We start from the raw sequence: 57671 nt of genomic DNA on the forward strand, positions 1-57671 counted from the left end.
GTTTGGCTTCATAGCCGGGCACCCGATTTATAAAGCCCCGTCGCATCCCGCTCCTTCCCCGAATAACGCACGGTTTTATAACTGACCTGCACCGCCGCGCCATTTGCCCACGCGGTGCCGCCGAACGGGTAGTAGCGTTCCTGGCTGATGATCTGGGCGGCCTGATCCAGCTCCACCGTGGATGAACCCAAATGATCGCTCAGGCTGTAGCGTTGCTGGTCGTTGGCGATGTCCGCCGGGCGACCCGCTTCCCAGTGCAACACCCGTACACTGCTGCGCCCTGCCTGCACGCTGATCACCTGCAACTTTTCACCGGTGCCGCTGTGGTTGCGCAATTCCAGACTCGGTAGATAACGGACCTCTGCGGTCAAGGTTTGGGTGTTGGACTGCGTCGAACGGACTTTACGTACGCGCATGCCATCGGCGCCGTAGAGGTAMGACTCAAGATCATCGAGGCCGGCATCGCGTTCGACCGGTCGAACCTCGCWCAACTGGTTGCGCAGGTCCCAGCTCAAGGCTTGCCCCGGTTGCAGGTTGAGCAGGTTGCCATTGGCGTCGAAGCCGTTGCGAAAGTCTTCCTCGCYCGGTTCCACGCCGTTGTGCACCGGCAAACAGCGGTTGCTGTGCGCCGCCGCGACCAGGCGATGGCCGGGATTTTGCGGGCCGACATGCTTGAGCTCCAGCAGGTTGTTGCCGGCGTCGTAGCGGAAGGTCTGGCGGTAATTGCCCACCGCCGCGGGGTCAGCGCTGGCGGAGGAAGACGGGCCTTGGATGGCGCTGCCCGCCTCCCACCCGCAGGCTTCGGTCAACTGGTAGAGGCTGTCGTAAACGTAGCGATTGACCGGTTCGATCCGCTGGTTGGCGAAATAACGAATCGGCAGCGCGGCATCNCCGCAGGCTTCGGTCAACTGGTAGAGGCTGTCGTAAACGTAGCGATTGACCGGTTCGATCCGCTGGTTGGCGAAATAACGAATCGGCAGCGCGGCATCTTCGATGCTCAGCACGTTGCCCACCGGGTCGTAGGCGTAACGCAGGTGTTGCAGGGTGTCGGTGCCACGTTTGGCCTGAAGCTGGATCAGGCGGCCATCTTCAGCAGCGTATTGCAGCGTGGTGATGACGCCGTTGCCGGCGGTTTCCCGTTCGGTCTGGCCGTGGGCGTTGTAGGTGATGGCGCTGACCAGGGTTTTCGGCGCGAGGGCGCCGTTGAGTTGCAGGCGAACCTCGCGCAACTGACCGGCGACGGTCTGGCTGAACAACTGGCGGTGGCCTTTGGCGTCGGTTTGCTCAAGCGCCTCGCCCAACGCATTGGCCTGTGAACGGGTGGTGGCGCCCTCCCCCGGTTCCAGCAGCAACTCACGATCCGCTGGCGACTCCGGCCAATCCGGCAGCGTCAGGTTATTCAGAAAATGCCGCGTCTGCTCCAACGCCGTGCCGTGCAGTCCGAACTCGGTAAATCGCTGCGAGCCCGCCGGGTCGTCGTGACGGNAGCGTCAGGTTATTCAGAAAATGCCGCGTCTGCTCCAACGCCGTGCCGTGCAGTCCGAACTCGGTAAATCGCTGCGAGCCCGCCGGGTCGTCGTGACGGATCAGTTGGCCGCACTGGTTGCGCTCAGCAAATTCATCGCCATTGTCGGCGTAGGTCAGGCGCTCGACGGTTCTGCCGACCGCTCCCCGGGCTTGCTCATCAATTGCAGTCGGTCGTTGTTGTTCGTCGAACTTGTGCTGCCAATGGCTGCCGCGCCCGTCCCACCGCTCCAGCACTTGCCCTGCCTCACCCGGTAACCCGAGATGCCACCCGGCATCGACACTGTCCGTCAGCAGCACCGCTCCCGAAAGGCTGTAAACGGTGGTCAGGTTCGGCGTTGCCGTGGGTGCCTGAAAGCGTGGGTCGCGCTGTGCCACCAATCGCCCGGCGACGTCATGTTGCCCAGCGGTTACCCTGGTCTCGGGGACAAGTTCGCTGACGTCCCGCCGACAATACCCGACCTGACGCACCGCCAGGCCACGACCGTCGATGACCGCCAGCTGCGGGGTATGCACATCAACACTTGAACTCATTTACCTGTCCATGGTGATCGCCGTTGTTCGGTTGGAGGTGGATCGAACAGATCGTTCTCATCGAAGGCGATGGTGTACCAGGTACGGTAATGCTGTTGGCGGCGTAACGGCTTTGCCTGCGGCGGATCGCCTTGAAGCATTTTTTTCGCCAGCACGGTTTCGGTCGGTCGGCCTGCCGCGTCGTAGAACTGCCGATCGTGGAAGGCGTGCTGACGCATCGACCGGTCATTGATGTAACGCGGCTGGTCGGCGAAGTACGGCCGATAGCTCCGCACTTTTTCGCCCTTGTTGTTGTACTCGACCGGTTCACTGACCCGCCAGCGGCGCGGTACCTCGGCCTCTTTCGGCTTACCGTCGAGGTTGAGGATCAACTCGCCGTTTTCGTCGACCAGCCACGATTTACCCGGCTCGACCTCCTGTTTGGTTTGCAACGTCCGGCCGAAACCGTCCAGGCAAACGATGCTCACCCGGACTTGCATCTCGGCATCGTCGGGGTAGCGGTCGGCCAACAACCCCACGCTATACACCGGTTCTCGATGGGCGGCGTCGATCTGCGCTTTGAGAATCTGCTCGTTCGCATCAGGGTTTTCCAGACCTTCAAGGTGCTGCCGTGCCCGGTTGCAGAGGTGCCCGCTGGGCAGCACAAAACCTTCAGCCTTGGCCCACGCCATCCAGTCGGAGGATAGCGCTGCAGTCCGGGAGACGCGGCCCATCCAGCTGAAGGTGTCCCAGAAACTGGCGCTGGCAAATCTGCCAATGGCGGTTTTCGGATCGGCGATGGCAATCGCGGGGTCGCGGTCTGGCGGCGCTTCGTAAGTTTTCAAAGAATCGAAGCCCACGGGTTCGCCGAATTCCGTGCCGCGAAAACTGGTCACCAGCGGTTCACCGAATGCGCTGTAACGGGCTTCCTGGATATTGCGATTGGCGTCCTCGATTTCCGCTGGCAGAAATGACCGGTAGTCAAAGTTGTGGGCTAAGGTGGTACAACCATCCGGCAGCGTGACGGATTTGACCAGGCACCAGTAGTCGTCGTAGGCGACTTGGGTAGGGCCGTGGCTTCGGGTTTCCTGATACTTCACGACGTTATAAAAGCCGTCCAGTTCAAGGTAGACCGGGAAGCCTCGGTGTACCGACCACAAGTAGTCTTTCGCGTCGTCCGAATCCAGCTTCCCGCGCGTTTTTTCCTCGGGCAGAAACCGATTCATGATGTGGTAACCGACCTCGGGCGACTCGAGTTTTTGCTTGAGGTTGAAGTCCTCATAACCCGGCAATTCCTTGAGCCTGTCGTAAGCGCTCAGGGCGACCTCGTCCAGTTCCGCTGTTTCCACATAAGCAGGCAAGGCTTCGAAAGTCGCCTTGCCCGGGGCCAGCACCTGATCCCCGTCGGAGTCCATGTAATGCTGCAAGGACAAACCGGTGAGCACTGCTGTTTTCGCCCACTCACCATCGTCCTTGCTCCATTCGAGGACGTTTTCATGGTTGATGGTTGCAGGGCTCAGTGCTGATTTCTCCAGCACCAGCGCATTGCTGCGCTGCTGGTAAGGCAAGCCCAGGCGCCAGGCCTCAGGGTTCGGCCCGACTTCACCCTGATGGTGGATATGTTTTGCCCTGGTCTGCGTCAGGTACCAACATTGTTGGGCCGGGTCATGGGCATCTTTCCACCAGGTGTTCTGATATTCGTCACTGAACGGCGGCGTGTCGTCGACCGTTGTGCGTCGAGCGTAGTTCACAGCAAACGCATGAATGACGAAGCCATACTGATCCCATTCCAGGTTGAGCGTGTGCTGGCACAACGGATCATCCTTGAGCTGCGGCTCATACTGATAACCGATCGATTCCAGATCCAGAGGCTGAAGCACTGCGTAGGGTTGATGTTCACCTTTGGAGCGCAACACCCGCACCAAATGGCGATTTTCCTGTACGACATAGGGCACGGCCGTCAGCGGGTCGTCGTCCGCCGCATAGACTTCCGTACGCAACACCCGGCCACTCAGGCAGCGGGCGATGTCGCGGGCGGTTTCCTCGTCGGGTGCCAGGAGTGGTTGAGCCGCGTGATCGTTGAAGTGGTAGTTCTGCAGCACGGTGGGTTTGAGGGGAATGGCCAACGCATCGAGCGCGTAGTAACCGTCCCGCGGCAAGTCGATGGACTTGCCGGTATGAAACCAGGTCTTGCTCAGGATCGGTGCGGTAAAACCTTCAGTCGCGCGTTCCGCGGCAGTGGCTTCGGTGTCGGTCTGCAGCAGCAAGCGAAAGCCACGGAACTCTCGCTCGAAGCGGTCGTAGTAGCCACCCCGGTAGGCGAATCCCTGGGTCAGTCGATTGCCGGTGATCTCATCGACTTGGGTTTGCCGGCTCACCAGATGCATCGCGAACGGCAGTTGGGATAAGGGGTTTTCTACCCCGGCGCCGATCTGCTCCTGCTTCTCGTCCAGCCACTCCTGGGCTGAACTGCGGTAGGTCACGCGACTGCTGGCGCCCATGTTGTTGCAGGTGGCGTTGACCAGATAAGGTTTGGCCTTGACGAAGTCGTAGCGCCAATGCCGTGGCTCCATGTACGGCACCGTCAGGATCACACTGGAGCAACCCAGCCCTTGCAGGTCGGCGGTGCTGACCTGGCAGAGCCGGTCGTGGCACACGCCTTCGGGCCAGGGCAGGTCGACGGAGGTCTGCGCAAAACCGTTACCGGCCTGGTTCATGAACACCCGCAGACGATCAGGCTCCAGATAGATCAGGTCAGCTGCCCCCGAGCCGTCGAGGTCGGCCAGCAGCACCTGCGAGGCATTGAATTGCGCGTAATCGAAGGGCAAGGCACACAACACAAAGCCCTTGCCGAAACGCCCCTGCCCCAGGTTAGCCCAACACTTGACCTCGTTGTGACGGATACGCACCAGATGCGCCTGCCCACTGCCGAGCACATCGGCGAAGGCCACCACCTCGGTCGGCGTATTGCTCAGCAGCGGCAACTCATCGTCGTCCTGCGTTTGCTCGCCCGTTTTATCCGGATGGGGCACATCGATGCCGTCAGCAAACCCCGCCTCGCGACGATTGGCATACAGCCGCACGCTGCGGGTGCCGATCAGTGCGACATCGCTCAGGCCGTTACCGACCAGATCGGCCATTTGCGCCATGGGGTGGAAAAACTCGCTGGGGAAGGCATCGAAGGTGACGAAGTCTGTCCAGTTTCGATCCGGGTCGAGGGTGAAAAATCCGCTCATGCCCGGTTGGGTAATCACCCAGTCCAGCTTGCCATCGCCGGTCAGGTCGATGAGAGACTGGCGAACCGATTTGCCGCTGTCGGCCACCGGGATGTGCTCCAGCAACTTCCAGTCGCTGTAGCCGACATCGTCACCACCGGTTTCGGCGCGCAACGGTTCACGGTAATACCAGGCCTTGTCAAAACGACACAGCACGCCCGGCATGCCTTCTCCGTACAGGTCCACCAATTGATAGCGCTGACCGTCGTTGAGCCCGGGCATGTCCGGGAACCGGGTCCAGCCTTGAGGCGGCTTATCAAGTTCGCAGGCGTTGTAGCTGAACTCCATCGGCGGCCGGCTTTCGACCTGCCCCAGGCTGTCATAAGCCTGGAGGTGAGCGGCCGTCAGGTGGTTGTAACCCAACGGATTGGGCCGGTGCTCCAGCAGCAGGCGCTGGACCAGCACCGGTGTGTCACCCAGTTCTGCGGGGAACTCATGAAACATCAACACCTGCCGGCACAGACGCCGGGTGCCGAGTTCAAAACCATAGGCGTAGTTCCAGAACGGGTCGCTGCGTTCGGGCCACGTCAAGGGTTCAGCAAAGGTGGGCGCGGCCTCAAGCGTTGTGCTGCGCTCGCCATAATCAAACACCAGGTGAAAGTGCCATTGCTGGTTTTTCCAGCTGTCGGCAACCCAGGCATACAGGTGCGGATGGGCACTTGCATTGCCGTAGCACACGCGCTTGAGGTAGCGCTGCGCACGGTAGTCACGAAGTTGCGGCGGCGCGGGAGCATCCGTTTCGGCCTTGTACTCGTAGACAATGTGTTCGCCTCGAGTGTTGAGGCTTTCGTCGATCATCCAGACGCCGACGTGCGTCCGGTTAACGGGATCAGCCCGGCGTGATTGTTCGGTTTTTCCATACACATGCAGAGTGCCATCCGCGCCATGGATCAGCCAGAACCCGGCTGCATCCGCGGTGGTAGACCAGTGCTCAATCAGCGCGAACTCACCCTCGACCCGCGGACAGTGACGCACCACCCGGTGCTCGCCGCCCAGTGACACGCCATTGTAAGTGGTTGCGGTTCTGAAGATCAGCGAGCCATCGGTTTCACTGCGTTCGGGCATCCACACGTCACCGCCCGGCCCCATCACCTGATCGTTGCCATCATAGATCGGCACGCCTTTGGTGGTGCGCAAGGTGATGGCATTGACCGTCATCCGCCAGCCAATCCCGAACGGGCTGTTGCCGACATCGCTGCTGTAACCCAGCCCCAGCGCCGGGGCGAAGCCGCGCCCGGGGGAAATCGGCAAAGGTAACTCCAGTGACGCCGCACCGCTGGTACCCACCGCGCCCCAACCCTTGCCGATGCTTTGGATGGCGCCGCCGCCTTTGGGGAGAGAGGGGGGGGTGATTTGAACAGGAGATTGCTGCTGTTCGTTCATAGCAAGCCCCCCTCCCGTCTGGCCGTATAACTCACATGCACGATGATGTCGTTGAGACGGTCGAGCATGGCACTTTGGGCATCATGGTTGGGGAAGGTCAGGGTCCAGCTTGAAATCGCTCCTGTGTATTCGAACGGCAGGTAGCGCTCATCCTGGAAGTTGAGCTGGAACTGGCCGTTGTCATCGACACCATGAGAGAGGGCGATCTGCTGGCTCGCCCTCAGGTTTTCTTTCAGAGTGCCCTTGGTGGCGGCCATTTCAACCTTGCTGCTGTCCTGTTGCAAAACCGCGCAGATATCTTCATAGGGCCCGACCGTGACGGGCAGGGTCACGCTGATGGTCTTGATCCGTCGTAGATAATGATTCTGGCTCTCGTAATCGTCGTCGAACATTTTTTGCGTCAGTTCGAATTTGCAGCTTCCGTTCTTCAGATCGGTCTTGATATCTGCCCAGGTTTTGTTGATTTTGGAAGTTGAATCTTTGTCCCTCAGCCCTTTCAGTGACACGGTTTTCCTGATTTCCAGATCCCGTTTATTGTTCTTCAGGTACTCGGCATACATCTGCTGAAGGCTCATTTTCAGCTCTTCCCCGGCACCCAAACCGCGGTAGGTGGAGTTCCATGCTCCGGGCCGGATAAAGGTCTTGGTGAAATCGCCCATTTCGTATTGCCAGCAGGCCTCAGCCATCTGACACAGCGATTGTGCGGTGTTGTAGGCGGTGTAGTAGAAGCTGGCGAACTTGCTGTTGAGCCAGTCATAGGTCTGGGACTTGCTGAAGCGGTTGCTGCTCAGCAAAAAGTCATGGGTGGCCTTGGCCTGATTCAACGCAGTCTGCGCCTGGCGCAGTTGCAGTTGGGTGGCGATGTGTTGCGCCTCGAAAACCTCGAGTTGTGCCTTGATTTGTTCGGCTTCAAGTTTTGACTGATCGCGGGCCTGGGTCCATTCCTGGTTGCGACGGCGGTATTGTTCAGTACGCTCCAGTCCTTGACTCACAGCGCTTGCCAACGCGCTGCCACCGAAAGCCATAGTTGCGGCGCTGTTACTTGCACCTTCTGCTCGCTGCCCTCCTGCTATGAAACCAGCGGCGCCGCCCATAGCACCCACGACTAAAAAAGCACCAATTATGTTTGGTGCCGTTTTTAGTGTTTCACCAGCAGCCCACTGTGATTGGGCGACGCTGTCTAGGACACGGGATGTAAGAGCCAAGCCTAACGCTGCTACTTCTGTCGGGCTGGTGCCCTCCTTAAGCAATGCCTCGTAATAACTCACTCGTCCCTTCACGATCGCCTGACTAGCCAGCAACGCTTTGCGATTGGCTTCGTCGATCTTCCCCGCCTGGACCTGAATATCCACCGCCACTTTCGCCAGATTCCAGGCCTGCTGCTGTTGCAGTTCCAGGTATTGCGCCTGTTCTTTGCGTTCGATCAATGACAACAGGGTCGAACCGAACTGGATCACGTTGTCCACCGCATTCTGCGCAAGGGCGAACATGAAGCTGAAGCGGTAATGCGGAATTTGTGGGCTCAACAGGCGGCTGAGGGCCGCACCGGACAAGCCCTGGCCCCACGCAGCGAGCAACGCGCGCGGATCCAGTGGCGCGGCAAACAGCGGCAGGTTCAGGGCATTGCCCGCCATGTCGAGGTTATGCCGCAGGTTGTACAGCCGGCTCTCGGCCCGCTCCCAGCGCTGGATCAGCTCGGGGTTGAAGGGGCGGCGCAAATAGGGATTATCCGTGCTCGACAGGGACGAATCATTGTCGAAAGGCCGCAGGCACAGCAACGGTGCGATCTCCGAGCCCGGAGCTTTACCGATACGCAAGGGTGGATGTTCCTGAAGGTCCCGCTGATGGGCGATCAACTGTTGTTCGAACCCACGCAGCTCCTCATTGCGGGTGTCGCTCAGTGTCTCCAGACTTATCGGCGCCCAGTCATCGACCTGCCGGACGTCCGGGCGTCTGCCCAGTAAATCCAGGATGTGAACATAACGCAGCTTGGCCTCCGCCAGACCATCGGGTGTCAATTCCCCATAGGCCTGATCGGCCTGGTTGCTCTCGATATCGATGTAGAGCCCATACAACGCCTTGCGAAAGTGCACAGGGAAACTGAGGCCAATCTGGTGCGGGTCGTCCGGGTACAAAATCGCCTGGCTGGGGTCCACCGGGCCGGGCCAAACCGGCTCCATCAACGGCACTGCCTGCCAATAGCCGGGATGCCCCGGGTCAACACTTTGCCGCGCAGGATCGAAGATAAAGGACAGCCAGTGCCGGGCTTGGTCGTATTGCTGTTCTTCGTTCAAGCGGTAAGCCACCAGCCATGGCAGGTACAAGAACAGCTCAAGGAAATACAGGTAATACGCGCCCGAGAAGTCCATCGGCTCCGCGCCAATTCCGTTGGGGATGGGCGGTTCTGTCCGCTGTGTCTGGGTTTCCCAACTGAGCAATGGCTCGATGCCGGACTCGGCGAGTTCGATCAAGTGCCGGGCGAAGGTGGTGTTCATGCGGATGGGAGCCCGAGATGCCGTTCTAGGTTTTTGTCCGTCACTGAACTCGATACTTGAACCCATGAAATCGATGAATTGGGCCTTGCCCAGAGACGGGCTGTCGCCCAAGGACGGCTTAACCAGGCTGTTGATGCTCGGTGCTACCTTTGGATCTGTATTGAGCGCCTGACCCCAGCCAATGGTCAGCATCTTGAGAGCTCCGCCAGTAACATTTCTGCGAACTGCTGCAAAGGAGGGCGTAAAACTAGTTTGCTCCTCACGGATCAACACGCCATAAATAAGCGGAATGACTACTTCATCGGGCCAAGTTACCTGCCAGCCTTCAGGTCGGTGTGTGGTCTGATCAATCGAGAACTCATAATACGCAGTATCATCCGTAGATAAACTCTTGCTGTTGTAGGCGGGATACAGCGACTGCATCTCCTCGAATTTCAAGGGAGCGGTGAGAGATGCGACATCCGTGGGATGTCCGACGAAAAACTGGTAGCCGACAGGTTTGACCGATGAGAAGAATATAGGTGCAGCAAGGGGTAAATTCGCCGAACGGCTGCACCAGAAGTCTGTAAGAGAGAGGCTTTCTGGGTTCTCCAGTAGCAAACGGAGCATTATCGAGCTGGCGTTTTTTCCTACGAGCGAGGCGGAACCTCCTTTTTTAGTGGCGGGGACCGAGAAATTAGTGGGGTTGTTGCTGCCATAATCAACAACAAGAGATCTTATGAGGTCCGGTTTTCCGTTGAAACAAAACGCAGCATCTTGCTGATCCATAAAGTCAGTATCAATGGGCTCTATGCATGACCCCTCAAGTAGTGGGACCCAACCCCAAGGCCAAGGCCAGGCTGCAGTAAATGATGAGCTGAACACTAACGTTACTTTTATAATTGGCGCGTTTTGCTTATCGGTTACAGTAAACGTAAGGCTAGTGTTGTCCGGAAAGCCTCTATTCAGCTTTACTGTCAGCTGGATCTTGGAGTTGCTTCTGTCATAAACCAGCTCAACATCTTTGCTGCTCGTCTTGATCCAGGACTGACGATCGCCGAAATCCCAAGTGTCTTTTTCGTTGTCAGGTAGAAATGGCGTCATAGCACCGAATACTTTAGTGCCGGTTGGTAGCCAGTATTGAAAACGGCCAGCATTTTTGTTGGCATTGGCGAAGATATAACCGATAAACAAAACATGCGCCTTGCTCGGTTCGTTATCCCTTGGTTCGAGATCCACTGTGGCTGGTTTGACATTGGGAACAACGCCGAGTGATGGGAACAACGACGTCACATGGAAGTTCTTGTCGATTCGCACGGTTCTTAGAAAATCGTACTTGTCATTATCACCTGAAGTATCCGGTTCATCGCTGGAATCGGGCTGGTAGTTTGAATACAACATCAACACCATCGACTCAGGTGAAGTCGAGTGGTCATACACGGCGATGGTCTGGGTTTCGCTTTCGATTTGCTCCCGCGTCTTTGCAACCAGGGCAGGTGTTTGGCAATAGCTTTCGATGTAAACCCGTGGCGTACTCCAGGAGTCATCGTATTTCTTGTAACTGGCGTACAAACGGAACCGCGGATGAACCTTGACGGACAGGTCCGCTTTGTTTTCGGGCGTGGGCGCGATCGCGTCCGAATCCTGATACTCCACCTCGGCCCAGGTCACGAACAGGCGGTTGTTGAACCAGCACGGGCGGATCGTGTGCTCCAGCGCCTTCTCCGAAATCGGCACATTGGCTCGTTTCCAGTCTGACCAGGCATTGGGCAGAGGTTTGTCGAACTTGTCGGGTGTATCGCCGGCCCTTTTTGCAGGCCTTCTCACCGGACGCTGAGACATGTCCAGTGAGCGCCAGTAATAGGCGTTTTCGGCCGGGGATTTGCCAATGAAGTAATACGTGCTGTTGGCGAAATCTTCTCCGTCAATGTAGCCATTGCAAACTTTCAGGTTGGCAATTTCTTCGAAGCGTCCGAGGTAGGCCAGCACCGCTGTCTGCACGGTATCGGGCTGGATTTGCGCCTGATTGATATCGTTTTCCAGTTGCTTGAAACTGTCTGTCTTGGTCAGGCGCAGGGTCGGGTCCAGGTAAATGTCCGGGAAGTGATGCAACTGCTGGATGGCCGCCCAGATCGGGTATCGATTCAGGCCGTCGCGCCAGGTCTTGGTCTGCTGGGGCGTGAGGCTGTCGTCGCTGTAACCGGGCTCCATGTTCAGCATCATGCTGTTGACCAGTTGCTGCAGGCTGGCAATGGCACAAGCAACCGGGCTGGTGGGCACATTCTGGCTGACCAGTACATCCAGTAACCAGTACTCATAAAGGTCGTCGCCAGTCTTGATCTGGTCGACCAGCTTCTGCTCAATCAGGTACGGATCGCTGGGCACGGCTTCGTGCAAGTACAGCGCGAGCATCGCGTCACGCAGGGCTTCATTGAGTGGGGCATCGAAGGCAGTCGTCATGATCGCTCCTTAAACACTCGCAGGTGAGGAGTCGGCGGCAGGGCTGGCGGCCATGACGGCGTCACCCACGGATTTCCAGGCATTCAGATTGCTCTGGTCGTTCAGACTGGTGGCTTGCAGCAGCGCTTTAGCGCTGAGGCCGCTGGCTTGGCAGGTCGCCTGGCAACGACGTACCCAGTCCACCTGCGCCATCGAAACGGCGCGTTTTTCGGAAAGAATGCCGGTCAGGGCCGCGATCTCTGTTTCCGGCCATTCCAGCAGCCGGGCCAACGCGCCGTTGGCGGTTTCGCTGGCGATCTGGCGCAACGCCTTGTTTTTCAGTTTGGACGTGGGCGGGTTGGCGATGCTGAAGTAGCTCAATACGGCATCTTCCGACTGGCGCTGGCTATGGAACCAATGACTGAAGCGTTCAAACAGATAGAGGTCGCTGAGCGTGGGCTCGCTGTTGGTTAGGGGGAATTGACCTAACCAGCTCGGGTTAACCAGGAACAGGCGTAACGCGCTGTTGCTCAAACGCAGACTCAGGGCGATCTCGGCATGTCGGGATACCAACTGGAAGCGCTCGATCAACGTCGGGCTAACCTCATCCGCCCCTTTCTCGAAAGTCGCTGCGAGGATGCTGTAGACCGAGGAATTGGCCCAGTGGATGACCGCAACACAGAGCTCTGGTGGCAGCTTGGCGCGTTCCTGGAACAACCCTTCGAGCAACTGGTTTTGCCGATCATGCGCGCCGAGCAAAAGCTCGATGAGTTTTTCCTTGCAGGTTTGTTTCACCAACTCTGTTAATCCGGCGGTTGCTCTGAGCAACGTGTCGAGTTCAGGCCCCAACCAGGTAAGCGGCTCGTCGAGCAGTGTCAGTTCATTATCGAGCCCAGGTAAAAGTCCGTCGAGATCGAGCAGACCGTTGTTTTCCAGCAATGCATACCACTGAGTTTCAATCCCGGTAGGAGGCAACCCCAGTGCTGCAACCTCGGCTTCGGTCACCACGCTGCGACCCGTATCCTCTTGCAACTTGGCCAGACGCTTGAGCAGGTCATCGGATAAAGGCTCGGGCTCAAGCTCAAGGGGTTGCTGATGGTCGTCAGGTTCATCGGCGGCTGATGAGTGCACTGCTTGTGGCACATTAGGCCCTAACCGTCGTTGCAGATCCGCGACGGTCTGTTGGCTCTCCTTGAGCCACTCGACAGCCCAGTCCAGTTGCATCAGCACATCGAGGATGTCCGGGGTGTGCGGGTTTTGCGGGGTTTCGGGGGGTGTTCGCGAGCTCAGGCGACCGCTGGCCAGTGCTGTTTTGTATTTTTTACCACCCAGCAAACCCGCCAGCATCAGCAACTGCGCAACCGAGTAACCGAAGAGTCTGGCGATCCGGGCCTGGCGATAGAGCGAGGAGACGGTGGGAAGGTCACGCTTGAGAACCTTCACGTGCTCTAGTGTCAGTTCGGCAATCAGCAGCAAGGAGTCGTCGGTGAGATCCAGGTGCAGGCCGAAACACAGTTGCGCCAAGGTTTTCTGGACGGCAGGATCGGTAGAAGCCATGGTGATTGGCTGTTGATCGAGAACCAGCGGCGTATCGAACAACTGCACCCGGTTGAACACCCGATCGAACAACGGCACCTCACTTGTACCACTGGCATAGGGCGTGAGGTCGTGCATCAGCGCGGCGAACTCCTCGGGATCAATGCCGTAACGCTGGTTCAGGTACTGATAGACCCCCAGTGCGCGCAGGGTGTTTTCGTTGAGTTCCATGCCCAGGTTGTCTGCGCCCTCGGCCCGGATCGCGCTGATGATCAGGTTGTCCAGTTTCGCAAAGGGAATGTTGCTCCAGCGTTGCAGACGGATCATCCGATGCAGGCGATCAAAACGATCGAGCGAAGTTTTGGTCAGGCGCCAGTATTTTGCGTCACCCTGCTCGACCTGCTCCAAGCCCATGGCGTTGTCGAACTGATCGCGGATGATTGACTGGGGAGTGGGTGGCGATACGGCGTCATACAGATCAGCGCCGGTGCCGGTACCATTGACGTAGCAGGCACCGTAGTGATTGGCGTGGGGGAACGGCAGTTCTTTCGGATTGCCCGCAGTGACTGTTACACCATCGCGTTGCAGGTTGGTGCTTGGGCAGTTGGGCGATAACCTTACCGCGTACCGCTGGCGGGACAACAGCATTTCGACCTGTTCGGCGTTCAGTCCTGTGCGATGCATGAATTCGCTCAAGTCAGCCAGGTGCCATATTGTCGAATCATCGGTCACGACAACACCATACGAACGTCTGAAGAAGTCTTGTTCCACGGTCGTCAGGGTGTATCGCTCGTCCAGTGTGAGGGTGAAGCGTTGCCGAGACAGATTCACCGGTGCTGCAACGGTGCCGGTGGCGGTAATCATGTTGAACTTGGCGGTGTAGCCGGGCTCGGCAGGTGCAGGAGGTGCCGGATTGGCTCTGATGTGAGAGGTGGTAGTCAGCGCTGATGCTGCGTGTAACTTATTAAGCAACCACTTACTGTCGAGGCTAGGCGTCATGGAGTTCAATTCCAGACTCACTGCCTCCAGACTCACTTCAGCTATTTTTTTCTCCGTCGTACTGAAGGTAACGGGGACAACGTTTTTCCCTGTTGCGGTGGCTGTGGGCGTATGTGCTTCGGGGGCAACAGTACCGATGCCCTCTTGTTCCAATGGCAGCAAAAAACAGTTCCCCATTGGCGTATGAGGGCTGAGATGGGTACTGCCTGCGCTCTTCCAGCCATTCGTCAAATCACTTCTGGTCAAATAAAAATTGCTGAACACCGAGGGTTCAATCAGCAAGGCCTGCTGCTGTGGGCTCAATCCCGACATCAGCCGCTGCGCTTGCAATACCGAATGTTGCACACAGCCATAGTTGTTGGTGGCTTTCTGTTCGATGGGCAGTGACAGGCTGGCGCGGTAATTCAACTCCCCCAGTCTCGGCTTTTTCCCGGATAACCCCAGTTGGCATTGATGGTGATAGAAGTGGTAGGGCAATTCGAAGGGGTAGCGACGCTCGCTCAGTATCTGGTAAGTGGGTTTGTTTTTATCTGCCCCATTGCTATCCAGATAAGTTCGCAGATTGCTGCCCAGCACCTCATTGACAATTTCCAGCATGGGCCTTGGGGTAAAGGTGCTTTCCTGGGTAATCAGCAGGTCCTTCAGGTCGGGACGGCGTTGATCCAGCAAAATGCGCTTGGGATCTTCGCTGGTTGCTTCCAGCTGCTGGATAAACACCCGAAGTGCGCTGAGGTAGGCCACCGGTGAATCGATGGCGGCAATGGCGCCGACCTTGCAGAACTCGTCCCAGTTTTCCTTGAACAGATTGGGAAAGGTGGGCCCCAAAGGAACAAGCGAGCGCACCCCGCTGCGCTGGGCCAGTTGCTGGAAGGTGCCGGATGACGTCTTGTACTCCCGGTACAAGCGCGCAATCAGGGCTGCGTAACCCATGGCATTGTCATACGCCAGATCGGCATCGGCATCGCTGTGCCTGGAAAGCTGCCGGGCGAACGCCGACTTGGGCAGACGAACAATATCGAACACTGAGGTGAAGCCCATTTTCTGCATGGCCGTTTCGAAATCGACCCGCCCTTTTTTCGGCAAATCGCCGGTCACAGCGAGCGCATTCATCAGTGAGTTATTGTCGACGGCCATATCCGTATTTCTCCTGCCAAAAGGGATGGGCATTGATGAGCTGCCCGGCAGGAACAAGCTAGCGATAAACAGGTGAGGTGTAACCTGTCATACCTGACAGGTTGGTTGATTTTCTTTAGAATTAATAATTTAACTTTCCGATGTTGTTATTGCGATTTCAAATCGAATCAATTCTATAAAGTTATGTGAAATCGGCTGAAATCAGGCTACGACGTAAAGCAATAATTCAAAGCTGGTCGGGACATTCTGGGTCAACCACTGGTCAGAACTGTCATTTATGACAGCTGCACCGGTGCCGATAAAAGTCTACAAGGCGCTCTATGAATATCCAGTGTTACGTCATCGAACATCTTATGGAGCGCAAACAGCATGATTGACGACAACGACGACGAATCTGCAAAGTCCCTTTGGCCAGGCCCAATTCTCTCTTTTCCAGACCCGGATCCCATTCCCGGTTTTTATGTTCATGCGCGTGTACCAAATGGATACGAAGGTGCTAGCGAATGGCGGCTCCAATTCTGGGGTAGTGCGGAACCTCACTACTGGCATGGTCGTGGCGATCGCGTTTTATGGCTAATTCCTACATCAGCTATTCCCCCCGGGCAATTTCGATACAAATGTGACTATAAAAATTCCGGCATTTGGAGCAATTGGACGGAAGCGCCATGGTTCAATATGCCTACAAATAAGCCTGAAATCTCCCGCGTAACTATTTCTACCGATAGGAAACCCACCGTTAGCGGAACCTATGGGCATAGTTCCGCTTATCTTGAAATCTTCTTTTCCGGGGGCATCGGTGGAGCCCAATTAACCAAGACTCTTACATCAGATGGCAGCTGGTCAGTTTCCGCCACCACGGCGTGGCCCATCGGCAGACACACCATAACGGCGAAACAAACCTTTAAGGGGCAGCCCTCAGGCTGGGCAGTTGACCACCCCTTTGAAATCAAACCACCTCAACTGGGTATCAACCAGCCCGCCTCACCAGCGGAGCAAAACCTGGCCATCGGCGGCAACGGCCTTTATGCGGGTGCCACCGCGACAATGCTGGATTCCAGCAATAATCGAGTGCCGGGGACGTTTACGCCGAATGGGGAGAGATGGACCTTCACCCCCAACCCGCTCTGGGCGCCGGGAGAAAGAACGATAAAAGCCGTGCAGACCTTTAATGGCGTGGAGTCCACGCCAAGCGTTGCGCGCACATTCAAAATTCGCCCCCCCCAGTTGCCTGCGATCAGAGTCTCTCATCTCGACGGGGGTATCGTACGCTTGTCGGGTACAGCCTTTAACGCTCAGGGAACGCTGGTTCACATTCACTACAAGGGAAATAATCCGGGCCCCTTTCCAGATGTACCGGTTTCAAACGGCAACTGGTCAAAGGACATCAGTGGCCTTGCGCCTGACAGATACTCCTTTGATGTTCAGCAGAGTGTGCCCGACGCCAGTGGTGGCCGAATCAAATGCACGGCCTGGACCAACGTATCGGTGATAGTGAAACCACCCAAACCCTCTATCACTCCACCACCTGTCCCGGCCGCGGCGAAACAAGTGCTGACCGTTACCAATGTGTATTCCGGCACTGTAGCGCTGGCGATGTTCACTGAGGCGGACACCCGGGTAGCCGGCGACTTTATCGGCAGCGGGACTACCCGCACCTTCACCCCGACGGCCGACTGGGCGCTGGGCACAAAGGTCAAGGTCGTGCAGACCGTGTCCGGTGTGGCGTCCGACCCCAGCCAGTTGTGTACGATTGCAGTGAAGCCACCCAAGCCGGTGATCACTCCACCACCCATCCCGGCCGCAGCGAAACAAGTGCTGACCATTACCCAAGTGTATTCCGGCACTGTCACGCTGGTGATGTTCACTGAGGCGGACACCCGGGTAGCCGGCGACTTTATCGGCAGCGGGACTACCCGCACCTTCACCCCGACGGCCGACTGGCCACTGGGCACAAAGGTCAAGGTCGTGCAGACCGTGTCCGGCGTGTCGTCCGCCCCCAGCGAGCTGTGTACGATTGCAGTGAAACCACCCAAGCCGGCCATCACGCCACCACCCACCCCGGCCGAAGTGAAACAAGTTTTGACTATCACCAATGTATCTTCCGGCACTGTAGCGCTGGAGATGTTCAATGAGAGAGGCTTTTCCGTAATCGGTACCTTTAGCCCAACAGGGACGATCCGCACCTTCACACCAGACTTTAACTGGGCGTCGGGCACCAGCGTAAAAGTCGTGCAGACCTTCGCCGGTGCGGCGTCCGACCCTAGCGAGCTGTGTACGATTGCAGTGAAGCCAAGCCCACCAGTGATTATCTCCCCCCCCATCCCGGCCGCAGCAAGACAAATGCTGACCATTACCCGATTGTCTTCCGGCTACCTCGAGCCGGCGATCTTTACTGAGGCGGGCGAACCGGTAGTCGGTCACTTTTTCGGCGAGCAAGGGCCTACTATCGCCTTCGCACCTTCGGAGGACTGGGCATTGGGCACCAGAGTAAAGGCCGTGCAGACCGTGGCCGGTGTGTCGTCCGACCCCAGCGATGTTCGCTCGATTGCAGTGAAGCCACCCAAGCCAGCGATTAGCCCCCTTCCCATCCCGGCCGCAGCGAAACAAGTGCTGACCATTACCAATGTATTTTCCGGCGCCGTCACGCTGGCGATGTTCAATGAGGTGGGCGACACGGTAGTCGGCAACTTTGTCCGAGTGGGGACTGCCTACACCTTCACACCGACGGAGGACTGGGCACTGGGCACCAAGGTAAAAGTCGTGCAGACCGTGGCCGGTGCATCGTCCGACCCCAGCGAGCTGTGTGCAATTCCAATAAAGCCACCCAAGCCGGTGATCATTCCACCCCCCATCCCAGCCTCATCGAGGCAAGTGCTGACCATTACCAATGTGTTTTCCGGCGATGTCGAGCTGGCGATGTTTACAGAGGATGGCCCCTTCGTAGGGGGCAAATTCTCCCGCCGCGGGGATGACTACATCTTCGAAAAACTCTATTGGAGCTGGGAGGTGGGTAACAAGGTCAGAGTCGTGCAGACCGTGGCCGGTGCAGCGTCCGATCCCAGCGAGTGGTGTACCGTTGCGGTCAAGCCACCCCAGCCGAAGATCCAACAACCATACCCCCCAGTCGCAGCGCAAAAAGAGTTGGTCATTCACGCTGACTTGAAAATCCCAACCACGCTGGCGATGTACACTGAGACAGGTGTCCCGGTAGTCGGTATCTTCAGGTTCCAGGAGTATCTCTACATCTTCACACCGACGTTTGACTGGTCGCCGGGCACCAACAGCGTCTATGTCGTGCAGACCGTGGCCACTGTGGAGTCCGACCCCAGCGAGATATGCACCTTCACCGTCGCGGACGATAAGCCTCGAGCCCCGCAATTCGAACTGCCGCCTGCTGGGTTGCAAACCCCGACGCGTCCAATCATCAAAGTGACCGGCAGCCTGCCGCGTGCACTGATCACCGTGCGGCTTGAGGAATCAGAGACGCTGCACTCGGACACTGCGGATGCCGAGGGCATATTGGAGTTCAAGCTCGAGACCCCCCTGGTTCCTGGCTCGAACGCCCTTCAGGTAAAACAGAAGGGAGACGGCCCGGAGTCCGACTGGAGTGAGCCTCACCGGTTCACGGTAAAACAACCGCCTGGAACACCCGTGATTGATAGGCCGACGTGTGATAGTCAAACCTTACGCAAGCCGAAGATCAGCGGCACAGGTGTAAGCGGAGGAAAGATACACCTGCGTCATCTGGATAACCCCGATGTTCCGTTTGCCACTGTCAATGGTGTGAGGAACTGGAGCTGGAATGCCAACGAGGAATGGGACATTGGTACCTATACCATTCAAGCGCAGCAAACCGCCGACGATGACGGTTCTGAATGGACGCAACCGCGTACGTTTTCGGTGGTGGAGTCCCTGTACGGGTTCGGCGACGTCGGCCCGGTGCTCGCCCAGCCGGTGGTGAGCAACCGGGAGAGCGTGCTTTTGCGGGTTCAGGTAGTGTCTGGCGAAACCGGTGAAAGCGTTGAGGGAGTGAAGGTCGAATGGCGCGTCGCGGACACACAAGCCGTCAGGGCCACCACCGTGACCGACCCGGATGGCTGGGCGCGCTACCTCTATACACCAGACACTGCGGGTGAACATATAGTCGTAGCAGATTTATCCAACGAGAATCAGGGCGTCGAGATGACGGAACGATTCGAGGTCACGGCACTGCCCGACAATGTCTGGGCGCCAGCCTTCGAGCTTTATCTGGAGGGAGAGAAGGTCGACCTGGCCAAGGGGGATCTGGCCCTGCTACAGGGTAAAACCCATGAGCTGGCGCTGAAGGTCACAAACGGCAGTCCGTTGATCGGTTCCAGCGTCGCGCTCGAAGACCTGTGGGAATCCGAGGCGCTTGCCCTGAAGTTTGAGCCGCCGTTAGGCACACCGCAGCCGCTGGAGGAAGGACAGACCATACATTGGTCTATCATCTGCGACCCAGGCAAAAGCGGTTATTTCGGCCTGATATTGACCAGCCAGAAACTGCCGGACTGGCAGTTGCCAGGACGAGTGATTGCCCGGGATTTCAATGAAGAGGTGGATCTCAACTTCGATACCTTTGTCAAAATATTTGGTGGCACCCCGGCGTACCCCTGCATCGGTGCAACGCATACAGTGACGATACAGCCAAAAGCTCGCAGCCTGTTGCTTGGCAAGGACGTGATTCTGGAAGTGACGGAAGAAGCCACAGGTCTTGGGGTGGTTGTGAGCCCTGAACCGAATATCCCTCAAAGGCTGGGGATCGACGGCGTGAGCTGGACGTTCAATTGCGTCGCCAGCACGCAAAGCGGGAGCTTTTCAGTGCGGCTGAGGGTGCCGGAATGGGATCTCAGTTCTTCGGAATTGGAGATGTCTCTGGGGCATAACAAGGTGAAAATCATTGAGCGTGATGGCCCGCGTGAAATTGGTGGGGCTGGTGGGCGTTGGAGGACTGGAGTTTGTGCCGCCTCTGAATTCACGGCGAAGGTGGTTGCGGTGCCGGTGACGGTGCACATTACCGGCAAGGAACCAGGGGTAGGAACTACCGATATTAGAGGTTGGATTTATGTCTATCACGGGGCTGATGAGTCAGTCAGCTTCACGTTCCACAACCGATATGACGGAAGCATTGCCTCATAGCCGGTGCTGTTCTTGACGCAAATAATGCCCTTTCTCGTCTGAGAAAGGGCGTTATTGCTAACCCTCCGGGATGCTTTCATTGCAGATAGCGTGTCACAAACCGCCCATCGCCAACCCCATCTACCCTCAGGTAGGATGCCTCTCTCCCCCGCCCGAGCTTTCGCGTCATGTTCATCGGCATCCTGCTGGTCATTACCTGGCTGATCCTGTTGCTGCGCTATCCGGCCAAAGCCTTGCCGGTGTCCATGGCCGCCGCCGCAGGGCTGGGCATCGTTGCCACTTGGGTCATCTGGATGGACCACCGTGAACTCAAGCAATTGCAACGCCTGGAGCTGCGCATCAGCTATGCGCCGCAGCACTGCCCCGCTGACCGGCCGTTGCAATTGACCCTGAACAACGGCAATGACGTACCGCTGACCGAGCTGCGTTGGCGGGTGGCGGCTTATGCGCCGGGGGACACGGTCAACCTGGCCGACAATCAATACAGCGCGCCACGTTATCGTGGCCCCGGCGAATTGCAGGCCGGCGGCAACTGGGAAGACTGCTTGCCACTGCCGCCGCTGCGCCCCGGCTACCGTCCGGAAACCCTGGAGTTTCGCGCCGAGCGATTGCAGGGTAGTTTCTCCGATTGATCTCTTTTCCATTCTGCACAAGGACCGCGCCATGCCCGTTGCGTTGATTACCGGTTGTTCCAGCGGCATCGGCCGCGCCCTCGCCGATGCCTTCAAGGCGGCCGGCTACGAAGTCTGGGCCAGTGCGCGCAAGGCTGAAGATGTCGCCCTGCTCAGCGCTGCCGGATTTGTCGCCGTGCAACTGGACGTCAACGACGGTGCGGCGCTTGAGCAGTTGAGCGAGCGCATCAACCAGCAACGCGGTGGCCTCGACGTGCTGATCAACAACGCCGGTTATGGCGCCATGGGGCCGTTGCTCGACGGCGGCGTACCGGCCATGCAACGCCAGTTCGAGACCAATGTGTTCGCCATCGTCGGTGTCACTCGGGCGATGTTTCCCGTGCTGCGCCGGACCCAAGGCATTGTGGTGAATATCGGCAGTGTGTCCGGTGTCCTGGTCACGCCGTTCGCCGGTGCCTACTGCGCGTCCAAAGCCGCCGTGCATGCCTTGAGCGATGCACTGCGCATGGAGCTGGCACCATTCGGTGTGCGGGTCATGGAGGTTCAGCCTGGCGCCATCGCCTCCAGTTTCGCCAAAAATGCCGGCCACGAAGCCGAGCAACTGATCAGCGAACAATCGCCATGGTTCCCGCTGCGCGAAGGCATTCGCGCACGGGCCAGGGCATCCCAGGACAAACCGACACCGGCCAGTGAATTTGCCGCCGGGCTGCTCAAGGCTGTGCAGCAGGACAAGCCGCCACGATTGATTCGCCTGGGCAATGGCAGCCGGGCGTTGCCAATGCTGGCAGCCTTGTTGCCCAAGGGCTTGCTGGAATCGGGATTGATGAAGCGGTTCGGGTTGCGGGGGCAGCTCTAGTTCCGCGAGATCGTTCTTTGCGGGCAAGCCTCGCTCCTGCAGGATATTGAATTGGCATTAATCCTGTAGGAGCGAGGCTTGCCCGCGATGGCGTCAGCACCGTCACCACCGACTTCAGGAATCCATCATGAGCGACTACACCGAATACTTCGACGAAGTGATCCAGGCCCACGTAGCCATCGAACAATGGCTGGCCGAAGAGCGCGACGCTGCCGAACTGGAACAACTGCTGGCGCGTTTCTCACCGCAATTTTCCATGGTCTCGCCGCTGGGGCGGGTGCTGGATTTCGACGCGCTCAATGAGCTGTTCATGCTGGCGGGCGGCAAGAAGCTCGGGTTCCGCATCGAGCTTAGCGAACTGTCTGGCGTGGCGCTGCACGACGGCGGCGCAACGGTCAGCTACCGCGAACGACAGACCGATGCCACCGGTCTGCATTCCGATCGCCGCTCCACCGTGGTGTTCGAGAAGATGAAAGGCAAGATCTTCTGGCGGCATTTGCAGGAGACTTTTTGCCAAGGCTGACGCAATCGCTTTTTTTGTGGCGAGGGAGCTTGCTCCCGTTGGACTGCTCGGCAGTGCCATCCTGGGGCCGCTACGCAGCCCAGCGGGAGCAAGCTCCCTCGCCACAAGAGCGTTTCTGTCCTGGTTTTATCCGCCTGCCGCAGGATTCACCACCACGGTGCAGGTAATCCCCGCCGCCAACAGCACACCCTCCGGCACTTCATCGATGTGTATCCGCACCGGCACCCGTTGCGCCAGACGCACCCAGTTGAACGTCGGGTTCACGTCCGCGATCAGTTCGCGGCTCTCTGGATTATCGCGATCGTAGATACCGCGCGAGATGCTTTCCACGTGGCCCTTGAGCACTTCGCCGCTCATCAGCTGCATGTCGGCTTGGTCGCCAACGCGCACATGGGGCAATTTGGTTTCTTCGAAAAAGCCATAGACCCAGAACGAGTTCATGTCGACTACCGCCATCTTCGCTTCACCGATGCGTGCGTAGTCGCCGCGATGCACATTGAGGTTGGTCACGTAACCGTCCACTGCTGCGCGGACCTCGGTGCGTTTGAGGTTGAGTTCAGCCGCTTCCAGTTGCGCTTGTGCATGCTGATAATCGGCCAGCGCCGAGTCGGCGAGGTTGCTGGCGTCGTCGCGGTTTTCCCGGGAGATCACCAGGTTGTCCATATCCGCGCGACGATGGGCGTTGACCTTGCGCATTTCCCAGGTGGCCTTGCGCGAAGCCACCAGCGACTGCGCCTGTTTGACCGCAAGCCGATAATGTTCGGGATCGATTTGCATCAGCAGGTCGCCCTTTTTCACCAACTGATTGTCGCGGACCGGCACGTTCACCACTTCGCCGGTGACATCGGCGGCGACATTGATGATATCGGCGCGCACCCGGCCATCGCGAGTCCATGGGGTTTGCATGTAATGCACCCACAGGGTCCGGCCGATCCATATCGCAAGGGCCAGCACCAGCAAGGTTGCGAGCAGGCTGAAAAGCTTTTTCATCAGGGCCTTCTTCAGAGATAGAGAGTCAGTGGTAGACCGTCAGCGCCAGCGCGCCGAACAGACAGGTAAACAGGCTCAGGCGCAGCAGCGCCGGGTGCCAGAAAAAGCGGTACAGGTCGAACCCGGAGAGGAACCTGTCCAGCGCCCAGGCCACCACTGCGGCAATCAGGAACATCAGGGTCATGGTCGGCATGTACACGCCGTGGAAGGCGATTTCACGAGGCATGTTCAAGTCCTTCAGGCTTGGCATTGGCGTGGGCGGCAAGGGGCGATTGCGGGTCGAGCAGCGATGTGCGGATGAAGTGCAGGTAGCTCTTCACCCGACGCAACGCCGAGGTGTCGAAGTGCGGAGCAAAAGGTTCGTCAGTGGACTGCACTCGGCTGATCGCGTGGTCGACAGCGATCAGAGCACGTTCGAGGTTGCTGCTGCCCGGTTGCAAAAACAACCGCACCAGCGCGCGCCCCATCACGCGGATCGCCTGGCGCCAGGGCCGGGATTCGGCATACGCCGGGTGCACCGGCAGGATCGCCTGTTCCTTGCGCAATTCGATGATCGCGTGACCGACTTCCAGTACCACAAACATCCAGCGCAGCAGGTTGCGCTGCACCTGTGGCTGGCCCGCCGCGAAGCCGTAGGCCTGGTGCACCAGGTCGCGGGTGCGACTTTCGAAACTCGACGCCAGCCCCTTGAGCTTGCCGCTGATGGCGTACACCACCTGGCCACGCAGATCCTGCTCCAGTCGGCGCCACAGCCAGCGACTGTTGGGCGGCAGAATGATCGCCCCCGCCGCCGCGCACACCAGCATGCCGAGCACCATGGCGATGTAGTCGTTGATGAAGGTGTAGGGGTTGTAGACGGTGAGGTTGTCCGGCACCGAACCGGTACTGAAAAAGATCAACAAGCCCAGGCCGACGCCGGCATATTGCGGTCGCGACGCCAGGAATGATCCGAGCACGATGACCGGGGCGAGCATCACGCACAGCAAGGCAAAACCATCGATCCACGGGAAGATGAAAAACATCTCGACGAAGCCGATCAACGCGCCGAGCAGCGTGCCGCACGCCATCTGAAACGCCATGCGCTTGGGGTTCGGCGTGGCGGCGGACAGGCCCACAGTAGCGGCGGCGATCAGGGTCATGGTCGCCCCGCTCGCCCACGCCGTTGCCACCCAATAGCTGCCCAACACCACCAGGATAAACGCCGCGCGAATGCCCGAGGCCGCCGACACCAGCCAATTGGTCTGCGGGGTGAACGGCTCGTCCCAGCGCTCCCGTTCATGACTGTGATCGGCCAGGGATGCGTGAGTCTGTGCATAACTGTGCAGGTCGTCGACGAAGCGATACAGCAGTTCATACGCGGTGTGGAAGTCCAGCAGTTCGTCGTCGCTCGGCCCGCTCTCCTGAAAAATCGCCCGCAGGCTGCGCACCCGCGCCGGCAACCCTGCCTGATAAACGTTCAGCGCCGTGACCAGGCGTGCCGCGTCGGCGCTGGTCAGCGCTCGGCCACTGAAGCCGTCGAGTAATTCGGCAAGGTCTTGCAAGCCCGGTTTGATCGCCGCCACCGCGTGGTCCGTGTCGTGGCTGCGCAGGCGTTCTAGCAACTGGTGCAAGGCATTGAAACGCGTAGTGATGCCCATGAATTCACTGTTCAGGCGGCTGAGTCGGCCATTGCGTCGACGCATGTGCGGGTCTTCGAATACCGTGACGCTGCGCAGCCCTTCCAGGCCGACAGCCTCGGCAATGAAGCGCACATTGCCGGCTTCGAACGCCTCGCGTTGACTGCGACCGCGCAAACCATCGGTGACGAACAGGGCAAACACGCCGAAGCGCTGATACAAGGCGTTGCGCATGGCGGCGCTGGCGGTTTGCGGGAGGATCGCGGCACTGATCAGGGTCGAGCAGAGAATCCCCAGGGAAATTTCCAGCACCCGCCACACCGCCGCCATGAATGCACCTTCCGGGTGAGCCAATGCAGGCAGCCCGACCATCGCCGCGGTGTAGCCGGCCAGCACAAAACCATAGGCGCGAAAGTTGCGGCAGCGCGCCGCACCGGCGGTGCAGATGCCAACCCAGATCGCCAGTGCGCCGAGAAACAGTTCGGTGTTTTGCGCAAATAACGCAATCAGCGCCACCATCACCGCCGACCCCGTCAGGGTGCCGAGGAAGCGGTAGAAACTCTTGGCGAACACCTGGCCGCTCTGCGGCTGCATGACGATGAACACGGTGATCATCGCCGTGCGCGGTTGTGGCAATTCCAGGCGCATGGCCAGCCACAGCGTGAGGAACGCCGCGATCAGCACCTTGAAAATGTAGACCCAGGTCACGCCGTCGCTGCGTGCCCAATCAAAGAAACCCCGGCGCCATTCCAGGGAGTACAGCCAGCGCAGAGGGGCGGGCAAGGGAGTCATGGAGTCTTGTTCACTCAGGAAAGTCTGGAAACGATTGAAACCCTGTGGCGAGCGCGCTTGCTCGCGCCGGGCAGCGAAGCGGCCCCAGAACTCTGGTAGCCCAAAGATCTTGTGAGTGCTTCGCACTCAAGCGCGAGCAAGCTCCCTCGCCACAACAGTGGCCTTGCCTGACGAGTCACTTCAGAAGGCTCGGGGTTTTCGGTGGCTGGGTCTGCTGGGCATTCGGCACATCGTCGCCCGCACCAAGCCCACCGCCCAATGCCGTCACCAGCTCGGCATGGGCGCTCAAACGCGCCGCCTGAACCTGCTGCTGCACCTGTTGCTGCTTAAACAACAAGGTCTGTGCGTTGAGCACATTGAGGTAATCGGTAAGCCCGCGCTGATAGGCAATCATCGCGATGTCGTAGGTCTTCTGCGCAGTGGCTACCGACTCGGCAGCGAAAGTTTGCTGCTTGTCCATCGACTCGCGACGGATCAACTGATCAGAGATGTTTTTCAGCGCGTTGACCAGGGTTTGGTTGTAATGCGCCGCCGCGATGTCGTACCCGGCCGAGGCTTCACCCAACTGCGCGCGCAAACGCCCGCCATCGAAGATCGGCAAGGAGATCGCCGGGCCAACGCTGTAGTTGAGCTTCTTGCCGGTCAAAAACTCCAGCGCCCCGCCGCCGGTGGCCATGTAGCCGAGGCTGCCGACCAGATCGACGTTCGGATAAAAACCGGCATGAGCGACATCGATGCCGCGGGCTTGCGCCGCCACCTGCCAACGACTGGCGACCACGTCCGGCCGTTGACCGAGCAACTGCGCCGGCAGCGCCGACGGCAGCTTCAGCGCCGCGCCCAACGACAGCGTTGGCCGCTGAAGCTGCGCGCCCTCCCCCGGACCTTTACCGGCGAGCGCGGCCAATTGATTGCGACTCAGGGCGATTTCTTCGTCCAGCGCATCGATCTGCCGATGGGTTTCCGGCAACGGCGTCTCGGCCTGGCTCACTTCGAAATGGGTGCCGATGCCGCCGCTCAAACGCTTCTGCGCCAGGTCGAGAATTTGCTGTTGCTGCTTCAGCGTCGCTTCGACGATGTCCCGTTGCGCGTAGTGCAACGACAGCTCGATGTAGACGCGCACGATATTGTTCTGCAATTCGAGTTGGGCCTGGCGCGCTTCGGCGACCGTCATATGGGTCAAGTCCACGGCGCGCTCGGTGGCATTGCTTTCACGGCCCCAGAGGTCGAGGGCATAGCTGAAACCCAGCGCGGCGTTGTTATCCCAAGTGGTGCTGTTGGCCAGGTCACCGGGACCGTAGAACGGATCGGTGGGCCAGTTGTGGCGTTTGAGCGTGGACTCGCCGTTGATCTGCAACGACTCTGCTGCTTCGGCGATGCCGGCCATCGATTTGGCTTGACGCACCCGTGCGGCGGCCATGGCCAGGGTCGGACTGCCTTGCATGGCGGTTTCGATCCACCGGTTCAGTTGCGGATCGCCATACGCCTGCCACCATTGTGCGGTGGGCCAATGCGCATCCTGTGCGGCGCTCTGGATGGCTTCGTCGGTGACCAGTGAATCGGCCTCCAGCGCCTTGCCCTGCGGGCCAATACCTCCGGTTCCGATGCAGCCGCTGATTGCCAGGGTTAAAGCGAAAACACTGAGCGGCTGAAGCGCTCTGCTGATGCGACGCGGCACTGCTGCGATTTCCTGAGGTGGGGAGTTTTGCGGGATGCGCAATTCTATGGGGCCACCGGAAGGGCGATAAGCTGGGAATCCTGTGAATCTTTGTTACCGTTAACGAGATAATCCGGAAGTCATCTTTAGTCGCCTGTAAAAAAACAGAAACTTCGTGTCACAATTTGCTATTCGCCAAGAGAGCACCCCATGGACACATTGCAAAACATGCGCGCCTTCAGTTACGTGGCCGAGGCCGGCAGTTTCACCGCCGCCGCGGTGCAACTGGACACCACCACGGCCAACGTCTCGCGCGCGGTCTCCAACCTGGAAGCCCACCTGCAAACCCGTCTGCTCAACCGAACGACCCGTCGCATCGCCCTGACCGAAGCCGGCAAGCGTTATTTGCTGCGCTGCGAGCAGATTCTGGCCTACGTCGAAGAAGCCGAAGCCGAAGCGAGCGACGCCCACGCACGCCCGGCCGGGCAGCTGAAAGTGCACACCATGACCGGCATCGGCCAGCACTTCGTGATCGATGCCATCGCCCGCTATCGCAAGACCCATCCGGACGTCACCTTCGACCTGACCATGGCCAACCGCGTACCGGACCTGCTCGACGAGGGCTACGACGTCTCCATCGTGCTCGCCAGCGAATTGCCGGATTCGGGCTTCGTCTCCCAGCGCCTGGGCATCACCTACAGCATCGTTTGCGCCTCGCCGGCCTACGTCAAAGCCAACGGCTGCGCACAAAAACCCAGCGACCTGCTCAACCATGCCTGCCTGCGCCTGGTGAGCCCGGTCATCCCCCTCGAGAAATGGGCCTTCGACGGCCCGGATGGCCAGGAAATGGTCACCATCAACAGCTCTCCGTTCCTGGTCAACTCCGCCGACGCCATGAAAACCGCGATCACCAGCGGCATGGGCGTCGGCGTCTTGCCGCTGTACGCGGCCATCGACGGCTTGCGCGACGGCACGCTGGTGCGTGTGATGCCCAAATACCGATCCCAGGAACTGAACCTGTACGCCATCTACCCTTCGCGGCAATACCTGGATGCGAAGATCAAGACGTGGGTGGAGTACCTGCGGGGGTCGCTGCCGGAGTTGTTGGCGGCGCATCAGGCGGAGTTGGCGGCGTATGAACTGAGCGGGAGCCTGGGTGGGGTTCGGGTAGCGAATTGAGGTTGGCGGGTGCCGAGTGGAACTTGATTGAGTGCATATCCATGCTCCGGGGGGCGGGCTACCGGCCGGCCTATTTGCTTGGGCATATGATGATCCCCTGTAGGAGCCAGCCTGCTGGCGATGGTCGTCAACGATAATGTGTCCTGTCTGAATGAACGCAGTGTCTGGGCGTTTTTCGCGAGCAGGCTCGCTCCTACAATGGGATGGGGGCATATGGTGGAAATTGGTCGGCTGCCAGGCCGTCATCGCTGGCAAGCCAGCTCCCACAGGGGGTGGAGTACATCTGGCAGGGATTGGTTGGCTGTGAGACCGTCATCGCGAGCAGGTTGGCTCCTACAATTGGATTGAGGTACATCTGGCAGAGGTTGGTCGGCTGGCAGACCGTTATCGCCAGCAGGGCTAGCTCCTACAATCGGATTGGGGAGCATTAGGAATGGTCGGCTGTCAGGCCGCCATCGCTGCGATGCGGCGACCCGACAAGCCAGCTCTCACAAAGAGCAAGAGCAGAACACCATACAACCGCCGTTGCTTCTCACCACTCAACAGGCCGAGCGTTAGCTCGCCTGCAGCTTTTGATCTTGATCCACCCGCCCCATCGGCAGGCTGAGTGGAGGCGTTTATCCGGGGGAGGCGCGTAGCGCCGTGCGGCGTAGCCGCACACATCGAGAGGAGGTCGTCGCGAAGCAGACCGGAGGCGATGCCCCCGGATGAATGCCGGAGCGAAGGTACCCCGAGCCCCAGCGAGGGGCCGTACGTCAGGGGCGAGCGTTTTTTTGGTTACTTTTTTTAGGCGCTTGTAAAAAAAGTGACTCGCCGTCAGGGCGAAACCCTAAGCCGCCGTTACCGAAGAAACGGATATGTACACGATCAACCCACAACCTGGTCGGCTATAAAGCCGCCAAGGAAAGGCCAAACTGACAGCGCCGTCAGTTAGCAGTCACCTTCCCGACCCCCAAACAGGTTTATAAAGGGACATACCCTTCGCCCAAAAACCAGCCCCGGCGCCCCACTCGCATGCGAATCCAGCAAAAACCCGCCCTGCTCGTCGCCCTCCTGATTCTCCTGGCAGCGCTGGGCGTGTGGTTCGCCACCAAACCCGCCAAGGCAAAACTGGCCACCCCCATCGCCATCCCCGTGCGGGTGGTCAACGTCACCGAAAAAGACGTCCCGCGCTTCGTCAGCGGCATCGGCTCGGTGCTGTCACTGCACAGCGTCGTGGTCCGTCCGCAAATCGACGGCATCCTCACCAAAATCATGGTCAAGGAAGGCCAATTGGTGAAAAAAGGTGACCTGCTGGCCACCATCGACGACCGCTCGATCCGCGCCAGCCTTGACCAGGCCAGAGCACAATTGGGCGAAAGCCAGGCGCAACTGCAAGTGGCGCAGGTGAACCTCAAGCGCTACAAACTGCTGAGTGTCGACGACGGCGTTTCCAAGCAGACCTACGACCAGCAACAAGCGCTGGTCAACCAGCTCAAGGCCACCGCTCAAGGCAACCAGGCCTCCATCGACGCCGCTCTGGTGCAACTGTCTTACACGCAGATTCGCTCTCCGGTGACCGGTCGCGTCGGCATTCGTACTGTGGATGAAGGCAACTTCCTGCGCATGACCGACACCCAGGGCCTGTTCACCGTAACCCAGATCGACCCGATCGCCGTGGAGTTCTCACTGCCGCAACAGATGCTGCCAACCCTGCAGGGCCTGATCAACGACCCACAGCGCGCTCAAGTAAAGGCTTATATCGGTGCCGATACCGACGGCGAAACCGGCAATCTGCTGGGCGAAGGCCATTTGACCTTGATCGACAACCAGATCAACGCCAACACCGGCACCATCCGCGCCAAGGCCGAATTCAACAACTCGGGACAGAAGCTCTGGCCCGGCCTGCTGGTGACGGTAAAAATTCAGACCGCACTGGATAAAGATGCGCTGGTCGTACCGCCCAACGTCGTACAGCGTGGCCTCGATCAACATTTCGTCTACCGCCTCAAGGGCGACAAGGTCGAAACCGTCCCGGTGCAAATGGTCTACCAGGACAGCGGCCAGAACATCATCAAAGGCGTACAGCCCGGGGATAAGCTGGTCAGCGACGGTCAATCGCGCCTCAAGCCCGGCTCGACGGTGCAGGTGCTGACCGATCCGCCGCAAGTAGTGCAATCGGAGTCGGCGCCATGAAGGGCCATGGTTCGGTTTCAGCCTGGTGCATCGATCATCCGGTGGCGACCATTCTGCTGACCTTTGCCCTGGTGCTGCTGGGCGCGATTGCCTTCCCGCGTTTGCCCATCGCGCCGTTGCCGGAAGCGGAATTTCCGACCATCCAGGTGGCCGCGCAATTGCCAGGTGCCAGCCCGGAAACCATGGCGTCGTCGGTGGCCACGCCTCTGGAAGTGCAATTCAGCGCCATTCCCGGCGTGACCCAGATGACCTCGAGCAGTGCTCTGGGCTCGACCAACCTGACCCTGCAATTCACCCTCGACAAGAGCATCGACACCGCCGCCCAGGAAGTCCAGGCCGCGATCAACACCGCTGCCGGCAAACTGCCCAAGGACATGCCGAACCTGCCGACCTGGCGCAAGGTCAACCCGGCCGACAGCCCGGTGCTGATCCTCAGCGTCAACTCGTCACTGATGCCCGGCCCGGAGCTCAGCGACCTGACTGAAACCCTGTTGTCCCGTCAGCTCAGCCAGGTCGATGGTGTCGGACAGGTCGCCATCACCGGTCAGCAGCGTCCGGCAATTCGCGTCCAGGTCTCCGCCGATAAACTGGCGGCCATCGGCCTCACCCTGGCCGACATCCGTCTGGCCATCCAGCAAACCAGCCTCAATCTGGCTAAAGGCGCGCTATACGGCGAGTCAAGCATCTCGACGCTTTCGACCAATGATCAACTGTTCCATCCCGACGAATACAGCCAACTGATCGTTTCCTACAAGGATGGCGCACCGGTTCATCTCAAGGATGTCGCCAAAGTCGTCAACGGTTCGGAAGATGCCTACGTTCAAGCCTGGGCGGGGTCGCAGCCGGGGGTCAACCTGGTGATTTTCCGCCAGCCAGGCGCCAACATCGTCGAGACCGTGGATCGCATTCAGGCGGCACTGCCGGCGCTGGAAGCCATGTTGCCGGCTTCGGTGCAGGTCAAGGTGCTGATCGACCGCACCCAGACCATCCGCGCGTCCTTGCATGAAGTGGAAATCACCTTGCTGATCGCCGTCCTGCTTGTAGTGGCGGTGATGGCGCTGTTCCTGCGCCAGTTGTCAGCTACGTTGATCGTGTCGGCGGTGCTTGGTGTGTCGCTGATCGCCAGTTTTGCCCTGATGTACGTCATGGGCTTCAGCCTGAACAACCTGACGCTGGTGGCGATCGTGGTGGCCGTGGGGTTTGTGGTCGACGATGCGATCGTGGTGGTGGAAAACATTCACCGTCACCTGGAGGCCGGCGACGGTATGCGCGAGGCGGCAATTAAGGGTGCAGGGGAAATCGGCTTCACCGTGGTCTCGATCAGTTTCTCGCTGGTGGCAGCATTCATTCCGCTGCTATTCATGGGGGGCGTGGTCGGGCGGCTGTTCAAGGAATTTGCGTTGACCGCCACCTCCACCATCCTGATCTCGGTGGTGGTGTCCCTGACGTTGGCGCCGACCCTGGCCGCGCTGTTCATGCGCGCACCTGTGCATCACGCCCACGATAAACCGGGCTTCGGCGAGCGTCTGCTGGCGTGGTACGAAAAAGGTCTGCGCCGCGCCCTCGCCCACCAGAAAACCATGATCGGTGTGTTTGCGTTGTCGCTGGGGCTGGCCGTCGCTGGTTACATCTTCATTCCCAAGGGCTTTTTCCCGATTCAGGACACCGGTTTCGTCCTCGGCACCACTGAAGCCGCCGCCGATATTTCCTACGGCGACATGGTGAAAAAACACCTGGCAATGGCCGAAATCGTCGCTGCCGACCCGGCAGTCGAAACCTTCTCGCACTCGGTCGGGGTGTCAGGCAGTAACCAGACCATCGCCAACGGACGGTTCTGGATCACCCTGAAAAAACGCGGTGACCGCGATGTCTCGGCCAGCCAGTTCATTGACCGGATTCGCCCGCAACTGATGAAAGTGCCGGGCATCGTCCTGTACCTGCGCGCCGGCCAGGACATCAACCTCAGTTCCGGCCCGAGCCGTGCCCAATACCAATATGTGCTCAAGAGCAACGACGGCGCGACCCTGAGCACCTGGACCCAGCGCCTGACGGAAAAACTGCGCGCCAACCCGGCCTTCCGCGACATTTCCAACGACCTGCAGTTGGGCGGCAGCATCACCCACATCAACATCGACCGTAGCGCCGCGGCCCGTTTCGGCCTGACCGCCAGTGACGTCGACGAAGCGCTTTATGACGCGTTTGGCCAACGCCAGATCAATGAATTCCAGACTCAGGTCAACCAATACAACGTGATCCTGGAACTGGACACCCAGCAACGCGGCAAAGCCGAAAGCCTCAACTATTTCTACCTGCGCTCGCCCCTGAGCGGGGAAATGGTGCCGTTGTCGGCCCTGGCCAGGTTCGAAGCGCCGACCATAGGCCCGCTGTCCATCGCCCACGACGGCATGTTCCCCGCCGCCAACCTGTCGTTCAACCTGGCCCCCGGCGTGGCGTTGGGCGATGCGGTGATCATGCTCAACCAGGCCAAGGCCGACATCGGCATGCCAACCGCCATCAGCGGTAACTTCCAGGGCGCGGCCCAGGCGTTCCAGAGTTCGCTGGCCAGCCAGCCGTGGCTGATTCTCGCGGCGCTGTTGGCGGTGTACATCATTCTCGGTGTGCTCTACGAGAGCTTCGTGCATCCGCTGACGATCATTTCGACCTTGCCTTCGGCGGGCCTCGGCGCAGTGATCATGCTGTGGATCTGCGGTCAGGATTTTTCGATCATGGCCTTGATCGGCTTGGTGCTGTTGATCGGTATCGTCAAGAAAAACGGCATCCTGATGATCGACTTCGCCCTCGAAGCGCAGCGCAATGGCGGCCTGTCGCCGGAAGAGGCGATCTTCAAGGCCTGTATCACGCGCTTCCGGCCGATCATCATGACCACCCTCGCCGCGCTGCTTGGCGCCCTGCCGCTGATGCTCGGCTACGGCACCGGCGCCGAATTGCGCCAGCCGTTGGGTATCGCTGTAGTCGGCGGCTTGCTGGTGAGCCAGGCGCTGACGCTGTTCACCACCCCGGTCATATACTTATGGCTGGAGCGGTTGTTTCACAAACACACTCCTTCACCAGCGCCTCCGCCCGTACCGGCGCTGGCGACCACAGACTGAGGCGGGGTCATGCGCGTCCTGATTGTCGAAGACGAAGAAAAAACCGCGGACTATCTGCACCGCGGCCTGACGGAACAGGGTTACACCGTAGACCTGGCCCGCGATGGCGTGGAAGGCCTGCACATGGCGCTGGAAAGCGACTACGCGGTGATCGTCCTCGATGTGATGCTGCCGGGCCTCGACGGCTTTGGCGTCCTGCGCGCCTTGCGTGCGCGCAAGCAGACCCCTGTGATCATGCTCACCGCCCGCGAGCGGGTAGAAGATCGCATCAAAGGCCTGCGCGACGGGGCCGACGATTACCTCGGTAAACCGTTTTCCTTCCTTGAACTGGTAGCACGCCTGCAAGCGCTGACCCGGCGCAGCGGTGGTCATGAACCGGTGCAAGTGAGCATTGCCGACCTGTGGATAGATCTGATCAGCCGCAAGGCTACGCGCGGCGGCGCACGGCTGGACCTGACCGCCAAGGAGTTCTCGCTGCTCAGCGTATTGGCCCGGCGCCAGGGTGAAATCCTCTCCAAGACCGCCATCGCCGAGATGGTCTGGGACATCAATTTCGATAGCGACGCCAACGTCGTCGAAGTCGCGATCAAACGTCTGCGGGCCAAGCTCGACGGCCCTTTTGAAGAAAAACTGCTGCACACGATTCGTGGCATGGGTTATGTGCTGGAGAGCCGTGGTGTCCAGTAACTCGATCGCCCTGCGCCTGAGCGGGATGTTCACACTGGTGGCGCTTCTGGTGTTTCTGCTGATCGGCTGGGCACTCTACCAACAGGTCGACAAAGGCCTGGGGTTGTTGCCCGAGGCCGAACTGGACGCGCGTTACAGCGTGCTCGAATCAACGGTCGGCCGCTACGGCACGCCCGAGCACTGGGTGAAGATCAACAACAAACTCAAGCTGCTGGGCGAAGAAGACAAACGCATCAGTTTCTGGATCGTCAGCGGCGATCCGCGCTACGAATACGGCAATCCGACACCGCAGATCCGCGAGTTCTCCCAAGGGCCGCTGGGCATGCGCGACATGACCCTGCCCGGTCAGCCTTACCCGCTCAAAGTGCTGGTCAGCCAGTTCCCGGCCAAGGACCAGCGCCCGCCACTGCGCTTCATGATCGCCATCGACACCGAGACATTTCACCACACCCAGCATCAGCTGCTGATTGCCTTGATTGCCCTGGCGATCGTTGGCGTGCTGATGGCCTCGGCACTGGGCTATTGGGTGGCACGTATCGGCCTCAAGCCGTTGATCAAACTGTCCCATGAAGCCCAGCGCCTGGCCCCGCCGCTGCGTTCGGGACGCTTGAGGTTATCGCCCTTGCCGCCGGAACTGGATCAGTTCGTCAATGCTTTCAACGCCACCCTTGAGCGGGTCGAACAGGCTTACTCGCGCCTGGAGTCGTTCAATGCCGATGTCGCCCATGAACTGCGATCACCGCTGACCAATCTGATTGGCCAGACCCAGGTGGCACTGACCCGCGGACGCTCGGCGGAACATTATTTCGAAGTGCTGCAATCGAACCTCGAAGAACTCGAACGCTTGCGCTCGATCATCAATGACATGCTGTTCCTCGCCAGTGCAGACCAGGGCAGCAAAGCGACCAAACTGACCTCGACTTCGCTGGCCGATGAAGTGGCCACGACCCTGGAGTATCTGGATTTCATTCTCGAGGACGCCCGGGTTGAAGTGCAGGTCAGCGGCGATGCCCTGGTGCGCATCGAGATCGCCCATTTGCGTCGGGCGTTGATCAACCTGCTGAGCAACGCAGTCCAGCACACCGAGCCCGGGCAGGTGATTGAAGTGCGGATCGAAGCCGGGGAGCATCAGGTCAGCATCGGTGTCGCCAATCCCGGTTCGCCGATTGCCAGCGAACATCTGCCGCGCTTGTTCGAGCGTTTCTACCGCGTTGACGCTTCGCGTAGCAACAGCGGCAACAATCACGGGTTGGGTCTGGCGATCGTCAAGGCGATTGCACTGATGCATGGCGGTGATGTGTTTGTGCGCAGTGATCACGGCATGAACACGTTCGGCATTCACCTCCCCGTCTGAAACACTACCGTGGCGAGCGAGCTCGCTCGCGCTGGGCTGCGAACCGGCCCTGAAACCTGTGCACGCGTCCTTTCAGTCAGCATTGTGCTCCCTGGATTCACGACTGCACCACGGCCGAGCGGGAGCAAGCTCCCTCGCCACAGAAAAACGCTTGGCATTACAACTATTGCCGTAACCGCAACAGTCCTTTCATGAATCCGGCCTTTTTCCCAACGCCGGACATCCTTATCTTTGCCCGCACCAAACAGCACTTGCCAAGCAAGAAGGTTTTAAAGATGTCCAACAGTATGGGTATTGCCAGCGCTTTCGTTTTGTCCTCTTTGTTCCTGTCTCCGTTCGCCATGGCTGAAGAGTCGCAAGCCTTCGTCGCGCAAAACAGCGCACGCGCCGCCGTGTACGCGCAGCACCAGAGCGAGATGACGGCCAAAGCACAGGACGCCACCCAGGCCCCGCAAGCAGCGAGCACTCAAGGCCGGGTCGAGAAAGACAGCTGATTGCTGCGCATCGCTCCCATTTCCCTCGACACTTTTCATCGGCTCTTCCCTTTGAAAAGTTGTCTTCAAAGCCGCTGCCATCAGCGGCTTTTTTTCGCCTTTTCCACGCCACTTCACACTATCGATCAGGCATAAAAAAAGGCCACCCGAAGGTAGCCTTTAAAAAACTAGAGAGGTTTTTTACTTACACGGCCGCAACAGGACGCATGTAAGAGATCGGTGCAGTGCTGGCGTCTTCGAAAGTCACGACTTCCCAAGCATCTGTCTGCTCAATCAACTTGCGCAGCAGCTGGTTGTTCAATGCATGTCCGGACTTGAAGCCCTTGAACTCACCAATCAGGCTATTGCCCAGCAGGTAGAGGTCACCAATTGCATCGAGGATCTTGTGCTTCACGAATTCGTCTTCATAGCGAAGGCCGTCTTCGTTCAGTACACCATCCGCGTCGACCACAATAGCGTTTTCAACGCTACCGCCGAGTGCGAGGTTGTGCTTGCGCAGGTACTCGATGTCACTCATGAAACCAAAGGTACGGGCGCGGCTGACTTCTTTTACGAACGAAGTACTGGAAAAATCCACGCTTGCACTTTGTGTGCGGTCACGGAAAACTGGGTGATCGAAATCGATCTCGAAGCTCACCTTGAAACCTTCGAAAGGGACGAAAGTGGCGCGCTTGTCGCCGTCTTCCACTGTCACTTCACGCAGGATGCGGATGAACTTCTTGGCGGCTTCCTGTTCTTCCAGGCCAGCCGACTGAATCAGAAATACGAAGGGTCCAGCGCTACCATCCATGATCGGGACTTCGGACGCGGAGAGCTCGACGTAGGCGTTATCGATGCCCAGGCCAGCCATGGCCGAGAGCAAGTGCTCCACCGTATCCACTTTGGTGTCACCGTTGACCAGAGTGGTCGACATCGTGGTTTCACCAACGTTTTCCGCGCGCGCCGGGATCTGCACCGCAGGGTCCAGGTCGGCACGAACAAACACGATGCCGGTGTCGACAGGCGCAGGCTTGAGGGTCAGGTAGACCTTCTCCCCGGAGTGCAGACCTACACCTGTGGCACGGATAATATTTTTCAGTGTGCGTTGTTTAATCATGGCTTGGGCCGCTTCAGCGCAAATTGCGAACTGGTATCAACAAAGGCTGGCGATGATAGCAGACCATGCCTTTGCTGAACACCAATCACCTTCATAGCCCTGATACATTTCATCAATCGGCCTGACGACGCAGGAATGCTGGAATGTCCAGGTAGTCCAGATCATCTTGCGGATTCATCTTCGCGGCAGCCGCAGCACCGGCCTGAGCCTGGTTGCGCATGACGGTCGGACGGTCCAGGTCACGGTAGTTCACCGCTGGAGCTTCCTGACGAACAGGGGCTTGTTGTTGTGGCTGCGACGCCATCGACGTGTGAACGGTATTGTCGATGACCTTCACAGGCTTCTCGATTTTAGCGCCCAGGCCGGTCGCCACGACAGTCACGTGCAGCTCGTCGCGCATGTCCGGATCGATAACGGTACCGACCTTGACCATCGCATGCTCGGAAGCGAAGGCTTCGATGATGCTACCCACGTCGGAGTACTCACCCAGGGACAGGTCAGGACCGGCGGTGATGTTCACCAGGATGCCGCGTGCGCCTTGCAGGTTCACGTCTTCGAGCAACGGGTTGCGGATGGCCGCTTCAGTGGCTTCACGTGCACGGTTCGGACCGCTGGCGCAGCCAGTGCCCATCATCGCCATGCCCATTTCACTCATCACGGTACGCACGTCGGCGAAGTCGACGTTGATCATGCCGGGACGCTTGATGATGTCGGAGATACCGCGAACGGCACCGGCCAGTACATCGTCAGCCTTGGCGAAAGCCGACAGCAGGCTGGCGTCTTTACCGAGGATGGTCAGCAGCTTCTCGTTGGGAATGGTGATCAGCGAGTCGACGCTTTCCGACAGCAGGCGGATGCCCTCGTCGGCCAGCTGCATGCGCTTGCGACCTTCGAACGGGAACGGACGGGTCACCACCGCAACGGTGAGGATCCCCATTTCCTTGGCCACTTCGGCAATGATCGGCGCAGCACCGGTACCGGTACCACCGCCCATGCCAGTGGTGATGAACACCATGTTGGTACCCTGCAGGACTTCGGCAATGCGCTCACGGTCTTCGAGAGCGGCCTGACGACCTACTTCAGGGTTGGCACCGGCACCCAGACCTTTGGTCACGCCGGTACCCAGTTGCAGGATGGTCCGCGCGCTGATGCTTTTCAGCGCCTGGGCATCAGTGTTGGCGCAGATGAACTCGACGCCTTCAATGTTGCTCTTGACCATGTGATTCACAGCGTTGCCGCCGCCACCGCCAACACCGATAACCTTGATTACCGGACTTGCGGGGATGTTGTCTACGAGTTCGAACATTTTCCCTCTCCTTTACGTTCTCTAGTTTTTTTCGCCTACTGCGTATATCTACAACGGTGCTGCGGTAAATCCTTAGAAATTTCCCTGTACCCAGCTCTTGATGCGATCGAGCAAGGCGCCTTTCGGCTCTTCGTTGCTGTAGCTGTCGCGACTGCCGATGCCCGAGAACGAAATGCCGTCGGATTGCTTCTGCAGGCCGTACATCAACAGGCCAACGCCGGTGGAATAAATCGGGTTGCGAACTACGTCATCCAGGCCCCTCACACCGTGAGGCACGCCCAGGCGTACCGGCATATGGAAGATTTCCTCGGCCAATTCGGTGGCGCCTTCCATCTTCGACGTACCACCGGTCAGCACGATGCCGGCCGGGATCAGGTCTTCGTAGCCGCTGCGGCGCAGCTCGGCCTGGATCAGCGTGAACAGTTCGTCGTAGCGCGGCTCGACCACTTCGGCCAGGGCCTGGCGAGACAGTTCGCGCGGCGGACGGTCGCCAACACTCGGCACCTTGATGGTTTCACCGGCACCGGCCAGCTTGGCCAGGGCACAGGCGTAGCGAATCTTGATTTCTTCGGCGTACTGGGTCGGGGTGCGCAACGCCATGGCGATGTCATTGGTCACCTGATCGCCCGCGATTGGAATCACTGCGGTGTGGCGGATCGCGCCCTCAGTGAAGATCGCGATGTCAGTGGTGCCGCCGCCGATATCCACCAGGCACACGCCCAGTTCTTTTTCGTCGTCGGTCAGCACCGAATAGGCCGACGCCAGTTGCTCGAGAATGATGTCGTCGATTTCCAGGCCGCAGCGGCGCACGCATTTTTCAATGTTCTGTGCGGCGTTGACGGCGCAGGTGACCACGTGAACCTTGGCTTCCAGACGTACCCCGGACATGCCCAGTGGCTCGCGCACGCCTTCCTGGTTATCGATCACGTAATCCTGCGGCAGGGTGTGCAGCACCCGCTGGTCAGCCGGGATCGCCACAGCCTGGGCGGCGTCGAGCACGCGTTCAAGGTCGGCAGAGCTGACTTCGCGATCACGAATCGCCACGATGCCGTGGGAGTTCAGGCTGCGGATGTGATTGCCGGCCACGCCGACAAATGCCGAGTGGATGCGGCAACCCGCCATCAGCTGGGCTTCTTCAATCGCGCGCTGGATCGATTGCACGGTGGATTCGATGTTCACCACCACGCCTTTCTTCAGGCCACGGGACGGATGCGTACCGATCCCGACGATTTCCAGCGTGCCGTCGTCCGAAACCTCGCCTACCAGCGCCACCACCTTGGAGGTGCCGATATCGAGACCGACGATCATTTTGCCGCTTTGCACGTTTGCCATGGGTCCTGCCTCTTCTTAATTCTTCGCGACAGCGGGTTGGGCTGCCGTCGGCGCTACGGGTTCCCGCCAGCCAACAGCGAGGCCGTTGGCGTAGCGCAGATCGATACGCGCAATGTTCGTAATCTGTTCTTTAAGCGTCTTGTCGTAGATGGCAATGAAGCGGCGCATCTTTTCCACCTGGTTGCCGCGCCCCAGCAGCAGTTCGATTCCGGGGCCCGCACTGCCTGGGCCGGTGGTCAGGAACCAGCTGCCTCGTTCACGCAACTCCAGGCGTGCAATCGAGAAGCCCAGCGGCCGGAGCATCTGGCTCAGGACCTGGTATTGCTGCATCACCTGCTGTTGAGCCCGTTGTGGACCGAACAGCTGCGGCAAGTGTTCGTAGTTCGCCAGCTCACGCGGGGTAAAGGCCTGACCCTGGTTATTCAACAGCGACTCGTCACCCCATCGGGCAACCGGCAGTTGCTCTTCCAGGCGGATCACCACTTGATCCGGCCACACCCTGCGCACTTCGGCGTGGGCAATCCATGGCATCTGCTCCAGCTCGGTGCGCATGCTCGCCAGGTCGATGGTGAAGAAACTCGACGCCACGAATGGAGCGATCCGTTGCTGCACCGCTTGCTGGCTGATGTAGCTCAAGTCGCCCTGCACGTTGATTTTGGTGATCGGCCGGTCAGCGTACGGCAGCAAACGCTGCGCGCCTTCGTATGTACCGAACCCCAACGCCACCAGCAGCACCGGCCAGAACAGACTCTTGAGAAAACCGAAATTGGCTTTCGGCAGGCGCGCAGACATCGGCTCTTTGGCCACCATTCGGCTGGCACCCCGCGGCACCGGCTTGCGGCCGGGTACGGGTGGCTGATGTCTGACTTGAGCGCCATGCATGGTCTTAACCTCTTGCCTCGATACTTGCGGCCAGGATCGCCAGAACCAATTGCTGGAAATCCAGACCGGCAGCACGGGCCGCCATCGGAACCAGACTGTGATCGGTCATGCCCGGTGCGGTGTTCACTTCCAGAAACCAGAACTGCCCGTCGGCGTCCTGCATCACGTCCGCCCTGCCCCAACCGGCGATACCCAGCGCGTCACAGGCTTTCGCCGTGAGGTCCATGAGTTCCTTTTCCTTGGCGCTATCCAGCCCGCACGGAATGCGGTACTGGGTATCGTTGGCGATGTACTTGGCGTCGTAGTCGTAGAAACTGTGCGTCGTGCCCAGGGCGATGGGAGGCAACACCTGGTCACGCAGGGTGGCGATGGTGAACTCCGGACCTTGAATCCATTGCTCGACCAACACTTGCGAATCGTAGGTACTGGCCGCTTTCCAGGCGTCGATCAATTCGGACGCGGAAGTCACTTTGGCCATCCCGATACTTGAACCTTCATGCGCCGGTTTGACGATCAAAGGAAAGCCCAGTTCCGTCGCTGCCGAAATACAATCGGCCTCGCTGCGCAGCACGGCGTGACGTGGCGTCGGAATCCCGAGGCTGTGCCAGACCTGCTTGGTGCGCAGTTTGTCCATGGCCAGTGCCGAAGCGAGAATGCCGCTGCCGGTGTAAGGAATGCCCAGGCATTCGAGCAGGCCCTGCATGCTGCCGTCTTCACCACCGCGACCGTGGAGGATGATGAAGGCGCGGTCGATCTTTTCACTCTGCAGACGCTGCAACAGGTCGTCGCCCACATCGAGGCCGAACGCATCCACGCCCGCACTTTGCAGCGCGTCGAGAACGGCGTTGCCCGATTTCAGGGACACCTCGCGCTCGGCACTCTTGCCACCGAACAACACGGCGACGCGGCCGAAGTCCTTCGGCGCGACAGTGGAAACGAGGTTGGCGTACGCAGCAATCATTTCAACTTTCCCTCTACCGATGCCGCCACGGCACCCGTGAACAACGAACTCTTCAACAAACTCGGGGCAAGACCGCCCACATCACCCGCGCCCTGGCACAGCAGGATGTCGCCGGCACGCAGCAGCGGCTTGACGATCGGCGCCAGGTCGGCACCGCGCTCGATGTAGATCGGATCGAGCTGGCCGCGCTGGCGGATGCTGTTGCACAGCTTGCGGCTGTCAGCACCCGGGATCGGCTCTTCGCCGGCCGGATAGACTTCCATCAACAGCAGCACATTGGCGTCGGCCAGGACATTGACGAAATCGTCGTACAGGTCGCGGGTGCGGCTGTAACGGTGCGGCTGGTAGACCATCACCAGTCGGCGCTCCGGCCAGCCACCGCGCACGGCCTTGATCACCGCCGCCACTTCGGTCGGGTGGTGACCGTAGTCGTCGACCAGCATCACGCTGCCGTCGTCCACCGGCAGTTCGCCGTAGACCTGGAAGCGCCGGCCGACACCCTGGAACCCGGACAGGCCCTGAACGATGGCTTCATCGCTGACGCCCTCGTCGGTGGCGATGCAGATGGTCGCCAGTGCGTTCAATACGTTGTGGTTGCCCGGCATGTTCACCGAGACATCGAGCGGCTCGCGATCTGGACGCAGCACGGTGAAAAAGGTTTGCATGCCTTGCTGGCGCACATTGATCGCGCGCACGTCGCAGTCGTCGCCGAAACCGTAAGTCACGGTCGGACGCTTCACTTGCGGCAGGATTTCACGCACCACCGGATCATCCAGACACACCACGGCCAGACCGTAGAACGGCAGGTTGTGCAGGAACTCGACGAAAGTTTTCTTCAGCTTGTTGAAGTCACCGTCGTAGGTCGCCATGTGATCGGCGTCGATGTTGGTGACCACGGCGACCAGCGGTTGCAGGTGCAGGAAACTCGCATCGCTTTCATCGGCTTCGGCGATCAGGTAGCGGCTGGTGCCAAGCTGGGCATTGGTGCCTGCGGCGTTCAGACGACCACCGATGACGAACGTCGGGTCCAGGCCACCGGCGGCGAACACCGAAGCGATCAGGCTGGTGGTGGTGGTTTTGCCGTGGGTACCGGCGACGGCGATGCCGTGGCGATAGCGCATCAGCTCAGCCAGCATTTCTGCACGCGGTACCACCGGGATGCGGCGTTCCAGTGCAGTGGCGACTTCCGGGTTGGACGTGTTCACGGCACTCGACACCACCAGCACGTCGGCAGCGGCAGCGTTTTCGGCACGGTGGCCGATGAAAATCTGTGCGCCGAACGTTTCCAGGCGCTCGGTGACCGGCGAAGCCTTCAGGTCGGAACCGGACACTTCATAGCCCAGGTTCAACAACACTTCGGCAATCCCGCACATGCCCACACCGCCGATACCGACGAAGTGGATACGGCGGATGCGGCGCATTTCCGGTTGCGGCATGGCTTTCTGATTCTCAACCATGGGCCACCTCCAGGCAGGTGTCGACGACGTTACGGGTAGCATCGGGTTTGGCCAGGCGGCGTGCCGCAGTAGCCATTTCTTCGAGTCGTTGCGGTTGCATCAGGACCTCTGTCAGGCGAGCGGCAAGATCCGCTGCGCCAGTCGTTCTTTGCGGCATCAGGAAAGCAGCGCCTTCACGGGCCAAATAATCGGCGTTGCGGGTCTGGTGATCGTCGATGGCATGGGGCAAAGGCACCAGCATCGAGGGCAGACCGGCGGCAGCCAGTTCACTGATGGTCAGCGCGCCTGCGCGACATACCACCAGGTCGGCCCAGCCATAGGCTTGGGCCATGTCTTTGATGAAAGGCTGCACTTGCGCCTCGACGCCAGCCGCGCGATAGCGCTCTGCAGTCACTTCATCGTGGTTTCTGCCAGCCTGATGGAACACGTCCGGACGCAGGTCGACAGCGACTTGCGCCAGGGCTTCAGGCAGCAACTTGTTCAACGGCTCTGCGCCCAGGCTTCCGCCGAGGATCAGCAAACGCGCCTTGCGCCCAGCCAGGGCTGGACGCGATGTTTCGAGGAACAGCTCGGTGCGCACCGGATTACCGGTGGTCCGTCGGCTGCTCGACAGGGTAAAGGTGTCGGGGAATGCTTCACACACCCGGGCGGCGAACGGCACCAGCAACCGATTGGCGGTGCCGGCCACGGCGTTCTGTTCGTGAACGATCACCGGCACACCGGCCAGTTTCGCCGCAATGCCCCCAGGACCGGTCACATAACCACCAAAACCGACCACGCAGGCCGGCCGCAGCCGGCGAATGATCGCCCGCGCCTGCCAGACCGACTTGAGCAACATCAACGGTGCCTTGAGCAGGGACAACTTGCCCTTGCCGCGCAAGCCACTGGCGTTGATCCGATGCAATTCGATGCCGGCCGCAGGAACCAGATCGTTTTCAATACCCCGTGGCGTACCGAGCCAGTGCACGGTATAGCCGCGAGCCTGGAATTCGCGGGCACAGGCCAGCGCCGGGAACACGTGGCCTCCGGTGCCGCCCGCCATGATCAATACGTTAGCGCCCATGGGTCGGCTCCTCGGCGAAGTCGCTCTCATGGAACTCCATCTCTTCACTGCCCAAATGGGTTCGACTCTCCCACTCAATGCGCAGGAGCAAACCGAGACAGGCACAGCAGATCACCAACGAGCTACCGCCATAACTGAGGAACGGCAATGTCAGGCCCTTGGTCGGCAGCAGGCCGACGTTCACGCCGATGTTGATCAGGAACTGGCCGATCCACAGGAACGACAACCCGTAGGCAACATACGCGGCGAAGAACTGCTTGGCCTTCTCGGCCCACAAGCCGATGTACATGCCGCGAATACATACGAAAACGAACAGCGCGACGGTGCACAGGGAACCGACAGCCCCCAGTTCTTCGGCGAGCACCGAGAACACGAAGTCAGTGTGGGCTTCCGGCAGGTAAAACTGTTTCTGCACGCTGTTGCCCAGGCCAACGCCCAGCCACTCACCACGACCGAACGCGATCAAGGCCTGGGACAGCTGATAACCGGCACCGAACTGGTCGGCCCATGGATCGGCGAAGTTGGTCAGGCGCGCCATGCGATAAGGCTGCATTTGAATCAACAGCACCACGGCCCCGACGGCCAACACCACCATCAACGAGAAACGGAACAACCCGACGCCGCCAAGGAACAGCATCGCCGCCGCAGCGCCCATCATCACCACGGTGGCACCGAAGTCCGGCTCCATCAGCAACAGGCCCGCCATGGGCAGCAGCACGATGAACGGCTTGAAGAAGCCCATCCAGCTTTCCCGCACTTCTTTCTGGCGACGTACCAGATAACCGGCGAGGTAGATCACCACGAACACCTTGGCTATCTCGGAAGGCTGGACGTTGAAGAAACTGAAACCGATCCAGCGCATCGAACCGTTCACTTCCCGGCCGATGCCCGGGATGATCACCATCACCAGCAAGCCAAACGCACCGATCAGCATCAGCCAGCCCAGGCGTTGCCATGTAGCGATCGGGATCATCATGGTGACGATGCAGGCACCCAGCCCCAGCACCACATAGATAAGGTGGCGGATCATGTAATACAGGGCACTGCCCGACTGAACCGCCGCCACCTCGGTGGACGCCGATGCGATCATGATCAGGCCCAGACCAATCAACGCCAGGCAACCGACAAGCATCGGGAAGTCTAGGTCGATGCCGCGCCCGGTGATCAATGGCGAAGGGTACGGCTTGATGATGTTCATCAGGCTCATGCCAGTTCCTCCACGGCTTGGACGAACTGGTGACCACGGTCTTCGTAGTTCTTGAACATGTCGAAACTGGCGCAAGCCGGCGACAGCAGCACCACGTCGCCCGGTTGGGCAGCGGCACGGCATTGCGCCACGGCTTCGACCAGTGAGCCCGCCCGAATCAGCGGCACGGCATCGCCGATCGCTTCGCCGATCTTGTCGGAGTCGCGGCCCATGAGGATCACGGCGCGGCAGTTGGCCGCCACCGGATCGCGCAGATCCTTGAACTCGGCACCCTTGCCGTCGCCACCGGCGATCAGCACGATCTTGCCGTCGATGTCCGCACCCAGGCCTTCGATGGCCGCCAATGCAGCGCCAACGTTGGTGGCTTTGGAATCGTTGTAGTAACCCACGCCGTCCAGGTCGCGTACCCACTGGCAACGATGCTCAAGCCCGGCGAAGGTGCGCAGGGCCGACAGCATGGCATCGAGCGGCAGGCCGACCGCATGGCCGAGCGCCAGGGCTGCCAACGCATTGGACTGGTTGTGGGCGCCCCGAATTTTCAGCTCGCGCACCGGCATCAGGTTCTGGAATTCGAAGGCCAGGTACTTCTCGCCGTCTTCTTCGCGGATACCGAACGCCTTGAAATCGGGTTTGCTCAAACCGAAGGTCCAGCACGGCTGACCCTCGCCCATCAGCGGACGGCTCAGTGCATCCTGACGGTTGACCACGAACTGCCGGGCGCCACGGAAGATCCGGTGCTTGGCCAGGTGATAGGCCGGCAGACCGCTGTAGCGATCCATATGGTCTTCGCTGATGTTGAGTACGGTCGCCACTTCGGCGTTGAGCTGATCGGTGGTTTCCAGCTGGAAACTCGACAGTTCCATCACGTACAACTCGATGTCGTCGCTGAGCAAGTCCAGCGCCGGCGTTCCGAGGTTGCCGCCGACGGCGACACGCTTGCCGGCCGCAGCCGCCATCTCGCCGACCAAGGTGGTGACAGTGCTCTTGGCGTTGGAACCGCTGATGGCCACGATCGGCGCCTTCGCGTTACGCGCGAACAGCTCGATATCGCCGGACAACTTCACGCCACGGGCGGCGGCAGCCTGCAGGGCCGGGGTCGCCAGGGCCAGGCCGGGGCTCACGTAGAGCTCGTCGGCACGGCACAGGAATTCGACATCCAGCTCGCCACAACGCACTTCCACGTGCGGATAGTCACGCTTGAGCGTGGCCAGTTCCGGTGGATTTTCCCGCGTATCGGCCACGGCAAACGCCACGCCCCGGTTCGCCAGGAAGCGAACCAGGGACATGCCGCTCTTGCCGAGGCCGACAACGATGCGGAAGTGGTCAGAAGCGATCAGAGACACGAGTTTCTACCTCAGCTTCAGAGTGGCAAGGCCGACCAACACGAGAATCACGGTGATGATCCAGAAACGGACGATCACGCGCGGCTCGGGCCAGCCCTTGAGTTCAAAGTGGTGGTGAATCGGTGCCATGCGGAACACGCGGCGACCGGTCAGTTTGAAGGAGGCAACCTGAATGACCACTGACAGGGTTTCCATCACGAACACACCGCCCATGATGAACAGGACGATTTCCTGACGGACGATCACTGCAATGGTGCCCAGGGCCGCGCCCAGCGCCAGTGCGCCGACGTCACCCATGAAGACTTGCGCCGGGTAAGTGTTGAACCAGAGGAAACCCAGGCCGGCACCGATCAGCGCGCCGCAGAACACGATCAACTCACCGGCACCCGGTACATAAGGAATCAGCAGGTATTCGGCAAATTTCACGTTACCCGACAGGTAGCAGAAAATGCCCAGGCCACCGCCAACCATCACGGTCGGCATGATCGCCAGGCCGTCGAGGCCATCAGTCAGGTTGACCGCGTTGCTCGAACCGACGATCACGAAATAGGTCAGGACGACGAAACCTGCGCCCAATGGAATGCTGTAGTCCTTGAGCATCGGCAGGATCAACGTGGTTTCTACCGGAGTGGCCGCGGTCATATAAAGGAAGATCGCCGCGCCCAGGCCGAACACCGATTGCCAGAAATACTTCCAGCGGCTCGGCAAGCCACGGGAGTTCTTCTCGATCACTTTGCGGTAGTCATCGACCCAGCCGATGGCACCGAACAACAGGGTTACCAGCAACACGACCCAGACATAGCGGTTGGTCAGGTCAGCCCACAGCAGGGTGCTGACGCCGATGGAAGACAGAATCAACGCGCCGCCCATGGTCGGGGTGCCCGACTTGGACAGGTGCGATTGCGGACCGTCGTTACGAACGGACTGGCCGATCTGACGGTTCTGCAAAGTGCGGATCATCCACGGGCCATAGCACAGCGACAAAACCAGCGCGGTCAGTACACCGAGAATCCCGCGCAGGGTCAGGTACTGGAAGACCGCGAAGCCTTTGTAGAACTGTTGCAGATACTCCGCTAGCAGCAGCAGCATTAATGTTTCTCCAGACTGGTCCCGCACAAAGCGGCGACGATGTTTTCCATCGCTGCGCTGCGCGAGCCCTTGATCAAAATGGTGGTGTTTGTATCTTGCTCGGCGCCCAGGGCCTTGATCAGTTCAGCCTGAGTGCTGAAGTGAAAAGCCTGTGGACCGAAGGCGTTAACGGCGTGAACCATCATTGGCCCGACGGCGTACAGCGCAGAAACCTTGCCACGGGCGTACTCGCCCACGTCGCGGTGCCCCTGCTCCGCCCAATCGCCCAACTCGCCGATATCCCCGAGCACCAGAACGGTGCGGCCGGAAAAGCCGGCGAGTATATCAACGGCGGCGCACATCGAGGTGGGGTTCGCGTTGTAAGTGTCATCGATGACGCGCATGCCATTGCTGGCCAATTGCGCGACGGTACGGCCCTTGACCGGTTGCACCGCGCCAAGACCGGTGGCGATGCCGAACAGCGACACACCCAGGGCATGGGCAGCGGCGGCGGCAGCCATCGCGTTGGCAACGTTATGCGTGCCGAGCAGGTTCAGTTGCACGCGCTCCACACCTTCAGGGCTGTGCAAATTGAACGCCGGGCAACCACGGGCATCGGTGGTCAGGTCACTGGCAAAGAAATCGGCACTGGTGTTGCTCAAGGCGAATGTCAGTACCTTGCGTTCGCCGGCGCGCTTCTTCCAGATACCAAATGCCTTGTCGTCGAGGTTGAGCACGGCGATGCCATCGGCCGCCAGGCCTTCGATGATCTCGCCCTTGGCTTCGACGATTTTTTCCGGCCCGCCGAACTCGCCAACGTGGGCGGTCCCGGCGTTGTTGAGAATGGCTACGTGGGGTTTGGTCATGCCCACGGTGTAGGCGATTTCACCCAGACGCGAAGCGCCGAGTTCGATCACGGCAGCGGTGTGTTCCGGCGCCAGCTCGAGCAGGGTCAGCGGAACGCCGAGGTCGTTGTTCAGGTTGCCGCGGGTTGCCAGTACCGGACCGCGGGTCCGCAGGATGCTCGCGAGCATTTCCTTGACCGTGGTCTTGCCGCTGGAGCCGGTGACGGCTGCGACTTGCTTCGTGAAGGCCTGGCGATTCAGGGCACCCAACTGGCCGAGGGCCTGGCGGGTATCGCTGACCAGCAGTTGCGGCAGCGCGCTGTCGGCGACTTCGCGCTCGACCAATGCCGCCACGGCGCCTTTGGCCGCGACGTCATTCAGATAATCATGGCCATCGAAGCGTGGTCCGGCCAAGGCAATGAACAATTGGCCAGGCTTGATCGCACGGCTGTCGATACTGACGCCATCGAAACTGGCATCGGCAGAAATCAGGCGAGCATTCAGTGCGCTCGTCAGCTCGCTCAGTTTCAAGGCCTTAAGCATGGGCCACCTCCCACGCGGTCAAGGCATGATCGGCCTCAACCAGATCGGAGAAGGCATGGCGCTCTCCGTTGATTTCCTGATAGTCCTCGTGACCTTTACCCGCGAGCACGATCACGTCGTCCGCTGAAGCGTCGGCGATCAATTGGGCAATCGCCTGGCCACGGCCAGCAACGAAGGTGATTTTATCCACAGCGGTGAAACCGGCGCGGATGTCATCGAAAATCACCGCTGGATCTTCGGTACGCGGATTGTCGTCGGTCACCAGCACGCCATCGGCCAGGCGTTCGACCACTTCAGCCATCAACGGACGCTTGCCGCGATCGCGGTCGCCGCCACAGCCGAACAGGCACAGCAAACGGCCTTTGACGTGCGGGCGCAGGGCGGTCAGGACTTTTTCCAGGGCATCCGGGGTATGGGCGTAATCGACCACCACCAACGGCTGATTGCCACCGCCAAGGCGCTGCATGCGCCCGGCCGGGCCTTCGAGTTTCGGCAACACCTTGAGAATCTCGTCCAGCGCGTAATCCAGGCCGAGCAAGGCACCGACCGCCGCCAAGACGTTGCTCAGGTTGAATCGACCGAGCAAAGTGCTGCGCAAAAGGTGTTCGCCTTGCGGCGTGACCAGCGTGGCACGCACGCCTTCGTCATCGAACTGCGCTTCACGGCAATACAGGTAAGCGCTGCTGTCGAGCAGGCTGTAGGTGATCAGCCGCGACTCACGTTTTTCGGCGGCCAGTTGCCGGCCGAAATCGTCATCGAGGTTGACCACCCGACACTTGAGATCATTCCAGGCAAACAGCTTGGCCTTGGCGTCGCCATACGCCTGCATGGTGCCGTGATAGTCCAGGTGATCGCGGGACAGGTTGGTCATCACCGCCACATCAAAAGCCAACGCAGTGACACGCCCCTGGTCCAGGCCATGGGACGAGACTTCCATGGCGACGGCTTTGGCACCGGCCTTTTTCAGGTCGCCCAGGGTCGCTTGCACAGCAATCGGATTCGGCGTGGTGTGCAGGCCGCTTTCCAGCGCGCCGTAGAAACCGCAACCCAGGGTGCCGACGATGCCGCAGTGCTGGCCCAGCAGATCCAGCGCCTGGGCAATCAGTTGGGTCACGCTGGTCTTGCCATTGGTGCCGGTCACGCCGACCAGATTCAGATGATGGCTCGGCTCGCCATAAAAGCGCCCGGCAATGTCCGACAGTTGCGCTGCCAGGCCTTTGACCGGAATCAACGGCACTTCAGTGATCGGCAGCACGGTGGCGCCTTCGACTTCGTACGCCACAGCTGCGGCGCCGCGTGCCAGAGCATCGGCAATGTGCGCACGACCATCGAATTTGCCGCCCGGCACGGCGAGGAACAAATCGCCCGCGCGGACATTGCGGCTGTCGAGCGCCAATTCACGGATCAACAGATCGTGGCCGGCGTGGGGGAAAATCTTGTTCAGACTTAATGACATCAGCCGCGCCCTCCATTGGCTTTCAGTGGAACGACCGGCGTAGCGTTCGCTTGTTGAGTAGGTGGCAGGTTGTCCGGGGTGACGTTCATCAGGCGCAGGGTGCCGGACATCACGCGGCTGAACACCGGCGCCGATACCAGACCACCGAAGTAGCCGGCCTTGGTCGGTTCGTCGATGACGACCACGATGGCGTAACGTGGATCGCTCATCGGGCCGAAACCGGCGAACAGCGAGCGATACGAGTTTTCGGCGTAACCCTTGGCCCCCACCGAAGTCTTGCGCGCAGTACCCGACTTGCCGCCCACGTGATACGCCGGCACTTGCGCACGGAAGACACCGCGCGGAGCTTCGATCACTTGTTGCAGCATGGTTTGCATGGTTTTCGCGACTGTTTCGGGCAGCACTTGAGTGGTCTGCGGCGCTTTGTCGGTTTTGATCAGCGTCAGTGGTGCGAGGCGACCGTTGTTGGCCAACGCCGAGAAGGCGTGAACCAGCTGGATCGCGGTCACGGAAACACCGTAGCCGTAGGACAGCGTCGCGGTCTCGGCCTTGCGCCATTCACGGTAATTCGGCAGGTTGCCGACGCGCTCGCCCGGGAAACCCAGGCCGGTGTCCTGACCGAGGCCGACTTTCTGTGCGAGACGGAAAATCGTCTCGCCACCGATATCGAACGCGATCTTGCTCATGCCCACGTTACTGGAGTTGATCAGGATGCCTGTCAGGTCGAGCACCGGACCTTCGGTCTTGGACACGTCCTTGATGGTGTATTTACCGATCTGCAAGGTCCCCGGGTACACCTCGACGGTATCGCTCGGTTTCCAGCGCCCGGTTTCGATCGCGGCGCTCATCGAGATCGCTTTCATCGTCGAACCGGGTTCGAACACGTCGATCATCGCGCGGTTTCGCATCATCGCCGGTTGCAGGTTGCGCCGGTTGTTCGGGTTGTAGGTCGGTTGGTTGACCATCGCGAGAATCTCGCCGGTCTTCACGTCCATGATCACCAGGCTGCCGGCCTTGGCGCCGTTCTCGATGATTGCATTACGCAATTCGCGGTTGGCCAGGTATTGCAGGCGCAGGTCAATGGACAACGCCAAGGGCTTTCCGGCCTTGGCGTTTTTGGTGACCTGGACATCCTTGATCAACCGGCCGCGCCGGTCCTTGATAACCTGCCGTTTGCCCGGCACCCCGGCCAGCCATTCGTCATAGGCCAGCTCGACACCTTCGCGACCGTGATCGTCGATGTCGGTGAAGCCGACCATATGCGCGGTCACTTCACCGGCCGGATAAAAACGGCGGAATTCTTCGATACCGTAGACACCCGGCACTTTCAGATCGAGCACAGACTGGCCTTGCTCAGGCGTCAGCCCGCGCACCAGGTAAATGAATTCTTTATTGGCCTGGGCTTCAAGGCGCTCAGCCAGGGCTTTCGGATCTTGCCCGAGCGCCGCGGCGAGTGCTGGCCACTTCTCCTTGGCCAGCTGCATTTCCTTGGCGTTGGCCCACAGGGTGGTCACCGGCGTACTCACGGCCAACGGCTCGCCGTTACGGTCGGTGATCAAGCCACGGTGTGCCGGAATCGGAATATGACGAACGCTGCGCGCGTCGCCCTGACCTTTCAGGAAGTCACGGTCAACCACTTGCAGATCGATAATCCGCCAGGCGATCGCCGCCACCATGACACCGAGCAAGCCCAGCACCAGACGGAAACGCCACGGGAAGAGCGCACCTTCAAGTTTCATCATGGCGCCACCATCTGCACTTCGGCGGCGCCCGGAATGCGCATTTTCAGTTGTTCGGTGGCGAGCACTTCGATACGGCTATGGGCGGTCCAGGTGCTCTGCTCCAGAATCAACCGACCCCATTCCGCCTGCGCCTTGTCGCGCACGCTCAACTCGCCGTAAAGCGAGTTCAGCAATTGGCGGCTCCAGTGCGCGCTGTAAGACACGCCGATGGCCGACACCAGCACGCCGACAAACAGCAGCAGCATGAAAAAGCTTCCGCCGGGCAGTGGCTTGGCGAAAAGCTTGCTCACCGAAGCTTCTCCGCCACGCGCATGACGGCGCTACGGGAACGTGGGTTGGCTTTGAGTTCGGCGTCGGAGGCCGTCTGCGCTTTGCCATGGACTTTGATTTTCGGTTCGAATGCCACGTGGCGAACCGGCAGGTTGCGCGGCAGGTTGTCGGCTTCGCCTTTCACCAGCTTGCGCATGAACAATTTGACGATGCGGTCTTCCAGCGAGTGGAAGCTGATCACAACCAGACGACCACCGATTTCCAGGCATTCCAGAGCGGCTTCGAGGCCGGCTTCCAGATCACCCAGTTCGTTGTTGACGTGAATACGCAGCCCCTGGAACGCTCGGGTAGCAGGGTTTTTGCCTTTTTCCCAGGCAGGGTTGGCGACTTTCAACACCTCGGCAAGATCGGCAGTACGCTCGAACGGCTTGATGTCGCGGCGTTCTGCCACTGCACGAGCCATGCGTCCGGAAAAACGCTCTTCGCCGTATTCCTTGAATACCCGGGCAATTTCTTCCACGGGCGCGGTGTTGACGAACTCCGCAGCACTGATCCCGCGGGACGGGTCCATGCGCATGTCCAGTGGGCCATCGTTGAGGAAACTGAAGCCGCGTTCAGGGTCGTCGAGCTGCGGCGAGGACACACCGAGGTCAAGCAGAATGCCGCTGACCTTGCCCTTCATGCCGCGCTCGGCAACTTCAGAACCCAGCTCGGCAAAGCTGCGCTGCACAACGACAAAGCGGCCGTCTTCGGCCGCTAGCGTCTGCCCGGTGGCAATCGCTTGAGGATCCTTGTCAAATCCGAGCAAACGACCATCGGGACCGAGCCGGCTGAGGATCAATCGGCTGTGCCCGCCGCGCCCGAACGTGCCATCCAGATAGCAGCCATCAGGACGTACGGCGAGAGCCTCGACGGCTTCGTCAAGCAGTACGGTGATGTGGTTAAAGCCGCTATCAATAGTCACAGGATCAGATCACGCAGTTCATCAGGCATCGCGCCCGGTTGTTGAATAGCAGCCAGGTCAGCGGCAGAAACCGCATTCCAGGCATCCTCGTCCCACAATTGGAACTTGTTCAATTGGCCTACCAACATCGCGCGCTTATCCAACTTGGCATATTCACGAAGACGCGGCGGAACCAGAAAACGACCACTGCCATCGAGCTCGAGGTCGACGGCATTACCAATCAGTAAACGTTGCAGGCGGCGGTTCTCTTCGCGAAGCGAAGGCAGTGCGCGCAGTTTGGTTTCAATAATTTCCCACTCATCGAGGGGGTAAACACACAAACACGGATCAACGGCATCAATGGTGACGATCAACTGGCCGGAACTACGCGAATCGAGCTCGTCACGGTACCGGCTCGGCATAGCGAGACGGCCCTTTGCATCGAGACTGATTGCGTTGGCTCCGCGAAACACGTCAGCGTTTCTCCAAATATTAGCGTTTTGCGTTCAAAAAACCCACTTCATGCCACTTTCCGCCACTTGCGCACACTATAGGAATGCGCCTACCGCACCGTCAAGGCGCGCAGTAAAGGAAAAGCCTTACAGAACTGAGATTTAGGAGCATAAAAGGAGGGGTAACGGGAATCTGGCGGATGAAAATGACCAATAACTTGAACCAGCACGGAAGGCTGCGCCCGGAAGTTAAAGTAATTTATTAAGAGTAAGATTTTTTTGGTATTACAACCGGGGTTCTGCAGATGATTGTGTAAGAGGGGAAATTGCTATCACCGACACTCTGCTCAATGATTTAAGCAGAGGGGAGAAAAAGGTGGAGAGTCGATCTGTAAGCCGGGTTCTGTCTTGAACAGTCATTCGTCTACGATGGCCATCACTGGACATCTTTAGCAACCTACCCGGTCCCAGCGCGGGCCACGCCTTGGGACCCTATTTGGTCTTGCTCCAAGTGGGGTTTACCTAGCCACGAACTGTTGCCAGACGTGCGGTGCGCTCTTACCGCACCTTTTCACCCTTACCGGCGCCGAAGCGCTTAGGCGGTTATTTTCTGTGGCACTTTCCGTAGGCTCACGCCTCCCAGGCATTACCTGGCACTTCGCCCTATGGAGCCCGGACTTTCCTCCCCCCCCTAATTTTCATAGAGGGCAGCGACTGTCCGATCGACTCTCCGCCGCGAAGGTTAACGGCAGAGCGTGCGAAGAACAAGCGCTAAAAGCCTTCAACCACGCCTGCGCGTCGGGTTTTTACTCGCCCTTCTGTTTATCCAGAGCGACTTGATAGAGAACATTCTTACGCTCCCCGGTAATTTGCGCCGCCAATGCCGCCGCGCGCTTGAGCGGCATTTCTTCGAGTAACAGATTCAGCACGCGCATTGCCTCGCTGCTGACTGCATCTTCAGACTCGGGCACTGTCCAGCCAGCGACCAGCACCACGCATTCGCCGCGCTGTTGATTGCTGTCCGACTCGACGAACTGCCGCAACTCGCCCAGTGGCAAACCCTTCAGCGTTTCAAAGGTTTTCGTCAGTTCGCGAGCAAGCAGCGCTGGACGTTCTGGCCCGAACACCAACTCCATGTCCTGCAGGCATTCCAGAATACGGTGCGGCGCCTCGTAGAAAATCAGCGTGCGCGGCTCTTCCTTTACCAGCTCAAGACGCGCACGTCGCCCAACGGCTTTGGCCGGCAGAAAACCTTCGAAGATGAAACGGTCCGACGGCAGACCCGCCGCCGACAAAGCCGCCACCAACGCACAGGCACCCGGCACGGGCACCACATTGATCCCGGCAGCGCGAGCCTGGCGCACCAGATGATAACCAGGATCAGAAATCAGCGGCGTACCGGCATCGGAGATCAGCGCCACATCGTCACCCGCGAGCAGACGGGTAATAAAGCGACTGCCTTCATCGCGCTCATTGTGCTCATGGCACGCGGCGAGCGGCGTTGGAATGCCGAAGTGCTGCATCAAACGCTGGGAGTGACGAGTGTCCTCGGCGGCGATCAAGGCAACATCACGCAGGATCTTCAGCGCGCGCGCACTGATGTCGTCCAGGTTGCCGATGGGCGTCGCCACCACATAAAGCGAGCCAGCAGCGGAATTCAAAGCACCTGGAGCAGTCAAAGCGCACACCTCATGATCGATAAAGCGGGCATTGTAACCCGTAGCGGCGCTTGCGATACGCGTGAGCAATGCTCGCTTTTGCCGCGTTTTGTGCCGCACAGCAACAATTGCGCAAGCTAAATTGATCGATTCACGCCACTAACATCGCGCCCCGGCCAGTGCTTGGGTACAATTCCACGCTAATTTGATCGAGTATCAGGAACACTACATGATCGCTTGCCTGCGGCTGTTCACTGCCCTCTGCCTCGCTGCCTTGCTGGCGGCTTGCGCCAGCTCGCCCTCCTCCAGCCTTGGCGAACTTCCACGGACCCCGGATGCCAGTATCGAGCAACTGCTCGAGAAGGCCGCCCAGAGCAGATCGCCGGAGGATGCAGCATTGCTGCGCTTGAGCGCAGCTGACCTGGCCTACCGCCAGGGTAATGCCGCCCAGTCCGCACAAATCCTGCAACAAGTACCCGTCGAGCAACTCAAGCCCGGCCAGCAGGTATTCGCCAGCACACTGGCCGCCGAATTGGCGATGACCCGCAACCAGCCGAAAGCCGCGTTGACCGCCTTGAGCCATCCGAGCCTGCAACGCCTGGGCGAATTGCCCGAAGAACAGCAGGTCCGCACCGGCACCGTTCGCGCCCGCGCGCTTGAAGCCGACGGCCAGACCCTGGCTGCCGCACGGGAGCGGATCTTCATCGCGCCGATGCTCAAAGATGAAGCGGCCAGCAAAAACCATGAAGCGATCTGGGTATTGATCGCCTCGCTGCCGACCGATCAATTGCAGCCCAACACCACCGATGACCTCGGCGGCTGGATGGGCCTGGCACTGGCGGTGAAAACTGCCGGCACCCTGGAACAGCAGCAGGCTGCCATCGACAACTGGCGTGAACAGAATCCGAAACACCCGGCCGCCGCCCAGTTGCCACTGCCACTGACCAAACTCAAGGAACTGGCCAGCCAGCCCCTGAGCAAAATAGCGTTGTTGCTGCCACAAGACGGCCCACTGGCCTCGGTGGGCAAGGCGCTGCGCGAAGGCTTCATGGCCGCTCACTATCAGGCCCAACAAGCCGGGCAGAAGCCGCCAGCCATCGAGTTCTATGACAGCTCGAAACTGTCCTCCCTCGACGAGTTTTATCGCAAGGCCCAGGCAGACGGCGTGCAACTGGTCGTCGGTCCGCTTGAGAAGCCACTGGTCAAACAGCTGAGCACTCGCCCGCAACTGCCAATCACCACCCTGGCACTGAACTACAGCGAAGGCGAACAAGGTCCGCCGCAGCTGTTCCAGTTCGGGCTTGCCGCTGAAGACGAAGCCCGCGAAGTCTCCCGCCGCGCTCGCGCCGACGGCCTGCATCGCGCTGCCATCATGGTGCCGAAAGGCGAATGGGGCGATCGCGTGTTGCGTGCGTTCAGCCAGGACTGGCAAGCCAACGGCGGCAGCATCGTTGCCACCGAACGCGTCGACCAGCCAGTGCAACTGGCCCAGCAGATTGCCGACATGTTCCAGCTGCGTCAGAGCGAAGGTCGCGCCAAGAGCCTGCAAAG

35 protein-coding genes, 1 other RNA gene and 1 pseudogene (1 of these 37 running past the window's edge) are annotated in these 57671 nt (G+C 59.7%); 11 read left to right on the top strand and 26 right to left on the bottom strand.

Annotated features, from left to right (window positions below):
• Positions 1–8: 8 nt before the first annotated feature.
• From ASD60_RS29330 to ASD60_RS06305, 4 genes and pseudogenes are all read right to left on the bottom strand, one after another.
• Positions 9–890: pseudogene (locus tag ASD60_RS29330) on the bottom strand (toxin); the annotation flags it as partial.
• A gap of 1164 nt (positions 891–2054) precedes the next feature.
• Positions 2055–6695: a SpvB/TcaC N-terminal domain-containing protein gene (locus tag ASD60_RS06295; protein ID WP_056853173.1), complete on the bottom strand. Its 4641-nt coding sequence runs from the start codon at positions 6693–6695 to the stop codon at positions 2055–2057.
• Positions 6692–11629, bottom strand: a complete 4938-nt coding sequence (locus ASD60_RS06300; RefSeq protein ID WP_056853174.1) for a neuraminidase-like domain-containing protein — start codon at positions 11627–11629, stop codon at positions 6692–6694. The genes ASD60_RS06295 and ASD60_RS06300 overlap by 4 nt, the downstream gene beginning before the upstream one ends.
• 9 nt (positions 11630–11638) lie before the next feature.
• Positions 11639–15277 (bottom strand): Tc toxin subunit A, encoded by a 3639-nt coding sequence (locus tag ASD60_RS06305; protein ID WP_056853175.1) that lies wholly within the window; start codon positions 15275–15277, stop codon positions 11639–11641.
• A gap of 369 nt (positions 15278–15646) precedes the next feature.
• Here ASD60_RS06305 and ASD60_RS06315 point away from each other — a divergent pair, with 369 nt between their 5' ends.
• The 4 genes from ASD60_RS06315 to ASD60_RS06330 all read left to right on the top strand — a co-directional run bounded on the left by ASD60_RS06315 (position 15647) and on the right by ASD60_RS06330 (position 22445).
• Positions 15647–20434, top strand: a complete 4788-nt coding sequence (locus ASD60_RS06315; RefSeq protein ID WP_156386253.1) for an Ig-like domain-containing protein — start codon at positions 15647–15649, stop codon at positions 20432–20434.
• Between the two features lie 167 nt (positions 20435–20601).
• Complete coding sequence (locus ASD60_RS06320) at positions 20602–21066, top strand: hypothetical protein (RefSeq protein ID WP_056853178.1); 465 nt, start codon at positions 20602–20604, stop codon at positions 21064–21066.
• Between the two features lie 31 nt (positions 21067–21097).
• Entirely contained in the window at positions 21098–21922 is an 825-nt protein-coding gene (locus ASD60_RS06325; RefSeq protein ID WP_056853179.1) for an SDR family oxidoreductase, read from the top strand.
• A 127-nt stretch (positions 21923–22049) separates the two neighbouring features.
• Positions 22050–22445, top strand: coding sequence for a hypothetical protein (locus ASD60_RS06330; protein WP_056853180.1), 396 nt, complete (start codon positions 22050–22052; stop codon positions 22443–22445).
• A gap of 126 nt (positions 22446–22571) precedes the next feature.
• On the opposite strand, the gene ASD60_RS06335 is transcribed toward ASD60_RS06330, so the two are convergent.
• From ASD60_RS06335 to ASD60_RS06350, 4 genes are all read right to left on the bottom strand, one after another.
• Complete coding sequence (locus tag ASD60_RS06335) at positions 22572–23435, bottom strand: efflux RND transporter periplasmic adaptor subunit (RefSeq protein WP_056853181.1); 864 nt, start codon at positions 23433–23435, stop codon at positions 22572–22574.
• A gap of 25 nt (positions 23436–23460) precedes the next feature.
• Positions 23461–23661, bottom strand: a complete 201-nt coding sequence (locus ASD60_RS06340; RefSeq protein WP_056853182.1) for a DUF1656 domain-containing protein — start codon at positions 23659–23661, stop codon at positions 23461–23463.
• Positions 23651–25843, bottom strand: a complete 2193-nt coding sequence (locus ASD60_RS06345; RefSeq protein ID WP_056853183.1) for an FUSC family protein — start codon at positions 25841–25843, stop codon at positions 23651–23653. Before ASD60_RS06345 ends, ASD60_RS06340 begins: the two co-directional genes overlap by 11 nt.
• Positions 25844–26018: 175 nt before the next feature.
• Positions 26019–27518 carry an efflux transporter outer membrane subunit gene (locus ASD60_RS06350; RefSeq protein ID WP_056853184.1) on the bottom strand — a complete coding sequence of 500 codons (1500 nt, stop codon included), beginning with the start codon at positions 27516–27518 and terminating at the stop codon, positions 26019–26021.
• A gap of 189 nt (positions 27519–27707) precedes the next feature.
• Here ASD60_RS06350 and ASD60_RS06355 point away from each other — a divergent pair, with 189 nt between their 5' ends.
• The 6 genes from ASD60_RS06355 to ASD60_RS06380 all read left to right on the top strand — a co-directional run bounded on the left by ASD60_RS06355 (position 27708) and on the right by ASD60_RS06380 (position 36496).
• The gene (locus ASD60_RS06355; RefSeq protein ID WP_056853185.1) at positions 27708–28676 is read left to right on the top strand and encodes a LysR family transcriptional regulator; all 969 of its coding nucleotides are present in this window, start codon (positions 27708–27710) and stop codon (positions 28674–28676) included.
• A gap of 1014 nt (positions 28677–29690) precedes the next feature.
• A complete protein-coding gene (locus ASD60_RS06360) occupies positions 29691–30851 on the top strand; it encodes an efflux RND transporter periplasmic adaptor subunit (protein ID WP_056853186.1) in 1161 nt (386 codons plus the stop codon).
• Positions 30848–33961 carry a multidrug efflux RND transporter permease subunit gene (locus ASD60_RS06365; RefSeq protein ID WP_056853187.1) on the top strand — a complete coding sequence of 1038 codons (3114 nt, stop codon included), beginning with the start codon at positions 30848–30850 and terminating at the stop codon, positions 33959–33961. Before ASD60_RS06360 ends, ASD60_RS06365 begins: the two co-directional genes overlap by 4 nt.
• A 9-nt stretch (positions 33962–33970) precedes the next feature.
• Positions 33971–34648 carry a heavy metal response regulator transcription factor gene (locus ASD60_RS06370; protein ID WP_056853188.1) on the top strand — a complete coding sequence of 226 codons (678 nt, stop codon included), beginning with the start codon at positions 33971–33973 and terminating at the stop codon, positions 34646–34648.
• Positions 34638–36002 carry a heavy metal sensor histidine kinase gene (locus tag ASD60_RS06375; protein WP_056853189.1) on the top strand — a complete coding sequence of 455 codons (1365 nt, stop codon included), beginning with the start codon at positions 34638–34640 and terminating at the stop codon, positions 36000–36002. Before ASD60_RS06370 ends, ASD60_RS06375 begins: the two co-directional genes overlap by 11 nt.
• 275 nt (positions 36003–36277) lie before the next feature.
• Positions 36278–36496: a hypothetical protein gene (locus ASD60_RS06380; RefSeq protein ID WP_056853190.1), complete on the top strand. Its 219-nt coding sequence runs from the start codon at positions 36278–36280 to the stop codon at positions 36494–36496.
• 184 nt (positions 36497–36680) lie between these two features.
• On the opposite strand, the gene lpxC is transcribed toward ASD60_RS06380, so the two are convergent.
• The 18 genes from lpxC to rsmI all read right to left on the bottom strand — a co-directional run bounded on the left by lpxC (position 36681) and on the right by rsmI (position 56141).
• Positions 36681–37592 (bottom strand): UDP-3-O-acyl-N-acetylglucosamine deacetylase, encoded by a 912-nt coding sequence (gene lpxC / locus ASD60_RS06385; protein ID WP_056853191.1) that lies wholly within the window; start codon positions 37590–37592, stop codon positions 36681–36683.
• Positions 37593–37704: 112 nt separating this feature from the next.
• Entirely contained in the window at positions 37705–38898 is a 1194-nt protein-coding gene (gene ftsZ, locus ASD60_RS06390) for a cell division protein FtsZ (RefSeq protein ID WP_053154973.1), read from the bottom strand.
• A 72-nt stretch (positions 38899–38970) separates the two neighbouring features.
• On the bottom strand, positions 38971–40230 hold the full coding sequence (gene ftsA, locus ASD60_RS06395) for a cell division protein FtsA (protein WP_056853192.1): 1260 nt from the start codon (positions 40228–40230) through the stop codon (positions 38971–38973).
• 15 nt (positions 40231–40245) lie between these two features.
• Positions 40246–41112, bottom strand: coding sequence for a cell division protein FtsQ/DivIB (locus ASD60_RS06400; protein ID WP_056853193.1), 867 nt, complete (start codon positions 41110–41112; stop codon positions 40246–40248).
• Positions 41113–41116: 4 nt separating this feature from the next.
• On the bottom strand, positions 41117–42073 hold the full coding sequence (locus ASD60_RS06405) for a D-alanine--D-alanine ligase (protein WP_056853194.1): 957 nt from the start codon (positions 42071–42073) through the stop codon (positions 41117–41119).
• Positions 42070–43530, bottom strand: coding sequence for a UDP-N-acetylmuramate--L-alanine ligase (gene murC, locus ASD60_RS06410; protein ID WP_056853195.1), 1461 nt, complete (start codon positions 43528–43530; stop codon positions 42070–42072). The genes ASD60_RS06405 and murC overlap by 4 nt, the downstream gene beginning before the upstream one ends.
• Positions 43523–44593 carry an undecaprenyldiphospho-muramoylpentapeptide beta-N-acetylglucosaminyltransferase gene (gene murG, locus ASD60_RS06415; RefSeq protein WP_056853196.1) on the bottom strand — a complete coding sequence of 357 codons (1071 nt, stop codon included), beginning with the start codon at positions 44591–44593 and terminating at the stop codon, positions 43523–43525. Before murG ends, murC begins: the two co-directional genes overlap by 8 nt.
• Positions 44583–45800, bottom strand: coding sequence for a putative lipid II flippase FtsW (ftsW, locus tag ASD60_RS06420; RefSeq protein WP_056853197.1), 1218 nt, complete (start codon positions 45798–45800; stop codon positions 44583–44585). The genes murG and ftsW overlap by 11 nt, the downstream gene beginning before the upstream one ends.
• Positions 45797–47143 (bottom strand): UDP-N-acetylmuramoyl-L-alanine--D-glutamate ligase, encoded by a 1347-nt coding sequence (gene murD, locus ASD60_RS06425; RefSeq protein ID WP_056853198.1) that lies wholly within the window; start codon positions 47141–47143, stop codon positions 45797–45799. The genes ftsW and murD overlap by 4 nt, the downstream gene beginning before the upstream one ends.
• 6 nt (positions 47144–47149) lie before the next feature.
• Positions 47150–48232, bottom strand: coding sequence for a phospho-N-acetylmuramoyl-pentapeptide-transferase (gene mraY / locus ASD60_RS06430; protein ID WP_056853199.1), 1083 nt, complete (start codon positions 48230–48232; stop codon positions 47150–47152).
• On the bottom strand, positions 48232–49599 hold the full coding sequence (locus ASD60_RS06435; protein WP_056853200.1) for a UDP-N-acetylmuramoyl-tripeptide--D-alanyl-D-alanine ligase: 1368 nt from the start codon (positions 49597–49599) through the stop codon (positions 48232–48234). The genes mraY and ASD60_RS06435 overlap by 1 nt, the downstream gene beginning before the upstream one ends.
• A complete protein-coding gene (locus tag ASD60_RS06440) occupies positions 49592–51055 on the bottom strand; it encodes a UDP-N-acetylmuramoyl-L-alanyl-D-glutamate--2,6-diaminopimelate ligase (RefSeq protein WP_056853201.1) in 1464 nt (487 codons plus the stop codon). Before ASD60_RS06440 ends, ASD60_RS06435 begins: the two co-directional genes overlap by 8 nt.
• Positions 51055–52794, bottom strand: coding sequence for a peptidoglycan D,D-transpeptidase FtsI family protein (locus ASD60_RS06445; RefSeq protein WP_177336557.1), 1740 nt, complete (start codon positions 52792–52794; stop codon positions 51055–51057). Before ASD60_RS06445 ends, ASD60_RS06440 begins: the two co-directional genes overlap by 1 nt.
• Entirely contained in the window at positions 52794–53087 is a 294-nt protein-coding gene (ftsL, locus tag ASD60_RS06450; protein WP_056853203.1) for a cell division protein FtsL, read from the bottom strand. Before ftsL ends, ASD60_RS06445 begins: the two co-directional genes overlap by 1 nt.
• Positions 53084–54031: a 16S rRNA (cytosine(1402)-N(4))-methyltransferase RsmH gene (gene rsmH, locus ASD60_RS06455; RefSeq protein ID WP_056853204.1), complete on the bottom strand. Its 948-nt coding sequence runs from the start codon at positions 54029–54031 to the stop codon at positions 53084–53086. The genes ftsL and rsmH overlap by 4 nt, the downstream gene beginning before the upstream one ends.
• Positions 54028–54483, bottom strand: a complete 456-nt coding sequence (gene mraZ / locus ASD60_RS06460; RefSeq protein ID WP_007917012.1) for a division/cell wall cluster transcriptional repressor MraZ — start codon at positions 54481–54483, stop codon at positions 54028–54030. Before mraZ ends, rsmH begins: the two co-directional genes overlap by 4 nt.
• A gap of 355 nt (positions 54484–54838) precedes the next feature.
• Positions 54839–55192: RNase P RNA component class A (gene rnpB, locus ASD60_RS06995), an RNA gene on the bottom strand.
• Between the two features lie 76 nt (positions 55193–55268).
• On the bottom strand, positions 55269–56141 hold the full coding sequence (rsmI, locus tag ASD60_RS06465; RefSeq protein ID WP_056853205.1) for a 16S rRNA (cytidine(1402)-2'-O)-methyltransferase: 873 nt from the start codon (positions 56139–56141) through the stop codon (positions 55269–55271).
• Positions 56142–56349: 208 nt separating this feature from the next.
• Here rsmI and ASD60_RS06470 point away from each other — a divergent pair, with 208 nt between their 5' ends.
• Positions 56350–57671, top strand: the 5' portion of a protein-coding gene (locus ASD60_RS06470) for a penicillin-binding protein activator (protein ID WP_056853206.1). It continues 490 nt past the right edge of the window; the window shows 1322 of its 1812 coding nt (coding positions 1–1322); its start codon is at positions 56350–56352; its stop codon lies beyond the right edge, outside the window.

The organism is Pseudomonas sp. Root562 (assembly GCF_001427125.1).
GTDB lineage: Bacteria > Pseudomonadota > Gammaproteobacteria > Pseudomonadales > Pseudomonadaceae > Aquipseudomonas.

Coding starts and splice junctions, on each gene's coding strand:
- ftsZ (WP_053154973.1), bottom strand. CDS start 38,898: ATGTTCGAACTCGTAGACAACATCCCCGCAAGTCCGGTAATCAAGGTT.
- ASD60_RS06295 (WP_056853173.1), bottom strand. CDS start 6,695: ATGAACGAACAGCAGCAATCTCCTGTTCAAATCACCCCCCCCTCTCTC.
- ASD60_RS06440 (WP_056853201.1), bottom strand. CDS start 51,055: ATGTCATTAAGTCTGAACAAGATTTTCCCCCACGCCGGCCACGATCTG.
- ASD60_RS06340 (WP_056853182.1), bottom strand. CDS start 23,661: ATGCCTCGTGAAATCGCCTTCCACGGCGTGTACATGCCGACCATGACC.
- murC (WP_056853195.1), bottom strand. CDS start 43,530: ATGGTTGAGAATCAGAAAGCCATGCCGCAACCGGAAATGCGCCGCATC.
- ASD60_RS06355 (WP_056853185.1), top strand. CDS start 27,708: ATGGACACATTGCAAAACATGCGCGCCTTCAGTTACGTGGCCGAGGCC.
- ASD60_RS06330 (WP_056853180.1), top strand. CDS start 22,050: ATGAGCGACTACACCGAATACTTCGACGAAGTGATCCAGGCCCACGTA.
- ASD60_RS06435 (WP_056853200.1), bottom strand. CDS start 49,599: ATGCTTAAGGCCTTGAAACTGAGCGAGCTGACGAGCGCACTGAATGCT.
- ASD60_RS06320 (WP_056853178.1), top strand. CDS start 20,602: ATGTTCATCGGCATCCTGCTGGTCATTACCTGGCTGATCCTGTTGCTG.
- ASD60_RS06335 (WP_056853181.1), bottom strand. CDS start 23,435: ATGAAAAAGCTTTTCAGCCTGCTCGCAACCTTGCTGGTGCTGGCCCTT.
- ASD60_RS06300 (WP_056853174.1), bottom strand. CDS start 11,629: ATGACGACTGCCTTCGATGCCCCACTCAATGAAGCCCTGCGTGACGCG.
- mraY (WP_056853199.1), bottom strand. CDS start 48,232: ATGCTGCTGCTGCTAGCGGAGTATCTGCAACAGTTCTACAAAGGCTTC.
- ASD60_RS06305 (WP_056853175.1), bottom strand. CDS start 15,277: ATGGCCGTCGACAATAACTCACTGATGAATGCGCTCGCTGTGACCGGC.
- ASD60_RS06400 (WP_056853193.1), bottom strand. CDS start 41,112: ATGCATGGCGCTCAAGTCAGACATCAGCCACCCGTACCCGGCCGCAAG.
- ftsA (WP_056853192.1), bottom strand. CDS start 40,230: ATGGCAAACGTGCAAAGCGGCAAAATGATCGTCGGTCTCGATATCGGC.
- ftsW (WP_056853197.1), bottom strand. CDS start 45,800: ATGAGCCTGATGAACATCATCAAGCCGTACCCTTCGCCATTGATCACC.
- ASD60_RS06370 (WP_056853188.1), top strand. CDS start 33,971: ATGCGCGTCCTGATTGTCGAAGACGAAGAAAAAACCGCGGACTATCTG.
- ASD60_RS06365 (WP_056853187.1), top strand. CDS start 30,848: ATGAAGGGCCATGGTTCGGTTTCAGCCTGGTGCATCGATCATCCGGTG.
- ASD60_RS06360 (WP_056853186.1), top strand. CDS start 29,691: ATGCGAATCCAGCAAAAACCCGCCCTGCTCGTCGCCCTCCTGATTCTC.
- ASD60_RS06405 (WP_056853194.1), bottom strand. CDS start 42,073: ATGATTGCTGCGTACGCCAACCTCGTTTCCACTGTCGCGCCGAAGGAC.
- ASD60_RS06445 (WP_177336557.1), bottom strand. CDS start 52,794: ATGAAACTTGAAGGTGCGCTCTTCCCGTGGCGTTTCCGTCTGGTGCTG.
- ASD60_RS06325 (WP_056853179.1), top strand. CDS start 21,098: ATGCCCGTTGCGTTGATTACCGGTTGTTCCAGCGGCATCGGCCGCGCC.
- lpxC (WP_056853191.1), bottom strand. CDS start 37,592: ATGATTAAACAACGCACACTGAAAAATATTATCCGTGCCACAGGTGTA.
- ASD60_RS06315 (WP_156386253.1), top strand. CDS start 15,647: ATGATTGACGACAACGACGACGAATCTGCAAAGTCCCTTTGGCCAGGC.
- ASD60_RS06380 (WP_056853190.1), top strand. CDS start 36,278: ATGTCCAACAGTATGGGTATTGCCAGCGCTTTCGTTTTGTCCTCTTTG.
- murG (WP_056853196.1), bottom strand. CDS start 44,593: ATGGGCGCTAACGTATTGATCATGGCGGGCGGCACCGGAGGCCACGTG.
- ASD60_RS06345 (WP_056853183.1), bottom strand. CDS start 25,843: ATGACTCCCTTGCCCGCCCCTCTGCGCTGGCTGTACTCCCTGGAATGG.